The sequence below is a fragment of the Kitasatospora sp. NPDC086801 genome, from assembly GCF_044745805.1.
GTDB lineage: Bacteria > Actinomycetota > Actinomycetes > Streptomycetales > Streptomycetaceae > Kitasatospora.
In genome coordinates this window covers 118944-176614 of record NZ_JBIVAX010000008.1, presented here as the reverse complement: position 1 = coordinate 176614, position 57671 = coordinate 118944, and the positions used below count along the sequence as shown (strand labels likewise).

The following is a 57671-nucleotide window of genomic DNA, read 5'->3' as shown; positions in this document are numbered from 1 at the left end:
GGCCGTCCGGACCGGAGGGAGCTCCCGGGCCCGGTACGAAAACCGGACCGGGCGAGAACTCCCGCCCCCGGACGGCACCGTGGCGGGGAGCCTCTCCTCGGGGGTGAGAGGCGCCCCGCCACGGTGGTGGGTGGTGCGCGGTGGTGCGGATCGGCGAGCGGTGGTGCGGAGGGGGACGGCGACGCCGCACGCGGACGGCAGGTCGGCGGTTCAGTTCGGCAGGACGAGTCCGGACTCCCCGGCGATGCCCGGGCGGCCGGCGGGGGTGGCGCCGTTCTGTTGGAGCCGGTCGACCAGCAGGGCGGCCAGCGTGCCGAGTTCCTCCTCGGTGCGGGACTGCGCGGTGACGTCCATGCCGACGGTGAGGACGCCGTTGACCTGGCCGGTGCGAGCGACCCGCAGCGGGGTGCAGGTGAAGCTGAAGACCTGCCGGCCGCGCTGGGCGTCGGGGCGGCCCGACTGGATCCGGACGTCGTTGAGGACGGTGCTGCGCCCGGTGTGGTAGGCCTCCGCGACGGCCTGCTGGAGGCCGGCGGCGCCGAGCTGCGGGTAGGCCTGGCCGATCGCGCCGTACGCCACCGGGGCGCCGAAGGTGTCGGCGTGCTGGGCGTTGGCGTAGCGGATCTCCTGGCCGGGGCCGTCGGTCAGCATGATGGGGAACGGGGAGCCGTCGAAGGCGGCGAACATCTCCTGCTGCTGGGCGAGCAGGTTGTCGCGCAGCCGGATCTCGGAGAGCAGCGCCTCGGCGAGGTGCTGGATGTCGCGCAGCCGCTCGCGCCCCCACTGCCGGGGTTCCCGGTCGAGGACGCAGACGGTGCCGATGACGGTGTTGGTGTCGTCGACGAGCGGGGCGCCGAGGTAGGCGCGCACGCCCAGTTCGTCGACGACCGGGTTTCCGGAGAACCGGGGGTAGGCGAGGATGTCGTCGAGCGCGAGGGGGGATCGCTGGGCGACGACGTGCGGGCAGAAGCCGTGACTCAGCGGCATCTGACGGGTGGGAAGGTCGAAGGCGATGCCCCGATCGGCCCAGGAGGCGCCTTCGTCGGCCGCGATGTCGTTCGAGTTTGGCGGAATGTAGAGCCCCCGGAACATCTGGCGCTCGTCGTTGATGAAGTTGACCATCGCGATGGGGGCGCGGGTGATGCTGGCGGCCAGGTGGGCGAAGCGGTCGAAGGCCTCGTCCGCGGACGGTTCGTTGAGACCGAGGCTGCGCAGCCTGCGGGTCCGCTCGGACTCCCCGGCGGCACCCGGGAACTGGCCTTGAGTGCTCATCACATCAGTCATGGCGCACATGTAATCAGACATCCGGGCGGTTCGGTGCTCCCGGTCCGGTTCACCGCCCTTGCTGATGAACAGTCAAAGCCGCATGTGAGCGGCCGCTCAGCAGGTTGTCGCGGCGGACGGAGATCACTTCCCACTCGGAGCCGCAGCAAACGCCCCCGCGTAAGGACGGGCCGATTTTCGCCAATTCAAGATCGACTCTGGGTCAGCACAGGAGGCCCATATGACAATGAGCCCTGCCGAAGACACGGGCAGCATTCCCAACCCTGGGAAGGCGGCCCCGAGTTCCGCATGCACCGATTGCGACGGGGCAGTCGGCCGCCACCACCTCGAAACCCCCACTCACCCCGGGGAGCGGCCGGAGCGACTTCGACAGCACGGACGGAGGCACGGCACATCCACTGACACGAGAGGACCCCAGCATGGCGATGGACTACTTCACCGACGAGCGCCACGAGAGTCTCCGAGCGGAGGTCCGGGAGTTCGCGGAGAAGGAGGTACGCCCGCACGTGGCCCGAATGGAGGCCGAACGGACCGTCGAGTTCGAACTGTCGCGGGAGATCGCCCGGCGGGGCTGGATCGGGGTGACCATTCCGCGCGAATTCGGCGGACTGGGACTGGGGCACCTCGCCAAGACCATCATCGTGGAGGAACTCGCCCGGGTCAGCGGCGCCATGGGCGCGGTGGCGCAGGCCTCACAGCTCGGCGTCGCCAAGGTCATCCACTTCGGCTCGGACGTCCAACGACGCAAGTGGCTGCCGAGGTTCGCCTCCGGCGAGTCGCTGCCGACCATCGCCGTCACCGAGCCGGAGTGCGGCGGCCACGTGCTCGGCATGTCCGGCACCGCCCGCCGCGAGGGCGACCAGTACGTGCTCAACGGCCGCAAGTGGTTCGTCGGCAACTCCCACATCGGCGACGTGCACGGCGTGATCTTCCGCACCGGCGAGGGCAGCAGGGGCCTGTCCGCGTTCCTGGTCGAGAGTGAGCGACCCGGCTTCCGCGTCGGCGAACTCGGCTCGCAGAGCGGCCTGCACGGCTTCAGCTTCGGCGAGATCGTCTTCGAGGACTGCCGCATCCCCGTCGGCAACCGGCTCGGCCGGGAGGGCCAGGGCCTGGACGTCGCCTACTCCTCCTCCACCCTGTACGGCCGGCTCAACCTCGCCGCCGTCGCGCTCGGGATCCACACCGCGATCGTCGAGGACACCGTGCGCTTCGCCGAGGGGCGGGTGCTCTACGGCAAGCCGATCAACCAACTGCCCAACATCGCGCTGAAGCTGGGCGAGATGCAGTCCCGGCTGATGACGGCCAAACTGGCCGCCTACCACGCCTCGCACCTGCTCGACCACGGCAAGGCCTGCGACGCCGAGCTGATGAACGCCAAACTCATCAACACCGAGTACGCGCTGGACTCCGCGCGCAACGCCATGGAGATCCACGCCGCCCGGGGCCTTCAGGCCGAGTTCAGCATCGAGCGCTACCTGCGCGACGCCACCCACGTCTACCCGCCGGCCGGGACCTCGGACGTCCAGCGGCTGCGGCTCGGCCAGGTCGCCTCCGGCACCTACGGCAAGCAGTGGTCGGCGGAGCTGTCCGACCTGGCGAGCTGGGCGTGGACCGAACTGTCCGAGCGGGAGGCCGCGGTGGAGTTGCAGGCCGTCGGGGACGGACAGGTGGTGCCGATACCGCTGGCGGGCTGAGCCGGCAGGGCGAGCTGCGGCACAGCGGCGACTTGACCTGTTCCTGGCGATCCTCCGGGAGGCTCCCGGCCTCCCGGAGAGCCGTCCGCGCGCCGCTCCAGACCGACGTGAGCTGCGGTCTTCCACCGGTGGACGCCCCGTCCGGGAGTCTTCGCCATCACCACCACCCGTCCACACATCGTCAGTTGATGTTGCGATGAGGGCACCTGGGGCTGATAGCGTTCCTGCCGTCGGCGGCCGTGCTGCACCCCCGCCCGGACGATGACACCGCGTCACCCCGTCCGGCCACCCCGGCCGTGGCGCCCTGAAGCCCCGGCCGGACCGCGCACGGGCCGACCCGCCGTTCGGCCCAGCGACTCGGCCCTGCAACAAGGAATCAGATGCCAGGCATATCGGCCCACCGCACGGGCCACCGCGCCGGCCGGTCCGGCTCGCTCCGCAGGTCGCTCCTCGCCCTCGTCCTGGTCCCCAGCCTCGGCCTCGCGGCCGCCTGGGGCTACGCCGCCTACCTGCTGCGCGACACCGGACACCGCACCCCCCTGATCGCCGGTAGCGCCGTCGTCGCCCTGGTCCTGCTGGTCAGCCTGGTCCGCGGCATCCGGACCGCACGGGCCCTGTCCGCCCGCCTCGACGCACTGCGCACCGACACCCTCGCGCTCGCCCAGGACGAGATCCCCGAGGTCGTCGGACGGCTGCGCGCCGGGGAGCCGGTGCCCACACCGCCCACCTGGTCGCCGTCCCGCCGGGCCGGCGACGAGCTCCAGCAGACCTGCGACGGCCTCGCCGCCGTCCGCCAGGCCGCCGTCGCCGCCATCATCCACCAGGCCCAGGGCCGCGAGGGGACGAAGAAGGTCTTCCTCAACATCGCCCGCCGCACCCAGATCCTGATCCACCGACAGATCAGCATGCTCGACGCCCTGGAGCGCGAGCACGAGGAACCCGAGCTGCTGCGCGAACTGTTCGCGGTCGACCACCTCGCCACCCGGATGCGGCGCAACGCCGAGAACCTCGTCATCCTCGGCGGCGCCCTGCCCGCCCGCCGTTGGCGCAACGTCGTGCCCATGGTCAACGTGCTGCGCAGCGCCGTCTCCGAGACCGAGAACTACGCCCGCGTCGTCGTCCAGGGCGTGCCGCGCGCCGCGCTCAGCGGACAGGCCGTCGCCGACGTCATCCACCTGATCGCCGAACTCATCGAGAACGGCACCACCTTCTCCCCGCCGTACACCCAGGTGCAGATCTCCGCACAGGAAGTCCCCAAGGGCCTGGCGGTCGAGGTCGAGGACCGCGGCCTCGGCATGGGCGAGGAGGAGTACGAGCGGCTCAACGACTACCTGGCCAACCCGCCCGAACTGGACGTCTCCGCCCTCGGCGACGACCTGCGCCTCGGCCTGTTCGTCGTCGCGCGGCTGGCCGCCCGGCACGCCATCCAGGTCACCCTGCGCCCCTCACCCTACGGCGGCACCCGGGCCGTGGTGCTGGTGCCGTGCGTGCTGCTGGAGCAGGCCGAACAGACGGGCGCCGTGGCCGGGCTGCCGTCCGGCGCGCGGGTCACCCGGCCGCTGGCCCCCGAGGCGCTGCAGGCGGAGGGCGGTGACCCCGGCGACCTGGGCGGGGAACTGACCAGCGCGCTCGCCGGAGTGCTCGGCGGGCTGACCGGCGCCGGGCCGGGTGCGCCCGGCGGGGCCGGGGGGTCCGGGGCCGGTGGTGCCGCGGGTGGTGGTGCTGCGGGTGGTGGTGCCGCGGGTACGGGTGGTGCTCCTGGTGTGGCCGGTGGTCTGGCGGTGCCTGGGGTGCCCCCGGGGCCCGGTGCGGGCGACAGCGGTGTGATCATCGGCGAACTGCTCGCCCAGTACCCCCTGGACGGCGGCCCGGCCGAGCGCGCCGTCCCCGGACCGGTCAACGGCGGTCTGCCGGTCGGCGCCGAGATCCCCGGTCTGCCCGGTGCCGTGGTCGTCCCCCGGCCCGTCCTCCCGCGCCCGTACGAGGCCCCGTCCGACGTCCCGTCCGACGTCCCGACCGGTGAGCCGTCGGCCGACGGCCGTGCTGCGGACGCTCCGGCCGGGAACACCGCTGGGACCACGGCCGGGCTCACGGCCGGACCCCTCGACGGTGCCACCGCCGAGCCTGCCGCGCCCGCCCACGAACGCGACCGGGAGGAGCACGTGGAGCACGGCCCGGACGGCGAACTGCGTACCCCACCGGTCCTGCCGCGGCGGGTCCGCAACGCCAGCCTCGCCGAGCAGCTCCGCGAGGCCCACGCTCCCGACGCCATGCTGCCCCCCGTCGGCGGCTCCCCGGCCCAGGCCAGGCCCTGGCACGGAGCCGCCGGAGTCACCGGAGCCTCCGGAATCGCCTGGGCCGACGGGGCCGACGACCCGTCGCCACAGCGCTCCCGCGCCACCATGGCCGCCATCCAACGCGGCACCCGGACCGCCCGCGCGGCCGACCCCGACGCACCGGCCACCCCCACCGCCCCCCAGCGGCCCGCCGCGCCGCACGCCCCGGCCGCACCTTCCGCCGCCCAGGAAGCCTCCGCCGCTCAGGAAGCCAAGGAACAGCAGTGATGACGCAGCACACCGACACCCCGCGCGACCTCAACTGGCTGCTGGACCAGCTGGTGGCACGGGTACCCGAGACCCGGCACGCCATCGTCCTCTCCGAGGACGGCCTGCTGGTCGGCACGTCCCAGGGCCTCGACCGGGCCGACGCCGAACACCTCTCCGCCGTCGCCTCCGGCCTGCAGAGCCTCGCCCGCGGCGCCGGCCACCGCTTCAACGGCGGCCTGGTCCGGCAGACCGTGGTCGAGATGGACCAGTTGTTCCTGTTCGTCACCACCGCCGGGCAGGGCGCCCGGCTCGCCGTCCTCACCAGCGAGCAGGTGGACGCCGGGCTGATGGCCTACGAGATCAACATGCTGGTCAAGCAGGTCGGCCAGTACCTCACCGCGGCGCCGCGCAGCGACGCCGGCCAGGCCGGCGCGGGTGGCGGTGCGTGACCTCCGACGCCGGCGAGGCCTGGTTCTACGACAAGGACGCAGGCCATCTGGTCCGCCCCTACGCGATCACCAACGGGCGCACCGGCCCGGTCCGTGACGGGTTCGCGCTGATCACCCTCGTGGTCAGCGCCGACCCGCGCACCGACACCAGCCGGCTCACGCCCGAACCGGCCGCGATCCTCGACCTGTGCCGCGAACGCCCGCTGGCCGTGGCCGAGATCGCGGCCACCCTCGACCTGCCGGTCAGCGTCGTCAAGGTGTTGCTCGACGACCTCGCCGAGGCCCGGCTGATCCTCACCCGCGCCCCGGTCCAACTCGCCGAGGCGCCGGACATCTCGCTGATCCAGGCCGTGATCGAGGGCGTCCGCCGGCTCTGACCCGGCGGACCCGACCGCCCCGCACCTCTCAGTCCCACTCCAGGAGACCCGAATTGACGACCCAGAGCCTGGTGCCGGGCGCGGTCAAGATCCTCGTCGCCGGCGGCTTCGGCGTCGGCAAGACCACCATGGTCGGCTCGGTCAGCGAGATCGAACCGCTGCAGACCGAGGAGCGGATGACCCGCGCCAGCATCGGGGTCGACAGCCTCGACGGCGTCCAGGACAAGTCCACCACCACCGTGGCGATGGACTTCGGGCGGATCACCGTCCGCGAGGACCTGGTGCTCTACCTGTTCGGCACGCCCGGCCAGTTCCGGTTCTGGTTCATGTGGGACGACCTCGCGCTCGGCGCCCTCGGGGCGATCATCCTCGCCGACACCCGGCGGCTTGAATCCAGCTTCGCCGCCGTGGACTTCTTCGAGCAGCGCGGCATCCCGTTCGCGATCGGCGTCAACTGCTTCCACGGCCGCCGCGACGCCAGCCCCGAGGACGTCCGGCGCGCCCTCGACCTCGACCCCGAGGTCCCGATCGTGCTGTGCGACGTGCGGGAACGGGCGTCCAGCAAGGAGTTGCTGCTCGCCCTGCTCGACCAGGTGCACCGCAACGCCCTGTCCGCCGGGCGACGTTGAGAGACCGGTCGCGCGGCCGGGCGGCGGGGCAGCCGGGCGGGCTCACCGGGGGGCCGGTGCCGACGTTGAGTCGAGGGCCAGGCGAGGTCGAGGGTCAGGCGCCGGAGTTCAGGCGTTGGGGTTCAGGCGTTGGGGTTCAGGCGTTGGGGTTCAGGCGTTGGCCGGGGTGCGGCCGGTGAGCCCGGCCGGGTCGTCGAGTCCGGAGAGGGCGTGGACCAGTGGCGCCAGCTCCGGCACCTCGGCGGCCTGTGCCAGGGTCGCCTCCAGGGTGGCGTCGTGCACCGGGCGGGCGGCCGTCAGCAGGGTGCGGCCCTCCGGCGTCAGCTCGGTGTAGATCCCGCGCCGGTCGTCGGCGCAGAGGTAGCGGCTGAGCAGCCCGCGGTCCTCCAGCCGGGTCACCAGGCGGGTCGTCGCGCTGCTGCTCAGTGCCGCGGCGCGGGCCAGCTGCTGCATCCGCATGTGCCACCCGTCCTGCCTCGACAGGGCGTCCAGCACCGTGTACTCGACCACCGAGAGCCGGTGCTCCGCCTGCAGCGCCTTCTCCAGCGCCGCGTCGATCAGCCCGTGCAGCGCGGCGAGAGTCCGCCAGCCACGGGCCCGGACCTCGGCCGCGTCGTCGCGGATACCCATCGCTCGCCTTCCCTTCCATTTCCCTGCGCGTCTCGTTGCGCCTTCCTTAGGACAAGTATGCCAGCCGACGCGGATTAGCTGTCTATGCAAATACTTTTCCTCATACCTCCCCGGATGACTCCCCCGCCCAGGCGGCGGCACAGAGCGCGGTGGCCAGTTCCTCCGTGTAGCAGGCGGCCGCCAGCCAGGACCCGGCGAAGGCGTCGTGGTCGTCCGGGACGACCCGGCCGAACACGTCGCGGCGCCGGTCGGCCGCGGCGGCCCGCAGGACGTCCAGGAGCTCGGCGGCCGTCACCAGCCCGGCGGCGCGCAGCAGGCTCCCGTCGGCGGCCGCCGTGGCCGCGCTCGGGGACAGGGCGTGGCGCCCGGTGGTGACCGTCTGCTCGACCCGGCGGCCGAGCACGTGGACGGGTGGGCCGTACGGCACCTCGCCCGGGAGGCCTGGCGGGAGGCCGGCTGGGAGGCAGGACGGGGCATCGGTGGGGGCGGGGGCCTCGGGGTCGGCGGTGCGGACGTCGGCGGTGCGGACGTCGGCGGTCTGGAGGCGTTCGAGGCCGAGATTGACCCGTTCGGCCCGGTCTGCGGGGACGGCGAGCGTGGGGAGACCGGGAGTCTCGGGGGCCGCCGGGGGCTCCGGGGGCGTGCCGATCGCGAGCAGGCGAAGCTCCGGACGGTCCGAACGCTCCAGGCGGCCGATCACCCGCAGCCGCAGGCCGGGCACGGTGGCGAGCAGCGCGAGATTCGCCCGGAAAGCCAGCCCCGGGTGCTCGTGCCCCGCGCGCAGGCCGACCACCAGAGCGCCGTCGGCGCCACCGGCGCCACCCTCGCAGCGCGCCAGCAGCCGCGGCGCCCCGCCCGGGCCTGCCGGAGCCGGGCCCAGCAGGGTGACGTCCAGGAACAGCAGGTCGCTCCCGGCCGGGCGGCCCTCGTACGGCAGCGACTCCGCCGCGAGCGCCCGCGCCACCTGGGCGGCCGCCGGTTCGGCCCAGAGCCCGGCCGCCGGCTCAGCCGTCCACGCCGCGCCTGCCGCTCGGACCGCCCGGACGGAAGCACCCGCGCCCAGCCGTCCGGTGGCAGACCGGGTGGCGCCCTGGACGGCCAGCCCGGCGCGGCTGAACTCCCGGTGGCTGAGCGGAGCCTCGCCCAGCCGGACCGTCCGGTTGCCCGCCCCGACCGCCTGCGGGGCGGCGGCGGCCGCGTCACCGTGCGGCACCACCTCGGCCACCGTGCTGAGCCGACCCCCGGCGTCCACCGCCCAACTCACCACCCCCGCATGCGTGGCCGTCAGCACCGGCTCGGCGAACAGCCCGTACAGCCGCAACCCGCCCTCCTCGCCGTACGCCTGGCGGGCGGTGCCGCGCAGCTCGGCGCCCGGGCCGGAGCCGGTGCTCAGGGCGGTGGTGAGGTCCAGCAGCTCGCGCAGACCGGCCACCAGGTCCGCCAGCCGGTGGTCCGGCGCCCCGGACCGGGCCGCGCGCACCCGCGTCACCACGGCGACCGCCGCCGCGGCCGGGCGGTACAACCCCGCCAGCCGCGCCCGGTGGGCCGCCCGCAGCAGCTCGGCCTGCGCGACCGCCCCCGCCCCGCTCACCCCGGCCGCCAGGACGGCACACCCGGCCCGGTGGAGGTGGCGGGCCGCCGCCAGTTCGACCGGGGTGGTCCCGGCCTCGGGCTGCGGCCCCTGCGACTCCCCCGTGGCCCTTGGGGCCGCCCCGGTCGGTGCGGCCGGTTCGGTCGTCGTGGCCGGTTCGGTCTCCTCGGTCTCCTCGGTCAGCTCAGTCAGCTCGGCCAACGGGCAGAGCGTGACCGCAGCGGCCCGGTGCACGCAGGCCGGGGCCAGCAGGCAGCCGCAGCGGACGTCGGCCGCATCCGCGACCACCGCGCCCGGGGCGTGCAGCACGAGCGCCGTCTCCCCGTCCACCTCCACCCGCCACTCGTCACCGCAACGGGTCACCGGTCGCTCCACCAGCTTCGCCGCCGCGCCGTCCAGCCGCTTCTGCAACCGGGCACTCAACCCGGCCACCACCTCCGCGACCACCTCCGGCCGGACCGCCGGCCAGCCGCTCGTCCGCTCCGCCACGCTCATCGCACCTTCTCCCCCACCCAGCGGGCCAGTTCCAGCGGACTCAACGCCGCCACGGGCATGCCGGCCGCGACCAGTTGGCCCGCGACCGCCTTCGAATAGCGGGCCGTCCCCGTGTCGTCCAGCGCCGCGCAGCCGAGCAGCTGCACACCGGAATCCACCAGCGCCCGCGTCTGGGCCAGCAGCCCGCCCACCGGGCCGCCCTCCTCGAAATCACTGACCACCACGACCAGCGTCCGGGACGGCACCGTCACCAGCTTCCGCGCGTACCGCAGCCCGCTCGCGATGCTGGTGCCGCCACCGATCTGCACCTCCAGCAGCAGGCTCAGCGGATCCTCCACCCGCTCGGTCAGATCGACGATCTCGGTGGAGAACGCCACGAAGTGGGTGCTCAGCGAAGGCACCCCGGCCAGGATCGACGCCGTCAGCGCCGCCCAGACCGTCGACGCCTCCATCGACCCGGAGACGTCCACGACCAGCACCAGCCGCCAGTCGGCCGCCTGTCGGGCCCTGGTCCGGAACACCGGGCGCTCGGGCACGATGAGCGTGCCGCCGTCCGCCGACGGGCGGGCCGTGGCGAGATTGGCGCGGATCGTCCGGTCCAGGTCCAGCCCGCCGCCCGGCCGCCGCGTCGGGCGCGGCACGCTGATCCCGGTCAGCGCCGGACGCAGTCTGGTCGCCAACGCGCGCGTCAACTCGTCCACCAGACGCCGCACCAGCGGACGCAGCCGGGCCACCCTCGCCTCCGGCAGGCCGCCCGCATGCTCCAACACCGTGCGCAGCAAGTCGACCGACGGACGGACGGCACCCGGGTCGATCGCCTCCAGGACGTCCGCCCGGCCCTGCGCCACGGCTGCCGCCAGCACCTCCTCCCGGACGCCCGGCCCGAACAGCGCCGACAGTTCCTCGGCCCACTCCCGCACCCCCGGGAAGGGCGCCTCGCGGCCGCCCCGGCCGGACCGCCCGTCCAGCCCCGGGCCTGAGCCCTCGCCGCGCCCACCGCCGTACAACTCGTCCAGGGCGGTGGCGAGTCGGGCGCAGCGCCCGCTCAGTCCACCACTGCCGGGGCGGCCGAGCAGCAGCCGCCAGCGATCGGCCGGGGCGAGGGCGTGCCGAGTGGCGGCGGGTGGGGACGGGAGGGGCTCGGCCCGGCGCGGCGGCTCGGGGACCGGACCCTCCTCAGGCGCCGGCAGCAGGCCGCGCCGGGACAGCGCCGCACGGGCGGCCAGATCCGCACGGACCCAGCCGGCCACCACGGCCCGAGGGACCTCCTCGGGCAGGCCCGGGAGCCGGGTGCCCAGGCGTTCCTCGACCAGGACCAGCAACCGGTCCCGGGCGGCCGGGCTGAGCGTGTCGAAGCCCCCGCGCAATGCCGGCAACCGGTCCAGGAAAGCGGCGTCGGGCAACGAGGTGACCCGCTCCAACACGGGCTCCAACGCCTCCGGCGCGGTGGCGAACAGCCCCTCCGCCGCCGTCAGCAGGCCGACCAGCCCCCGCCCGAGCGCGTGCCGGGCCTCCGGACCGGTCGCCCCGTCCACCCACGAGGCCGCCCGCCCGCCCAGCACCTCCGCCCGTTCCCGCCCCAGCAGCACCCGCACCGCTCCGGCCGCACCTCGCACCAACGGACTCCCCCGGTCCGCGAGTTCGGCCAGCACGTGCCCCAGCCGCAACCCGCCGTCCGGATCCGCCCGCCGCGCCAACTCCATCAGCGCCCGGGCATCCGCCGGATCATCCGACCCGCCCAACCCCTCCAACTGCCGCACGGCCGCCACGGTCAACACCTCTCCCACCGCCCCCAACCGCCCCGGCACGCCATCCGAGGACCCGCCCACGCCCGACGCTGACGCCGGGGCGTCCGGCAACGTGGCGAGGTGGGGCTGCTCCTGCACGCTGGACCCGGCAGAACCACCGGGGGCGGCACCCGGGCCAAGCGGCGACACGGGGGTGCCGGGTGGGGGGTAGCCGGGGAAGTGGCCGGCGGTGAGGCGGTCGAGGAGGGCCAGGGCGTCGAGGAGTTCGGGGAGGGTGCCGGAGGACGGGAGGACGGTGGCGAGTTGGGTGAGGCGGGTGTCGGCGAGGGCCGGGAGACCGCAGGCGGCCGCGTCGGTGAGGCCTCGGAGGACCTCGCGGGCGGTGGGGCCGTCGGCCTGCTGTTCGCGGCGGAGCCGTTCGCGCAGGGTGCCTTCGGCGGCCTGGGCGGGGGTGACGCCCCGGGCGCCGGCGACGGTGAGCATGGCGGCGGTGGCCGGGGTCCAGTGGAGGCGCCAGCGGGTGCCGAGGGTTTCGGTGCCACCGGCGCCGGTGGTGGTGACGGGGTCGGCGTAGGGGACGCCGCAGGCGGTGAGGCGGTGGAGGAGGATCTCGCGGCGGCGGTCGAGGGGGGTGCGCAGCGGGTCGAGGCGGAGTTCGCGGGGGTCGGGGCCGGGGCCGGGGAGGCCGAGGTCGGCGAGGAGGGTTTCGACGGCGGGGGCGAGCCCGCTGCGCGGGGCGGCGGGGGTGGCGCGGCCGGTTCGGGTGCCGACCAGGACGCGTTCGAGGGCGCGGGCGACGGCCCGGCCGCGTCCGAGGGGTTCGCCCTGGGCCAGGACGGTCTGGACGGCTTCGACGAGTTCGCCGCGGCCGGGGGCGGCGTGGCCGCGCAGGCGGGCGAGGTCACCGGCGAGGCGGACGATCTCGCGGGCGTCGGCCGGGCCGGAGGGGTGGTCCTGGCTGCGCAGGGCTTCGCAGATCCGGACGGCGGTGGTGGTGAGTGCCCGGGCCAGGCCGTCGGGGTCGCCGTCGGCGTCGAGGACGGTGTGCTGCCACTCGGGGTCGCGGATGCCCGCCGGGTAGCCGGAGCGGGCGTCGAGCAGCGGGTAGGTGTAGGGGATCAGGGAGAGGGCGTGCCCGGGGTGGTCCGGGTGCGGCGGTTCCCCGGTGGCGGCGGGCCCGTCGAGCAGGGCGGGTGCGTGGAAGGCGCCGACGACGGCGGCGACCCGTCGCCCGCCGGCCGCCGCGGCCTGGATCCGGGCGCGCATCCAGGCTTCGCGCCGCAGGTCGTGCGGGTCGACGCCGGGGCCGGTCTCGGCGTCGCGGCGCAGCGCCCAGCCGACCAGCAGGGCGGCGCGCCGGACGGCGTCGGGGGTGGAGCCGGGGGCGGCGGTCTCGACGAGGCGGTCCCACAGGTCGTCGTCAAAGGCGCGCCCGGTGAGGCGGTGGCGCAGCGCGTCGGCCACGCCGGGGGTGCCGGCGGCGTCGGCGGCGGCGCTCCGCCGGTCCTCGTGGGGCGCGGTGCGGTGGGCGAGCGGGAGGTCGCAGGCGAGTGTCTCGACGCCGTTGCGCCGGGCCCAGCGCAGGGCGACCAGTTCCGGGGAGAAGTCGGCGAACGGGTAGAAGGCGAGCGGGCCGGGGCCGGAGTCGGCGGCGGGGCCGGGGCCCCGGTCGCCCGCGCGGCCGACCGGGGCGGCCGGGGCGGCCGGGGCAGCCGCGAGGGCGATGGGGGCCTGGGTGGCCTCGTCCGCCAGCCAGCCGAGCCAGGGCTGGAACTCGGCGGGGAGTTCGACCAGCACCACCTCGGGTTCGGCGGCGTCGAGCAGCGCGGGGAGGACCGCGCTGAGCGACGGCGCGTGGTGCCGCACGCCGATCAGGTAGGGCCCGGGCCGGTCGGCGCCGGAGGCGGCCAGCCGGTCGGCCGCGGCCTGGACGGCCGGGCGCGGGTCGTCCAGGCCGTCCGGGTGGTCGGGGCCGTTCAGGTGGTCGGGGCCGACCGGGGCGGGCGTCACCGTGCTGTTCATCGCCTCACGCCTCCAGGGCCGAGCGGAGGTCCCACAGGGTGCGCCAGGTGGCGGCGCCCTGTTCGGCGCGCCGGCGGACCGGGCCGTCCCAGTAGCCGAGCAGCCGGGCGGCGTCGGCCGGGTCGTCCTTGCGGACGACCCCGATGAGTTGGCCGGGGAGGCGGCCGAGCAGGTCGCCGCCGTCGGGCAGGTAGGCGGCGGTGACGCCGAGCGCGGTGGCGACCGAGACGGCTTCGGCGGTGCTCATCACGGTGGACGGGCGCTCGACGTCCCAGCCTTCGGTGGAGCGGCCGGTGCGCAGGTCGCGGAAGGCGGTGACGAGGGCCTCCAGGACGGCGTCGTCCACCGCGTAGGGGGCTCCGGCGCGGGCGACGGCGACGGTCGACTGGCTGCGGACGAGTTCGACCTCGGCGGCGAGGCTGGCGATCGGGCCGACCGTCTCGAAGTTGAACCGCCGCTTGAGCGCCGCGGACATCTCGCTGACGCCCTTGTCCCGCAGGTTGGCGGTGGCGATCAGGGTGAAGCCGGCGGCGGCGTGCAGCTGCCCGTCGGGGGTGCCGGCCAGCTCGGGGACGGCGACCCGCCGTTCGGAGAGCAGGGAGACCAGCGCGTCCTGCACCTCGGGCAGGCAGCGCGTCACCTCCTCGACGCGGGCCACCGAGCCGGTGGTCATCGCGGTGAGCACCGGGGAGGGCACCAGGGCGTCCCGGCTGGGCCCCTTGGCGAGCAGGAGGGCGTAGTTCCAGCCGTACTTGAGCTGGTCCTCGGTGGTGCCGGCGGTGCCCTGGACGGTCAGCGCGCTGGTGCCGCAGACGGCGGCGGCGAGCAGTTCGGAGAGCATGGACTTGGCGGTGCCGGGCTCGCCGACGAGCAGCAGTCCGCGCTCCCCGGCGAGGGTGACGACGCAGCGTTCGACGAGGGCGCGCTCGCCGACGAACTTCTGCTCGATGGCGAGGCCGCGGCGGCCGGCCTTGAGCTTCTCGCCGTCGCTGCCCATGACGAAGGTGACGACGGCGCGCGGGGTGAGCCGCCAGCCGGGCGGGCGCGGGCCGGTGTCGTACGCGGCCAGGAACTCCAGCTCGGCGGCGTGCTTCTCCTCGGGCGGGATGATCTGCCGGCTCGCGGGGGCGGTGTCAGCACTCGCCGGTGCGCTGTTCGCCGGTGTGCTGTTCGTCGGTGTGGCGCTCATCGGCGTGGTGCTCATCGGCGGGCCTTCCTGCGCTTGCTGGTCTGGAGCTCTTCGTAGCCGGGGGCGTCGCCGTCGAGGATCCGCTGCCAGGCCCGGGCGAACAGCTCCGGGACGGGCAGGTGGGGCAGCGAGGCGCGGTGGGTGGGCAGTTCGTAGAGGGCGGCCTTCCAGGTCTCGGCGGGCAGGGCGGGTGCCTTGGCCTCCTGCCAGCCGCCGGGCAGGAAGAGGGTGCGGCCGGCCCGGGCCCGCTTGGCCTCCAGCACCAGGTCGGTGGCGGCGAGTTCGGCGCGGGCGCGCTTGAGCCTGGCGGGCTTCCAGCCCGTCCAGCGGGCGACGTTGCGGTCGGTGGGGTCGGGCAGGGCCAGCAGTTGGAGGTAGAGCGCGGCGGCGTCCTCGCCGAGGCCGTGGGCCTGGGCCGCCTCGGTGACCAGGGCGGGGACGGTGAGCTGCGGGTGCTGTAGCCAGGCCTGGCCGTCGTCGGCCGCCGCGGCGTCCGTGAAGGCAGCGCCCGCGGCGGAGGTGGCCAGTCGCTCCACGTCCCCGCGCAGGACGGCCTCGACGGCGGGCCGCTCGGTGTCCAGCCAGTAGTTGTCGCCCAGCCCTCCGATCAGTTCGAGCACCGGGTCGTCGGGACCGGTGAGCCCGGCCGGGCGCAGCCAGATCCGCTCGTACTCACCGTGGTAGGGCGTCAGGATGAGGGCGGGGCCACAGTCGACCAGTCCGATCGGGTCGGTCCCGTCCGCGGCGGGCAGGCCGAAGTGGGTGCGCAGGACGGCCGACATCGAAGCGCCCTTGCTGGTGTGGACGAGGTGAAAGTCGAGCAGCAGGTCGGGGTCGGCGAGACGGCTGCGCAGCGCTGCGGCGGTGGTGGGCAGCAGCGGGCGCAACGGGCTGTCGGCGGGCAGGTGGTAGGCGAGCCAGCGCAGGGCGTCGACGGTGCGCCCGAGGTCGCCGGATTCGGGTGCGGCGCTCGGGTCCTCGGCCAGCAACTGGGGCGTGGCCCGGCCGTCGTCGCTGAGCCGGAAGGTGGTGGTGCCGGTCAGCCAGGGGGTCTGTACGGGGTTGAGCACCGCCTCGATGTGTTCGATCCGCGCGCCCTTGACGGTGGCCAGGGCGGCCTCGGGGAGGGTGACGAGCCGTCCGAAGTGCCGGATCCAGGCGGCGGCCCCGGCATCGAGGTCGGGGCCCTCGGTCCAGAGGGTCCTCGGGTCGGCGGGCAGCAGGGCGCCCCAGACGTCGGCGAGGGCGGCCCGGTCGCGGTCGCGCAGCCACTCCCGGGCGGCCTTGGCCTCGGTGGACTTGAGGCCGTACTCGGCGAGCCGGTCGGCGGGCAGGACGGCGCTGTGCCACTGGAAGAGCCCGGGCGGCGGGCTGAGCAGCAGGGCGGCACGGGCGGCGCCGATCCCGGTGAGTTCGCCGAAGGCGGCGGCGCGGGCGGGCTCCCCGGGAACGCCGCCGTGCAGCGCGGCCGCCTGCCGGAACTCGGCGGCCCAGGCGGCGCTGATCCGCTCCTCGGTGCCGCGCTCCTTGACGGTGGTGAAGTGGGCGACGGGGCCGAACGCGCCGCTCGGGTCGTGGTCGACGGCGTACCACTGCTCCGTGCCGTCGTGGTGCTGGCGGTGGCCGAGGATGACGACGGTGCGGTCGCCGTGGCGCAGCACCTGTCCCTCGCGGTTGACGGCGGGCCGGTGGCGGTCGGCGCGGGCGGCGAGCTCGACGGGTTCGCCGAGGACGATCTCGCGCAGGGTGGCGCCGCGGTCGGCGAGCACTCCCTCGGTCAGTTCGCCGAGGAGCAGCGCGAGGCTGGAGCGGTGGGCCGGTTCGGTGAGCGGGGCGGCCACGGCGTAGGCGAGGGTGTCGAGGCGGCCGAGCAGGTGGAGCCAGCCGTGGTGGGTGTCGCCGTACTGCAGGGTGACGGTGGCCGGGGTGCTCCAGCCGTCGCCGGTGGCGGCCGGCGGGGCGGCCAGGACGGCGGTGACGGTGCGCAGGTTGTTGAGCACCCGCCACCGGTCTCCGGCGCCCCAGCTGGGGCCGAAGCAGGCGACGTCGGGCAGGAGCGTGGTGACGGCTTCGCGCAGTTCGTGGTCGCGGCCGTGCTCGGGCCGGTACTCGGCGGCCTCGGCCTTGGTCGGCTTGTCGGCCTCCGGCTGCGGGAGGAACCGGGCGGTCCGGTCGAGCAGGTCGGCGGCGGTGCGGGCGAGCCCGGCGACCCCGGCGAGCAGCAGCGGGTGGCTGACGCCGGGCAGGATGGCGCCGACCGCCTGGACGGGCAGGGTGCGGCGGGCGCTGCCGGACTGGGCGAGCGGGCGCCGGACGCCCTGGACCGTGATCCAGCGCTGCTCCTCCTCGGGCACCGGCCGGCTGTCGGTCGGCCAGGCGGCGTCGATCAGGCGGGCGGCCTGCTCGGTGCCGACGGTGCGCAGGACGAGTGAGCCCGCCTCGTCGCGGGGCCGCAGGGCGTGCCAGTGGTCGAGCGGCGGGACGAACGCGGTGCCGGCGGCGGCGAGGTCACCCGGGCGGCAGGGGCGCAGGTCGGTGGTGCGGTCGGTGTCCGCGGCCAGGTCGGGCAGGGTGAGGGCGAGGCCGTCGCGCTGCGCCTCGGTGACGACCGGGCGGGCCTCGCCGGGGAGGGTGAGGCGGCCGACCGGGACGCTGTCGGGGTGGCGGTCGGTGATCGGCAGGACGATGGTGCGCCCGTCGGCGGTGCTGGTGGTGACGGCGCGTCCGGGGTCGACCCGGATCCAGCTGCCGAGCACGGTGCCGTCGGTGCCGAGCGGTGTCCGCTCCAGGCCGGGCTGGAGCGGCAGCAGTCGGGCGCGGCCGGGGGTGAGTCTTCCGGCGGCCGCGGTGGCGGCGATCACGGGCGGTTCGGCGGCGCGGCCGAGGGCGCCGGTGTGCGGGTCGAGTTCGCGCAGGACGGCGCCGTCCTGGCCGTAGCGCAGTGTCCAGTGGCCGGTGCCGTCGCCGAGGACGCGGTGTTCGCCGGGCATCCGGGTGTCGCCGGGGTGCAGCGGGCGTTCGCCGGTGGTGCGGCCGCCGCCGGGCAGCGGGAGGGAGGGGGCCTCTGGGGCCCGGTCGCCGTAGTGGTAGCCGGCGATGGTCTCGCCGCCGAGTTCGACGACCTCGCCGGGCCGGCTGGACCAGTAGGCGTGCTGCTTTCCGTCCTGGTACCAGGCGACGAGGAGTTCGCCGTCGACGAAGCGCAGCCGGGGCTGGTTCCAGCGCTCCTTCGCGGGGGGCAGGCGCAGGGTGTGCTCCAGCAGGACGCCCTGCGGGCCGACCACGACGGCCTGGTCGTGGCGGGCGAGGATCAGGTTCGGCCAGGCGTCCTCGACGATCAGGCCGGTGAGGCTCCCGCCACTGAGACCGGGGGCGTCGTACGGCTCGGAGTCGGGGCCGGTGAGGTCCAGGCCGGCAGGGTCCGGGCCGGTGGAGTCGGGGCCGGTGGAGTCCGCAGGGTCTGCGGGCTTGACGGGGTCGGCGAGCTTGGCCAGTGCCTGTTCCAGGGCGGGCCAGCCGAGTTCGTCGAGGATGCCGGCGCTGAGCGCCCCGGCCAGCAGGGCGGTGACGTCGAGGGCGGCGATCCGCTCGGCGGCGGCCGGGGCGACGGCCCGCACGGCGGTGCGGTACTGGCTCAGCGAGCGCGCCAGGTCGGCGGCGCCGGCCAGGCCGCGGGCGGCGGCCAGCTCGTCGGCCCGGAGTTCGGCCCACTCCTCGAACAGTCGGCGCAGCAGCGGCAGGGCGGGCACCTGCCGCTTGACGGCGGTCTCCCAGGCGGGCGGGGTCGCGGCACGCAGGGCGGGCCGGAAGCGCGGGTCGGCGGCGACGGCGGCGAGGCCGGTGCTGTCGGGGCCGCACTGGTCGACCCAGCCCTTGAGGTCGAACTGGAGGGTGGCCGACGGGTCGGCGACGGGCACGCCGTCGGCGAGCAGTCGGTCCAGCAGGTCGAGTTGGGTCTGGCTGTGGCAGACGCCGGTGTACAGGTCCACCGGGACGCCGTCGGCCCGCAGCCGCTCGGCCATCCGGCCTGCCAGGGCGACGGTGGCGGCGCAACTGGGCCGGGAGCTCCAGCCGCGCCCGAGGTGGTGGCACCAGCGCTGGAGCCACGCGGCAGCGGGCTCGGCGGTCTCGGCACCCTCGGTGCGCGGGCCGGTGAGCAGGTGCTCGGCCCCGGTCTCGGCGAGCAGACCGAGCCAGGCGGTGTCGTTCAGGACGGCGTCGGTGCCGGCCGGGTCGGGCATGAGCTCCAGCAGGCGGGCCCGGACCGCCGGGTCGCGCCGGCCGAGTTCGATCAGGGGGCCGTGCCAGGACTTCCAGAACGCCCCGGGCGCCCGGTTGACGCCCGGGGCGGCCAGCAGTTCGGCGAGCAGCGCCTGTTCGTGCTCGGCGCGGTCCAGCCCGGCGGCCTTGATCAGCGCGCGAGCGTCCTCGGCGACTCCGGCGTAGGGGGCCATGCCGGCGGCGGAGCGCTCCGTGCAGAGCTGGCGGAAGCGCTGCCAGGCGGCCAGCGGGTCGAGCCGCCCGGCGAGCTCCTTGACGTACTGGCGCAGGGACTTGACGGTGAGGGCGCCGGCCAGGGCGAACTCCAGGAAGACGGCGCGCAGCCGCTCCTCGTCGACCGTCAGGCGGTAGGTGCGCTCGGCCTCGCGGGCCTTTCCGAAGTAGCTGGCGGCGTAGGTCTGGTTGCCGTGGGCGAGGAAGATCCGGCCGACCTCCTCGCAGAAGGTGGGCAGGAAGTGCGGCACGGCGCGGCCGAGGCGGGCGGCGAGCGCCTCGAACCCGTCCTTGGCGGCGCCGGGCTTGGACCGGGCCTGGCGGGAGAGCCGTTCCATCTCCTTGACCAGGGCGAGCGCGTGGTGCCCGTTGGCCGGGTCGTGGACCAGCGCCCAGGCGGGGAAGCCGAGCGCCTCCTGGCGGACCTGGCCGACCTCGGCGGGCGCGCCGTCGGGGACCAGCCCGAGGAAGTCGACGGCGAGGTCCTCGGCCGGTCCGAGCGCGCCGGGGACCAGTCGGACGATCCGGCGCCCGTCGAGCGCGGGATGGGTGTAGGCGCGGGCGGTGAGCACGTCGGCGGCGCTGTCGGGGCGGCCGGCGCCGGGTAGGGCCCCGGGCGGGAGCACGGCCCCGGCGTCGAGCAGCCGCTCGTGCGGCCCGGTGTCCTGAGCGGCCGTCCGGTCGGTGTCCTGAACGGCCCTCTGGTCGAGTCCGGTGGCGGTCATGCGGCGTCCTCCCCTTCGATGGTGCGGCCTGCGTACAGTGCGGCGGCCATCCGCATGCCCTCGGACCAGGCGACCGGGCCGACCTCGGCGAGCGGCAGCGCCCGGCCGTCCGGGCCCGCCCAGCTGAGCGCGCCCGTCTCGCAGGCGTCGTACTCGTAGTAGTCGCCCACCCAGACCCGGGCCTCGACGGTGCGCCCCGCCTCCACCACGGGCTGGACGGCGGAGCCGCCGCGCACCCGGTGGCCGAGCCGGGCGCAGCGCCCGAGCAGTTCGCGCAGCTCCCGGTAGCGGCCGCCGGCGTAGGTGGTGACCTCGGTGCCGACCGGGGGCTCGTCCGGCCGGTGCCAGACCTCCCGGTAGAGCTGCGGCACGCGCTGGGACACGCCGAGTTCGACGGCGAACTCGCGCAGGTCGTCGAGGTCCGGAAGCAGCACGGGGTGCGGTATCAGGATCTCGCCGTCGGTGAGGCGGACGGTGTCGCCGTCCAGGTCCACCAGGCCGAGCCCGCGCTCGGCGTCCGCACCGCGCAGGAAGCCGGCGACGGCGCCGTCCGGACCGGTGACCACCAGGTCACGCAGGACGGCCTGCCAGGCCTCGTCCGCCCAGACCGCGGTCAGCACGGCGGCGGGCACCGGCAGCGAGCGCACCATCCACCGCTCGACGTCCTCCTGGCAGCGCCGCTCGTGCGCGGCCAGCCACTCGGTGAGCTGCCGGAGCTGGGTGACCACTGGATCGTCACCGAGCTTCGGCGGCAGGGACTTCAGCTCGCGGCCCGCCGCGTTGCGGCAGACCACCTTGCCCTCTCCGTCGAGCGCGACGCGGTACCCTCCCGCGCCTGTCTCCACCCATGCCACGAACGTCTCCTCCCACCTGCCGGTCAGCGATGCGAGGAACGTAGCGAGGCCCACTGACAAAGCGGCGGCCGGGGAGGCCGTTCCGCGGCCTCCGGGGCGCAAACCCGTCGAACGAGTGAACGGGGCCCGACGGCACGCCGCCTGCCCCGCCACCCGTCAACCGCCGACCGCCAACCACCGACCGCCTGCACGCCGTCAGCCCGCCGACGCCGCCCGGGGGACGATCACGGGCGCGCCGTCACCGGGGGCGGCGAGGACGTCGCTGTCGATGTCGTACAGCGCGCGCACGAGCGGTGCGTCGACCACCTCGCGGGGCGGGCCGCAGGCCACCACCGAGCCGTCGCGCAGGGCGACGACCAGGTCGGCGTAGCGGGCCGCCGCCGCGAGGTCGTGCAGCACCATGACGACGGTCCGCCCGTCGGCCGCGACCTCGCGGACCAGTTCCAGCACCTCGACGGCGTGCCCGAGGTCGAGCGCGCTGGTGGGTTCGTCGAGCAGCACGACGGGCGCGTCCTGGGCGAGCACCATGGCGAGCCAGCAGCGCTGCCGCTGGCCGCCGGAGAGGCGGTCCAGCCGGCGGTCGGCGAGTTCCTCGACGCCGGTGGCGCGCAGCGCCCGCGCGGTGAGCCGCTCGTCGTCGGCCGACCACTGACGGAAGAGCCCCTGGTGCGGGTGGCGGCCGTAGCGGACGAGTCCGGCGACGGTGACCGCCTCGGGGGCCTGCGGGCTCTGCGGGAGCAGCGCGACCCGGTGCGCGGCCTGGCGCGGCCGCAGCCGCCAGACGTCCTCGCCGCCGACCAGCACCCGCCCGCCGTCCGGCCGGTGCAGCCGGGCGACGGCCCGCAGCAGGGTGGACTTGCCGCAGCCGTTCGGGCCGACGACGGCCACCACCCGGCCGGCCGGGACGGTGAGGTCGACGCCGGCGAGCACCGGGCGGCCGGGGCCGTAGCCGGCGGTGAGGCCCTGGATCGTCAACTCCATCGCGGATTCCTTCGGTTGGAGGGGGCAGCGGGCCGGCCGGGCGAGGTGCCGGCCGGCCAGGCACGGGCGCGGACCGCCCCGGGCACGGGCCACAACGCGGGCACGGACCCGGACGGACAGGGGTACGGGCCCGGACGGACACGGGCACGGGCCACAACGCGGGCGCGGACCGGTCAGGAGGCGGCGAGCGCCTTGCCGATGTCGCCGATGACGACGTCGGCCGCGAGCGGGCCGCCGCGGGTGGACCAGACCGAACCGTCCACGGTGACGGCGTGGTTGTTCTTCACCGCGTTCAACTCCTGGTAGGCGGGCTTGGACTGGACGTCCTTGAGCGCGGTCTTGCCGTCGTCGGTGAGGGTGGACAGGAACAGCCAGTCGCCGTCGATCTCGGCGAGCTTCTCCAGGCTGAGCGCCGGGCTGTGCGCGTTGCCGTCCTTGTCCTGCGCGGCCGGGCGGGTGAGGCCCATGTCGAGGGCGACGCCGCTGGCGAACTGCTTCTTCTCCATCCAGCTCGGCCCGGTGGGGTTCCAGCGGACGATGGAGACGGCCGCGCCCTTGTTCTTGCCGAGGTCTCCGCCGGCCTTGGCGGCCTTGGCCTCGTAGTCGGTGATCACCTTGGCGGCCTGGTCGAGCTTGTTGACGGCGTTTCCGATGCCGCGGAAGGCGAGCTTCCAGTCGTCGGTGGGCGCCATGGTGACGAGGGTGGCGGGGGTGATCTCGCGCAGTTGCTTGAGCATCTGCTCGTCCTGCATGTCGCCGGCCAGGATGAGGTCGGGCTTGGCGGCGATCACCTTGTCCATCACGGGCTGCAGCAGGTTGCCGACCACCGGGACGCCCTGGACCTTGTCCTTGAGGTAGGCGGGCGGCTCGTTGAGCCCCTGGCCGTTGGTGATGCCGACCGGCTTGACGCCGAGGGCGAGCACCGCGTCGAGGTCCTCCTGGGTGAGGGTGACGATCCGCTGGGGCGCGGCGGGGATCTCGACGGCCTTGCCGGTGGCGTCCTTGACGGTGCGCTTGCCGCCGGCCGCGTCCGCCGCCGGGCTGCCGGCGGCCGCGGAGTTCCCCGTGGAGCCGGAGGAACCGGACGAGCCCGAGGAGGACCCGGACGAGCCGCACCCGGCGAGCAGGAGGGCGGCCGCCCCGGTGACGGCCAGCGCCCTGGCCGCGCGGCGGCGGACGGGGTGGAGCGGGCTCTGGGCGAACGGCATGGGTGCCTCCGGGCAGCGGTGGTACGAGAGTTGGGCGGCGTCCGGGCAGCTCGGCACGGTGGCGGTGCCCACAGGACGATGCGCCCATTAGGTTAGCCTTACCTTATGACATTGTCGCAAGTGGGCGCCCCCGGGACGTCCCGCACCGAGCCGGGCGCCCCGCCGCCCCCGCCGCCTCCGCGCGGGGACGGCCGCCGCGCCGCCTGGCCGATCGCCCTCGGCGCGGTCGCGGTCCTGCTCGCCCTCGCCGCACTCTCGCTGTCCGTCGGCGCCGGCGAGGTCGGCCCCGGGCGGGTGCTGGACTACCTGCTGAACCGCGACGGCGCCCGCGCGGACGGCCGGCTCGCCCTCGTCGTCGGCGACCTGCGCCTGCCCCGCACGGCCACCGCCCTGCTGGTCGGCGCCGCGCTCGGGGTCGCCGGGGCACAGTTGCAGTCCGTCACCCGCAACCCGCTCGCCGAGACCGGACTGCTCGGCGTCAACGCCGGCGCCTCGCTGGGGGTCGTGCTCGGCATCGCCGTCCTCGGCGTCCAGACCTCGTACGGGTACCTGGCCTTCGCCTTCGGCGGCGCGGTGCTCGCCAGCACCCTGGTGCTGCTCATCGCGGGCGCCCGGGGCGGGTCGCCGATGCGGCTGGTGCTCGGCGGCTCGGCGGTCGGCGCCACCTTCGGCGGGCTCACCGGCGTGCTGATCGTCAACTCGCCCGAGGCGTACGACCGGTACCGGGTGTGGGTGCTGGGCTCGCTGGCCGGGGTGGAGGGCTGGGCGACGCTGCGCCAGCTCGCCCCCGTGCTCGGCGCGGGCTTCCTGCTCGCCCTGCTCGCCACCCGGCCGCTCACCGCGCTCGCGCTCGGCGACGACCTCGCCCGCGGCCTCGGTCACCGGCCCGGCGCCACCCGGGCCGCGGTCGCCTTCGCGGTCACCCTGCTGACCGCCTCGGCCGTCGCGCTCGCCGGGCCGATCTCCTTCCTCGGTCTGCTCGCCGGGTTCCTGGCGCGGGCCGTCGCCGGCCCCCGGGTCGGACAACTCACCGTACTCGCCGGGCTGTTCGGCGCCGCCGTGCTGACCGGGGCCGATGTGCTGGCCCGGGTGGTGGCCCGCCCGTTCGAGGCGCCGGTGTCGGTGATCGTCTCCCTGGTCGGCGCCCCCGCGCTGATCGCGATCGTCCGCTCCCGCCGGACCGCCGCGCTCGGCATGGCCGACCCGGCCGAGCCCGCCCCCGGCCGGCGGTCCGAGCCGACGCGCCCTGAACCCGACCTGGTGCTGCGGCGCGGCGCGTGGTCGCTACTGCTCCCCCGGCGGGCGCTGCTCGCCTCGCTCGCCCTGGCCGCGGCCCTGCTCGCCGTCGTCGTCGTGTCCGCCCACGCCGGGCAGAGCGAACTCGGCCTCGGCCGCACCCTCCAGGCCGTGTTCGGCTACGGCGACCGGCTGGACGTGCTGCTGGTGCAGAAGTTCCGGCTCGGCCGGATCGTCGCCGGGCTGGCCGCCGGAGCCGCCCTCGGCCTGGCCGGCTGCCTCACCCAGACCCTCGCCCGCAACCGTCTCGCCACCCCCGAACTGCTCGGCGTCAACGACGGCGCCACCGCCGCCGTCCTGATCTCCGCCACCGCCTCCGGCACCTTCGGCGCCTGGTGGGCCGGCCCGCTCGGCGCGCTGGCCGCCGTCCTGGTCGTCACCCTGGTCTCCGGCGGACTCGGCGCACAGGGCTACCGGGTGCTGGTCGTCGGCCTCGCGATGTCCGCCCTCGCCTCGGCCGTCATCCAGGTCGCGCTCGCCCGGCGCTCGCTCAACTCGGCCGGCTCGCTGTACGTCTGGACCTCCGGCAGCCTCAACGGGCGGGACTACGCGATCGCCACCCCGGTCCTGATCGGGCTGGCCGTGCTCGTGCCGCTCGCACTGGCGGTGGCCCGGCGGCTGGCGGTGCTGCGCTTCGACGACAGCGTGGCCGCCTCGCTGGGCGTCGACCCCGGCCGGGTCCGGCTCGTCTGCCTGCTGCTGGCCGTCGCACTGGCCGGGCTGGCGGTCGGCGTGTGCGGCCCGGTCGGCTTCGTCGCGCTGGCCGCGCCCGTGATCGCCGGCCGCCTGGCCGGGCCGGCGCGCGTGCCGGTCCTCGGCTCCGCGCTCACCGGCGCCGTCCTCGTCGTGCTCGCCGACACCGTGGGGCGGGTGCTGATCGGCGGGGTGGAGATCCCGGTCGGCATCGTCACCACCGTCCTCGGCGGCCCCTTCCTGCTCTGGGTGCTGCTCGTCCGCAAGGGCACCCCCGCCTAACCTCCCCGAGGAGTCCCGCCGATGGAAACCCTTCCCCTGGTCGCGCCCGATCCGGCCGACCCCGCCTACCGCCTGGTCACCTTCGTGCACGAGGACGCGTCGTACGACGGCGTGCTCGCGCTCCTGCACACCGTCACCGACAAGGACCGGCACGCCGGCGACCTCGCCCCGCACCTGATGACCCGCCGCGACGACGGCCGCTGGTCGATCACCTACCGGCTGCGCGCCGACCACCGGGCGTCCTACCAGCTGTACCCGTTCCGGGGGGACGCCCCCGGCACCACCCGGGCGGACTGGCTGCGCGTCCTCGACCACGCCCGCCCCGACCCGTACGACACCGCCCCCCGGCTGCCCGCCCGGGACGGGCGCCACCCGTCGTCCGTACTCAGCCTGCCCGACGCCCCCACCCAGCCGTACGTCCGGCGGCGCGAGGGCGTGCCGCGCGGGCGGACGGTGACCCACGAGGTGGCGGGGCGGCGGGTGGACGTCCACCTCCCGGCCGGGGCAGGGACGTTCGCGGCGGACGGGCGGTTCGCCGGAGGCGGACGGTTCGCCGGAGACGGGCCGCTCGCCGTGGCCGTGCTGCTGGACGGGGAGATGTGGGGCGAGGTGCTGTCGGTCGGCGACACCCTCGACAACCTGGCGGCGGACGGCGCGATCCCGCCCACCGTCGCCCTGCTCGTCCACACCATGGGCCCCGGCCGCCCCGACGACCTCAGCTGCAACCCGGCCTTCGTCGACCTCCTCGCCGACCGCCTCCTCCCGTGGGCGGCAACGGAGTTCGGCACCACCACCGACCCGGCCGCCACCGTCATCGCCGGCCAGAGCGCAGGCGGCCTCACCGCCGCCTTCGCCGCGTTCCGGCGCCCCGACCGCTTCGGCAACGCGCTCTGCCAGTCCGGTTCCTTCTGGTGGCCGGACGAGACGGAGTTCGACGAGGGCAGCGAGTGGCTGACCCGCCAATTCGCCCGCGAGCAACGGCGGGAGGCCCGGTTCTACGTCGAGGTCGGCCTCCAGGAGTGGATGCTGCTCCCACAGAACCGCCACCTGAGCGACGTCCTCACCGCCCGCGGCTACGACCTCGCGTACCGCGAGTTCAACGGGGGCCACGACTACGCCTGTTGGCGCGGCGGACTGGCGGACGGGCTCGCGCACCTGCTCGGCGGGCGGGCCGACTGACCGGAGGTCACCGGCACGATCCACGGGACACGAACGATCTCCGACTCCCGATCCCCAATCGCCGGTCACCGGAGCCCGGAGCCGTGCCACAGCCGCTTCCCCGCGCCCTGACCGCCGGGCCAGCGGTGCGGGCTACGGCGTGTCGGCCGGACGGTCCTGCGGGTCCAGGCCGGTACGGGCGAGCCAGGCGCCGGGGGCGGCGAGTTCGCGGCGCACCGGCACGAGGGCGCGCTCCGCCCAGATGCGGTTCACGGCCGCCGGGCCGGCCGTGTCCGCGAGGTGCCGGACGAACGCCTCCGCCCGGTCGTGGTCGTCGAGTTCCGCGCGCACGCCCGGCAGGCGGGACAGCAGCCGGCCGGCCAGGCCCCTCCGGCGCTCCGCCGCCGCATCGGTGCCCAGCAGACGCCGGGTGGCCCACCGGGCGTGCCCCTCCCACAGCGCGCCGAGGACGGGATCGTCCTCCCGCACGCCGCCGGACACCCGGTGGACGAGCAGCGCCGCGACCGCGTCGGCGCCCGGGGTGGGGCCGCACGCGCGCAACTGGGCCTGGTGGGTGAGCAGGTGCGCCAGCACGACGCGCAGCGGCACGGCGGGCAGGTTCGCCGGGGCGAGCAGCGCCACGCAGCCGCCGTCGCCGTACTGGACCATCCGGGCCGACGGCACGCAGGACACCGTGCGGTTGGAGCCCGCGGACGCGCCCGCCCCACGGCGCAGCGCGGCGTCGGCCTGCTGGCGCCGGGCCGGATCGGCGACGGCCGCCAGGGCGTCGCCCTTGCGGACGGCCGCGCGGACGCGGCGCACGTAGGCCTCGTGCTGGAGCGCGAACTCGTCGGGGTTCAGCAGCCGCAGGTACACCTCGGGGCCGAGGTCGAGGCCGGTGGTCTCCTCGACGGGCCCGGCGAGCTCCCCGACCAGGGCCCGGGCCTCGTCCACCAGGGCGTCCCACCGTCCGCCCGCCAGCTGCTCCACGACGATCTCGATCATGAAGCGGAACTGTACGTCGCCGGGACGGACGGCGGCCAAGCCGTCCCGTCACCCGGGCGTGTTAGCGTCGCCGTGGCGGCGCGCCGGTGCCCGCCCCGGACGAGATGTGCGCCGTACCCGGCCCGCCAAGACGACGCACCGAGGGAGACGTCATGGCCGCCGGTGCCCCGCTCGCCCGTCCGCTCGACGTGCGGTGGATCCACGGGTCCCCGTCCGCGAAGCACAACACGGACCCGGACATCCAGGTCCACGCGTACGACGAGCACACCGTCATCCTGCGGCAGAACAAGGCGGTCAACTACGAGGCGCCGTTCCTGTTCCTGCTGTTCGGGGCCGAGCGGGCGGTCCTGATCGACACCGGGGCCACCGCCTCCGCCGCGTACTTCCCGCTGCGCACCGTGGTCGACGGGCTGATCGACCAGTGGCTCGCCCGGTACCCCCGCAACCCCCACAAGGCCCGCGACGGCTACGGACTGCTCGTCCTGCACACCCACCCGCACGGCGACCACGTCGCGGGCGACGCGCAGTTCGCCGACCGGCCCGACACGACACTGGTCGCCGCCGACCCGGCCACGGCCTGGCCGTACTTCGGCTTCGACCAGGACCCGGACGCCGTCGCGCGGGTGGACCTGGGCGGCGGCCGGGCCCTGGAATGCCTGGCCACCCCGGGCCACCACCCGGCGGCCGTCACCTACTACGACCCGTGGACCGGGCTCCTGCTCACCGGCGACACCGTCTACCCGGGCCGCCTCTACATCGACGACTGGCCGGCCTTCACCCGCACCATCGACCGGCTGATCGACTTCGCCGAACGCCGGCCCGTGACGCACCTGCTCGGCTGCCACATCGAGATGACCCGCACCCCCGGCGTCGACTACCCCATCCGCACGACCCACCAGCCCGACGAGCCTCCCCTGCAGCTGACCGTCGGACACCTCCGGGCCATCCGCACCGCACTCGCCGACCTCGGCGACCGACCGCGCCGGCACGCCCTGCCCGACCTGATCCTCTGGCCGAGCGCCTGAGCCCATCGGCCAGGCGCTCGGTGATCAGTCCTTGTACGGGACGAGCCGCGAGAGGTCCAGTTCGAAGCCGAACGGCTCGGGAACGCTGATCGTCTCGCCGAACTCCCGCTCGGTCCTCGTGTGGTACCGGTCGTGGTTCGGCTCGGAGAACAGCGTGGCCGTCTGCTGCCGCGGGTCCACGATCAGGTAGAGCGGGAAGCCCATGCGCGGGTAGTCGCGGACCTTCCCCGTCCAGTCGTTCTCGGGACTGGACGGGGAGACGATCTCGACCGCGATCAGGGCCAACTCGGCGGGGATGTCGTGGCCGGCCAGGTCGATGACGTCCTCGGGCAGGTACGTGAGGTCGGGATTGCGCACGGAGCCGACCTCGGGTGAGGAGAGGTCGCTGTTCCCGGTGGGGAAGTAGCCGGGAGGGCAGTGCGCCTCGAACTGGCGTTGGACCAGCGCGAGGTTCAGCTGGTGGACCGACGACGGCGACGCCTGCATGACGATGATGTCGCCGGACAACTCCACCTTGTAGCCGTCCGGGAGACTGCGCCGGGCCTCTTCGAGAAGACGGTAGCGCTCAGGGTTCATGAGCTCTCCTCCAGTGCTCCGGCCACCGTACGGCAGCCGGAGCGGTTCAGGGCGCCGCGACCTCCCGGGGGAGGCGGGTGGTGAGGAGGGTGCCGGCGGCGACCAGGACGGCGGTGAGCAGGAGGGCGAGACGGTAGGGGCCGGGTGAGCCGCCGTCGGCGTTCAGGGCGCCGATGAGGGCGGCGGTGGCGGCGATGCCGAGGGCACCGCCGAGGGTGCGGACGATGGTGAACAGGCCCATGGCGCGGCCCATCGCGGGCCCGGGGACGTCAGCGAAGCCGGCGATCTGGACGGTGAGCACGGCGGTGCCCAGGACGAGCCCGACCGCGAACATCAACGCCCGTACGGCCCACGGGTTCTCGGCGAAGCCGAGGGCGGCCAGGACGAGTGCGGCGAGCAGCAGCGCGGGCAGGGCGAGGCGGCGGGGGCCGAGCCGGGGCAGCAGGCGGTCGACCACCTGGGAGGCGGCCATCAGACCGATCGCCTCGGGGAAGACGCTCAACCCGGCGTCGAGGGCCGAGGCCCCGAGGGCGGCCTGGTAGAGCAGCGGGAGGACGAACAGGGCGCCCATCAGGCCGGCCGAGGTGAGCAGGGCCAGCCAGGCGGCGGTGCCGAAGGTGCGGTCGGCGAGCTGCCGCAGGTCCACCAGTGGTTCGGCGGCCCGGAGTTGGTGGCGTACGGCGAGGCCGAGCAGGAGGAGCCCGGCCGCGCCGCTGAGCGCCACTCCGGGCGAGGACCAGCCGTGCGCCGGGCCGAAGCCGAGCGCGTAGGTGAGCAGCCCGAGGCCGGGGGTGGCGAGCAGGAAGCCGGGGGTGTCGAAGCGGCCCGCCGGCGGCTCCGGTTCGGCGCGCAGCCCGATCAGCCCGGTCACCACGGCCGCGACCCCGATCGGCACGTTGACCAGGAACAGCCAGTGCCAGGAGAGGTGTTCGGTGAGGAGGCCGCCGAGCGGCGGGCCGAGGGCGGGCATCAGGGCGGTCGGGACGATCAGGATCCGGCCCAGGCCGGCCCGCTCGTGCGGGGCGAAGGCCCGGAACAGCAGGGTCATCCCGACCGGGGTGAGCAGCCCGCCGGCCACGCCCTGGACGGCCCGCGCGGCGGCGAGCGAGCCGAGGCCGGGGGCGGCGGCGCACAGGGCGGAGGCGAGGGTGAACGCGGCCAGGGAGCCGAGGAAGACCCGTTTCACGCCGAACCGGTCGCCGAGCCAGCCCGCCACCGGCAGGCCGACGGCGAGGCCGACCAGGAAGGCCGTCTCGACGGCGTTGGCGGCCGAGACGGGCCGCCCGAAGTCCTCGGCGATGGTGAACAGCGCGGGGTTGACGATGGTCGAGTCCAGGCCGTTCATGCACATCGCGGCGGTGTAGACCACGACCACCGCGGCGCGCCCCGCGAGCAGGGGGCGCGCCGGGGCGGCCTCGACGGCCGGAGGGGTCACAGGTCGGTCCAGTGGGCGGTGATCCACTGCACGGCGTCGGCGCGCTCGCACGGGCCGTGGGAGACGTTCCAGCCGGCCGGGACGGCGGCGAAGGCCGGCCAGAGCGAGTGCTGGCCCTGGTCGTTGACGAGGGCGAGGAACTCGCCGTCGCCGTCGAAGGGGGTGGCGGGGGCGTCACTCATCGGAGGACTTCTCCAAGTGGTCGGTGATCACGCGGGCGATGTGCGCGATCGGGGCGGGCAGGGTCATGTCCTTGTGCGAGCAGGCGACGTCGGTGTTGTCGATGCGGCCGGACACGTACGGGGTCCAGAGTTCGGGCACCAGGGTCTCGTCGATGGTGTCGACGGTGGCGCGGAAGAACAGCACGTCGCCGTCGAAGGGGCGGTGGTCGTGGCCCCGGACGAGGTGGTTGGTGTTGAGGTAGATCCGGTTGAGGGCGGCGACGGTGGCGTCGTCGAGTCCGGCGAGCGGGCTGCCCTCGCGGCGCAGCAGTTCGGTGACGGCGGCGAGTTCGAGCGGCCGCCCGGCGAGGTCCTCGGGGCCGTAGCCGCCCATGGTGAGCAGCGCCTCCAGCGCCTCGGCCTGGTCGGGGACGGGCAGGTCGCGGAAGCCCTCGGCGGGGTAGGCGTCCAGGATCGCGAGCAACTCGACGGCGTGGCCCAGGTCCTGGAGCCGGACGGCGACGGCGTGCGCGATGATCCCGCCGGTGGACCAGCCGAGCAGCCGGTACGGGCCCTCGGGCTGGACCTCGCGCAGCCGGTCGACGTAGTGCGCGGCCAGTTCCTCCAGGGTCTCCGGCAGGGGCCGGGCCGCCGTGGCGGCGCCGACGCCCTGGGCCTGGAGGCCGTAGATCGGCAGGTCGGCGGGCAGGTGGCGGATCAGGCCGGTGTAGCACCAGCTGAGGCCGCCGGCGGGGTGGACGGCGAACAGCGGGGCGCGGCGTCCGGGCGCGGCGGGCCGCAGCGGGAGGAGGACGTCCAGCGCGTCGGCGCTCTGCGAGCCGGCCGCCAGGGCCGTGTCGAGGGCGGCGACGGTGGGCGACTGGAACAGGGTGCCGATGCCGACGTCCAGGCCGAGCAGTTCGCGGATCCGGCCGGCGAGGCGGACGACCAGCAGCGAGTGGCCGCCGAGGGCGAAGAAGTCGTCGTCGACGCCGACCGCCGCGACGCCCAGCACCTCGGCGAAGAGTTCGCACAGCTGCTGTTCGCGCGGGGTGCGCGGCGGCCGTCCGGCGCCGGTGGCGGGCGCCTCGGGGGCGGGCAGGGCGCGGCGGTCGAGCTTGCCGTTGGCGGTGAGGGGAAGCCGGTCGAGCAGGACGACGGCGGAGGGCACCATGTGGGCGGGCAGTTCGGCGGCGGCGTGGGCGCGCAGGTCCTCGGGGGTGACGGCGGCGTGGGCGCGCAGGTCCTCGGGGGTGACGGCGGCGAGGGCCCGCGGCTCCTCAGGGGTGACGGCGGCGAGGGCACCCGGCTCCTCAGGGGTCGCCGTGGCGACCGCGTAGCCGACCAGGCGCTTGTCCCCCGGGGCGTCCTCTCGGACGACCACGGCGGCGTCGGCGACGCCCGGGTGGGCGGCCAACACGGCCTCGATCTCGCCGAGTTCGATCCGGAAGCCGCGCAGCTTCACCTGCTGGTCGGCGCGGCCGAAGTACTCCAGGACGCCGTCGGCACGGCGGCGGGCGAGGTCACCGGAGCGGTACATCCGGGTGCCGCGTTCGCCGAACAGGTCGGCGTACGGGTCGGCGACGAAGCGTCCGGCGGTGAGGTCGGGGCGGCCGAGGTAGCCGCGGGCCAGGCCGGCCCCGGCGACGTACATCTCGCCGGTGACGCCGGGCGGGACGGGCTGGAGGTGCTGGTCGAGGACGTAGACCCGCAGGTCGGGGATGTTGACGCCGATGGTGCTGCCGCTTCCGGCGGCGGCGGTGGCCCGGTCGAGGGCGAGGTGGGAGACGTGCACGGTGGTCTCGGTGATGCCGTACATGTTGACCAGGGTGGGCGCGTCCTCCGGGTGGCGGTCGTACCAGTCGTCGAGCCGGGCCAGTTCGAGCGCCTCGCCGCCGAACACCACGTAGCGCAGGGCGAGTTCGGCGCCGGGGCGGTCCCGGTCGGCGGCGCTGAGCTGGTAGAAGGCGGACGGGGTCTGGTTGAGCACGGTGACGCGTTCGCGGGCGAGCAGGTCGAGGAAGGCCGCCGGGTCGCGGCTGACCAGGTGCGGGACGACGACCAGGCGGCCGCCGTGCAGCAGGGCGCCCCACAGCTCCCAGACGGAGAAGTCGAAGGCGTAGGAGTGGAAGAGGGTCCAGACGTCGTCGGCGCCGAAGCCGAACCAGTGGTCGGTGGACCGGAACAGCCGGACCACGTTGTGGTGGGTGACGGGCACGCCCTTGGGCCGGCCGGTGGAGCCGGAGGTGTAGATGACGTAGGCGGTGTCCTCGGCGCGCAGCGGGCGGGTGCGCTCGTGCTGGGCCAGCGGGGTGGCCGGGTGGGCGGCCGACTCCGGTCCGTCGACCAGCAGTCGGGGCACCTGGTGGGCGGGCAGCCGGGGTGCGGTGGCGCGGTCGGTGAGCAGTGCGGCGGGGGCGGCGTCGGCCAGCATGTAGGCGAGGCGGTCGGCCGGGTAGTCGGGGTCGAGCGGCAGGTAGGCGGCGCCGGACTTGGCCACCGCCAGCAGGGCGACGACGAGTTCGAGCGAGCGCGGCAGGGCGAGGGCGACGATGGTGCCGGGGCCGATGCCGTTGGCGGCCAGCAGCCGGGCCAAGCGGTCGGCGCGGGCGGCGAGTTCGGTGTAGTCGAGCCGCTCGTCTCCGCAACTGACCGCGACGGCCTTCGGGTTGGCTGCGGCCGCAACCTCGAACAGCTCGGACAGGGTGGCACCCGGGGCCGAGGTGTGCGGGGTGCCGTTCCACTCGACGAGGGCGCGGAGCCGCTCCTCCTCGCCGATCAGCGGGAGCCGGCCGATCGTGGTGTCGGGGGCGGTGGCGGCGGCGGTGAGCAGCCGGGCGAGGCGGGTGGCGAGCGCTTCGACGGTGGCGGCGTCGAAGAGGTCGGTGCGGTACTCCAGGAAGCCCCCGATGCCGCCGCCGGGGAGTTCGCCCGCATTGAGGGTGAGGTCGAACTTGGCGGTGCCGCTGGGGACGGCGGCGATCCGGGCGGTGAGGCCGCCGCCCAGCGGGTGGGTCTCGTCGGGGCGGCTCTGCCAGGCGAGCATCACCTGGAACAGCGGGTGGCGGGCGAGGGAGCGCGGCGGATTGAGCTCCTCGACCAGGCGGTCGAAGGGCAGGTCGGCGTGTTCGTGGGCGGCGAGGACGGTACGGCGGACCCGCCCGAGCAGTTCGCGGAAGGTCGGGTCGCCCGAGGTGTCGGTGCGCAGGACCACGGAGTTGACGAAGTAGCCGACCAGGTCGGCGGTTTCTGGGTCATCGCGACCGGCTACCGGGGTGCCGACGGGGATGTCGGTGCCGCCGCCGTGCCGGGCGAGCAGGGCGGCGAGACCGGCCTGGACCGCCATGAAGACGGTGCCGCCGGCGGCCCGGGCGAGCACGGCGAGGGCGGCGTGCGCCTCGGCGTCGAGGGTGAAGGGCACGGTGGCGCCGTGGTGGCCGGCGACGGCGGGGCGCGGGCGGTCGGTGGGCAGTTCCAGTTGGTCGGGCAGGCCGGCCAGGGCGGAGCGCCAGTACTCCGACTGCCGCGCGGCGAGCGGGCTGGGCGCCTCGGCGGTGCCGAGCAGCCGCCGCTGCCAGGCCGCGTGGTCGGCGAACTGCACGTCGGGAGCGGGGAGTTCAAGAGCGCGACCGGCCAGTCGGGCGGTGTAGGCGGCGGACAGGTCACGGACCAACGGGGTGGTGGAGGCGCCGTCGCTCGCGATGTGGTGGAGCAGCAGGAGCAGGGTGTGTTCGGCCGGGCCGTACGTGAACAGGGTGGCGCGCAGCGGTGGTTGACCGGTGAGGTCGAAGGCGTGGCGGACGGCTTCGGTGAGCTCGGTGCCGTCGTGCAGTTCGACGGGTGCGACCGGCAGCACCCGCTGGTACGGCGTGCCGTCCGGTTCCTCGCCGTAGACCGTGCGCAGCACCTCGTGCCGGGCGGCGAGGTCGCCGAGGGCGAGGGTGAGGGCGGTCCGGTCGAGCGGGCCGGTGAGGGTGAGTGCGAGCGGGATGTTGTAGGTGGGGCTGGGGCCCTGGAGCCGGTGCAGGAACCACAGGCCGCGCTGGGCGGGTGACAGCGGAATCCGGTCGGCGCGCGGCACGGGAACCAGCGCGGGCCGGGCCTCGGGCTCGCCGCCCGGGTGCGCGTCGAGCAGGGCGACGAGCGCGGCCGGGGTCGGGTGGCGGAAGACGTCGGCGAACCCGACGGAGGCGGCGAAGGTCTCGCGCAGCCGGGCGGCGAGGCGGCCGGCCAGCAGCGAGTGACCGCCGAGGTCGAAGAAGGAGGCGTCCCGCCCGGGCGCCTGCGGCAGGTCGAGGACGTCGGCGAACAGCCCGCAGACCAGTTCCTCCTGCGGCGTGGCCGGGGCCGTGCCGGGCTCGGCGGCGGCGGGCTCGGGCAGGGCGCGGTGGTCGAGCTTGTCGTGGGCGGTGCGCGGCAGTTCGTCGAGGACCAGGACGGCGGCCGGGACCATGTGCCCGGGCAGCCGGGCGGCGAGCGCGGCCCGCAGCGCGGCCGGGTCGAGGGCGGCGCGGGGAGCGGGGGCGGGTTCGGCTACGGGCCCGGCGGCGGGTTCGGGGGCAGGTTCGGCGACGGGCTCTGGGACGGGCTCTGGGACGGGCTCGGCGACGGTCTCGGGGACGACGTAGCCGAGCAGTCGCTTGCCCTGCGGACCGGGGCGGGCGATCACCACGGCCTGGGCCACGCCCGGCAGTTCGGCGAGGACGGCGGCGATCTCGCCGGGCTCGACCCGGAAGCCGCGGATCTTCACCTGGTCGTCGGCGCGGCCGAGGAATTCCAGGGTGCCGTCCGGTCGGCGGCGGGCGAGGTCGCCGGTGCGGTACATCCGGTCGCCGGGCGGGCCGAAGGGGTCGGCGAGGAAGCGTTCGGCGGTGAGGTCGGGGCGGCCGAGGTAGCCGCGGGCCAGGCAGGCGCCGGCGACGTACAGTTCGCCGGCGACGCCGTCGGGCGCGGGGCGCAGCGAGCCGTCGAGGACGTAGGCGCGGGAGCCGCGCACCACCCGGCCGACCGGGGCGCCGCCCGGTCCGGGCGTCCAGGCGTAGGCGTCGACGGTGGTCTCGGTCGGGCCGTAGAGGTCGATCGGGTGCAGGCCGGGGACGGCGGTGAGGCGCTGCCAGAGGGCGGGCGGGGTGGCCTCGCCGCCGACCGCGATGACCGCCGGGCGGTGCCACTCCTCCTCCAGGATGCCTTCGGAGAGCAGGACTTCGAGGTAGGAGGGGGTGACGTCGAGGTAGTCGACGCGTTCCCGGTGCAGGTGGCCGGCCAGGGCGGCCGGGTCGCGGTAGGTGGCGTCGTCGAGCAGGTGCAGCTCGTGGCCGTGGACCATCCACAGCACCGGGTCCCAGGAGGCGTCGAAGGCGAACGAGGCGCTGTGGGCGACGCGCAGGCGTTCGCGGCCGGTGCGGCGCACCGCCGGGGCGATGTGGTCCTCGCCGTGGCCCGCGTACAGGTTGGCCAGCGAGGCGTGGGTGACGACGACGCCCTTGGGGCGGCCGGTGGAGCCGGAGGTGTGCAGCACGTAGGCGGCGTGGTGGGGCCGGGGGGCCGGGGGCGCGGTGGCGGGCTCGCCGTCCGCGTCCCCGGGCAACACGGTGGGCAGCACGGTGGGCAGGCCGGCCGGCAGGTCCAGTTCGGCGAGGGCGTCGGCGGTGCCGACCACGCAGACCGGGCGGGCGTCGTCCAGGACGGCGGCCAGGCGCTGCCGGGGGTGGGCGAGGTCGAGGGAGACGCAGGCGCCGCCGGCCTTGAGCACGCCGAGCATCGCGACCAGGGTGTCCACGCCGCGCGGCAGGGCGAGCGCGACCGGCGCACCGCCGCGCACGCCGAAGGCGTTCAGGCGGTGGCCGAGGCGGTTGGCGGCGGCGTCCAACTCGGCGAAGGTGAGGGCGACTTCGCCGCTGCGGACGGCGACTGCCACCGGGGTGCGGGCGGCCTGCGCGGCGAACAGCTCGGGCAGCGTCCGGTCCAGCGGCGGCTCCGTGCGGCCGGCGGTGGCGCGGCGCAGGTCGTCCGGGCCGAGCAGGTCGATCCGGGCGATCGGCGTCTGCGGGGCGGTGAGCAACAGGTCGGTGAGGGCGTCGAGGTAGCGCAGCAGTCCGTCGCGGTGGGCGGCGAGCGAGGCGGCGTCGTGGCGGGCGGGGTCGGCGTCCAGGACGAGGCGCAGCGCTCCGCCGGGGGCGGGCGAGACGCCGACGGCGAGGTCGTCGACGGGCCCGGCGGCGAGGTTGCGGACGACGCCGGGCAGGCCGGCCAGGTCGAGATCGCTCTCGAAGGCCTTGATGTTGACCATCGGGCCGAACAGGGCGCGCCGCTCGCCGGTGAGCCCGAGGTCGCGGCGCAGGTCCTCCAGCGGGTAGCGCTGGTGGCGGCGGACGGCGCGCAGTTCGCGGACCACCCGGCGCAGCAGCGCCTCGGCGCTGTCCGCGGGGCGGACGGCCAGGCGCAGCGGGAGGACGTTGGCGGCGGCGACGGGGGTGCGCAGGGCGGCCGGGCCGCGGCGGTTGGCGAGCGGCAGACCGAGCACGACGTCCTCGGTGCCGGCCAGGCGGTGCAGGTAGCCGGCGGTGGCGGCGAGGAGCAGTTCGGCCCAGGTGGCGCGGACGGTGGTGGCGGCGCGCTCCAGGCGGTCTCTGGTGCCGGCGGGCAACTCGGCGGCGAGGCGCAGCGGGGCCAGGGCCGGGGTCGGGGTCGGGGTCGGGGTCGGGGTCGGGGTCGGGGTCGGGGTCGGGGTCGGGGTCGGGGCTCCGGGTGCGGTGGCGCCCGGGGCTCCCGCCGGGGTGCCCGGCAGGGTCGCCGGGGTGTCGGCGCCGGCCAGGCGGTCGGCCCAGTAGGCGCGGTCGGCCGGGTACTCCTCGCCGTTCCGGTAGGCGGCCTCCTCGGCGGCGGCCTCGGCGAGGGTGGCGAACGGGCGCGCGGCGGGTTCGGTGTTGGCGGCGTGCGCGGTGTACAGCTCGGCGACGCGCCCGCCGAGGAGGTTCAACGCGTAGGCGTCGACGGCGAGATGGTGGATCCGCCGGTACCACTGGTACCGGTCGTCGGCGAGACGGATCAGCGCGTGGGTGAACAGCGGGCCCTCGGCGAGGTCGGCCGGGCGGGCGAGGTCGGCGCGCATCCAGGCCTCGGCCTCGGCGGCCGGGTCGTGCGCGGCGCGCAGGTCGAGGTGGTGCAGCGGCCAGCGGCGGCCGGGGCGCGGCCGCTGGCGGGGCGTGCCGTCCGGGCCGGTGACGACGACGGCGCTCAGCGCCTCGGCCTCGTCGACCGCCTGCCGCAGCGCGTCCTCGAACAGGCCCTCGTCGAGCGGGCCGGTGATCTCGACGGCGTCGCCGGTGTTGTAGACCGGGCTGTCGGGGTCGAGTGACTGCGCGTACCAGATGGCGGCCTGGGCGGCGAGCAGCGGGACATCGACGGCCTGGGTTTCGACGGCAGGCATGGTTCGGAGTGCTCCTCGGGGTCCGGCGAACGAAACGCCTAGTTAGGTTAGCCTAATCTAACTTCATCCGATCTGGTCAACGGTCCCCCAGCACGGGGGCCCTGACATCCCGGAGGCGCCGTCCATGCCCCTGACCGCGACCAAACAGGCCGTCCACGAACGCGTCCACGCACACCGCGCGGAGCTGCTCGCGCTCAGCCACCGCATCCACGCCCACCCCGAGACCGCGTTCGAGGAGCACCGCGCGGCCGCCTGGTGCGCCGAACTCCTGCGCGCCCACGGCTACATCGTCACCGTGCCCGCGCACGGACTGGACACCGCGTTCACCGCGAGCCTCGGCAGCGGACCGGTCACCGTCGCACTCGTCTGCGAGTACGACGCGCTGCCCGAACTCGGGCACGCCTGCGGACACAACCTGATCGCCGCCGCCGGCCTCGGCGCGGCGCTCGGCCTCGCCCCGTACGCCGACCAACTCGGGCTCACCGTACGGGTGATCGGCGCGCCGGCCGAAGAGCGCGGAGCCGGAAAGGCACTGCTGCTGGAGGCGGGCGCCTTCGACGGCGTGGACGCGGCGATGATGGTGCACCCCTGCCCGGTCGAAGTCGCCGACTTCCGCTCCTTCGCGCTCGGCACCCTCTCCGTCCGCTACACCGGCCGCGCCGCCCACCCGAGCCTCAACCCGCACGAGGGCCGCAACGCCGCCGACGCGCTCACCGTCGCCCAGGTCGCCCTCGGGCTGCTGCGCCAGCACCTCCCGCCGCAGTGGCGGGTGCACGGCATCACCACGGCCGCCGGCACCGCGCCCAACCTGATCCCCGACAGCGCGAGCGCGGAGTACGAGATCCGCGCCTCGGCGGCCGAGGACCTCGCGCAGTTGCGCGCCCGGGTCGAGGACTGCTTCCGGGCCGGGGCGCTCGCCACCGGCTGCGAGGTGACGCTCGACCGGCCCGAACCGGACTACCTGGACATGCGCTCCGACCCCGCCCTGCTCGCCCTCTGGCGGGCCAACGCGGCGGCGCTCGGCCGACCGGAGCCGGTCGAGAGCGGGCCGTTCGCCTGCACCGACATGGGCAACGTCTCCCACGCCGTGCCCGCCATCCACCCGGTACTGGACATCACCGGCGGCGCCTGCGCCCCGCACGAGGCCGCGTTCGCCGAGGCCGCAGTGGGAGCGGAGGCCGACCAGGCGGTGCTGGACGGCGCGGTCGCCATGGCGTGGACGGCGGCGGACCTGGCGGCGGGGCGGGCGAGGGGGCGGGCGACGAACACCTGACGCCCGACCCCTGACACCTGACGGCTGACAGATGACAACTTTCAGATAACAGATTTCAACATCTGTTATCTGAAAGTTGTTCGCTGAAAGTTGTCATCTGTTCGCCCTCGCCCTCGCCCCCCTCGCCCCCCGCCCCCTGCCCCCACCCCCGTCAGCCGCCCAGCAGCGCCGCCGACGTCGCCCGCACCGCCGTGACGCCCAGTTCCCTCACCAGCCCCCCGACCTCCCCCGGCCGCTGCGGGTCGGCCAGCACCACGGCGGCGCCGGTCCGCAGCGGCCAGAGGAACTCCCAGAGCGGCAGGCCCAGTTGCAACACCCGGTCACCCGGGCCGAGCGGGTGGGCCGCCTGTAGCTCACGCACCCGGCGGTCGGCCTCGGCATGGGTGAGCCGGACGGCAGCCGGGCGCCCGCCCGGGCCGTACCCGACGCAGAGCAGGTGCTGCGGCGTGAGCGCCCGGGGCGGGTCGGTGGCCAGCTCGCCGTCCACGTCCAGCCCGGCCACTGCCTCCGGCACCCCCTCCCCCAGCACGCAGACCGGCGCTGCCTCCGCGAGCATCCGCTCCCGGCGTCCGGGCGCGTCCGCCGGGTCCAGCGGCAGGTACGCCGCGCCGGACTTGGCGACCGCCAGCAGCGCGGTCAGCAACTCCGCCGGGCGGCGGGCCGGCGCGAGGCCGACCACCGCCCCGGGCCGGGCGCCGCGCGCGGCCAGGGCGCGGGCCAGCCGGTTGGCCGCGGCGTTCAGGTCCCGGTACGTGACGACCTGGCCGCCCGCGAGCAGCAGCGCGGGCGCGTCCGGCGTCCGGGCCGCCTGCGCCTCGACCGGCCCCACGACGGTGGTCGGCGGGTACTTCGCCGCCCGGCCCGTACGCGGGGGTGCCTGCGGCCCGGCGGCCCCCAGCGCCGCGGCCTCCAGCAGCACGGCCTCCATCAGGCCACACCGAGCAGTGCGGCCCAGGCCTCGACGGCCGGGCGCTCGGCCAGTTGCACGAACGCGACCTCGACGCCCTCGGCCCGCCAGCGTTCGGCGAGCGCCATCAGCCGGACCGAGTCCAGGCCCCAGTCGGCCAGGTTCTCGTCCAGCGGGATGTCCGCCGGGTCCTCGCCGAGCAGGTCGGCGACCTCGGCCCGGATCCGCTCCACGGTGAAGGCCATGCCCGTCACTTCCCTTCCAGCATCGCGAGCACGGCGTCGGTGGTGGTGACCTGCCCGCAGCGGCCGGCCACCCAGGAGAGCGCCGCGCGGTGCTCTTCCGGGCCGAAGTCGGCGACCGCGTCGGCCACCACGAAGGCCGGCAGGTCGCGCATCCAGGCGTCGCAGGCGGTGGCCTGCACCCCGATGTGCGCGTACACGCCGGTGATCACCAGCTGGTCCCGGCCCTGCTCGCGCAGCAGCCGGTCCAGGTCGGTGCGCACGAAGGCGCTGTACTTCCACTTGGTGAGCAGCGTGTCGCCCGGCGCGGGGGCGACGGCGTCGGCGATCGCCGTCGCGCGCGGGTCGTCCGGGATGCCCGGGCCCCAGAATTCCTGCTGGAGGCCGCGTTCGGCCGGGCTCTGCCCGCCGGGCTGGGCCGAGTAGAGCACCGGTATGCCGTGGGCGCGGGCCGCCGCGGCCAACCGGCCGACGTTCCCGAGGAGTTCGGGCACCGGCGCGGCGGCGGCGTCGAAGGCGTCCAGGAAGTGGTTCTGCAGGTCGTGCACCAGCAGCACGGCGCGGGCCGGATCGACCGTCCACTCGACCCGGTTGGCGGGCAGTTCGGTGGCGGCGGGCAGAGGATAGGAGGGAATGCGGGGCAGGCCCACGGTGGTCTTTCCTTCAGTGAGTAGGGAGTGCGGCCGCGATGGCGGCGCGCAGGTCCTTCTTGCTGACCTTGCCGATGCCGGTGGCGGGGAAGGCGTCGACGAACTCGACCCGGTCCGGCACCTTGTACTCGGCCAGTCCACGCTGCCGCACGAAGCGCTTCAACTCGATGCTCTTCGGCGGCTGTTCGCGGTGGTCGGTGCGCAGGACGACGTAGGCGCAGGTGCGTTCGCCGAGGTAGGGGTCGGGCATCGACACCACCGCCGCGTCGTGCACGGCGGGGTGGGCGAGCAGGTGGTTCTCGATCTCCTCGGCGGCGACCTTCTCGCCACCCCGGTTGATCTGGTCCTTGGCCCGGCCCTCGACCACCAGGTGGCCGGTCGGGGTGCGGCGGACGAGGTCGCCGGTGCGGTAGAAGCCGTCAGCTGTGAAGGAGTTGGCGTTGTGCCCGGGCGCGTTCCAGTAGCCGCGGATGGTGTACGGGCCGCGGGTGAGCAGGTGCCCGGTGGCGCCGTCGGGCAGGTCCCGGTCCTGGTCGTCGACCACCCGGACCTCGTCGTCCGGGGAGATCGGCCGGCCCTGGGTGGTGGTGATCAGCTCCTCCGGGTCGTCCAGGCGGGTGTAGTTGACCAGCCCCTCGGCCATCCCGAACACCTGCTGGAGCGTGCAGCCGAGCACCGGGCGCACCCTCCGGGCGGCCTCGGCGCTGAACTTGGCGCCGCCGACCAGCAGCACCTCCAGGCTGTCCAGGTCACCCGCACCGGGGCTGCCCGCGTCGCGTTCGGCGGCGTCCAGCCAGAGCAGGGCCAGCGGCGGCACCAGCCCGGTGATGGTCACGCCCTCGCGCTCGATCAGCGGGAAGGCCGTCTCCGGGTTGGGCCGCGGGCACAGCACCACTCGGCCGCCCGCGTACAGCGTGCCGAGCGAACCGGGTGAGCTGAGCGGGAAGTTGTGGGCGGCGGGCAGCGCGCACAGGTAGACGCTGTCCTCGTCGAGCGCGCACAGGTCGACCGAGCCGCGCAGCGAGTAGATGTAGTCGTCGTGGGTGCGCGGGATCAGCTTGGGCACACCCGTGCTGCCGCCGGAGAGCTGGAGGAAGGCGACGCTCCCGGGCTCCGGCTCCTCGGCCGGACCGGGCCCGTCGCAGGGCACGTCGGACAGCCGCAGGTGCTCGCCCGGATCGTCCCCGGCCACCAGGACCAGCCGCAGAGCCGGGCTCTCCGCCTGGACGCGGGAGGCGAGTTCGCGGTAGTCGAAGCCGTTGTCGACGGCCGCGACGACGTATCCTGCCGCCCCGGTGAAGGAGCAGAAGTGGCCGATCTCGGTGGCGCGGTGGGCGGGCAGTGCGAAGACCGGCAGCGCGCCGATCCGGAACAGCGCGAAGACCACCTCGAAGAACTCGGCCACGTTGGGCAGTTGGACCACCACGCGGTCGCCGCGCCCGATTCCCCGGGCGAGCAGCCCGGCGGCCATCCGGTCGGCGCGGCGGTCGAGTTCGGCGTACGTCCAGCGCCGCCCCTCCCCCGCCGGGTCGACGATCGCGACCCGCTCGCCGTGCGCGGCGGCGCGCTCGCGCAGCATCCGCCCGAAGGTCTCGCCGCGCCAGTACCCGGCGGCCCGGTAGCGCGCGGCGAACTCGGTGGGGTACGGGGTGAAGGCCGGCTCCTGAAGGGAGGTTCGTTCCTGGGTGGAGGCCCGCTCCCGGCTAGAGACCTGCTCCCGGGTCGGGGCCTGCTCCGGCGCCGTCACCGCGACACCCCCGCCGCGTCCAGGAAGGTGCGGAACTTGGCACTGGTCTCGGCGAGTTCGTCCTCCGGCCGGGAACGGTCGACGACGCCCGCACCCGCGTACACCCGCAGGGTCCGCTCGTCCGCCTCCGCGCAGCGGATGGTGACCACCCACTCGCCGTCGCCGTCCGCGTCGCCCCAGCCGACCATGCCGGTGTACAGGCCGCGGTCGAAGGGCTCGACCTCGCCGATCACCCGCCGGGCGACGGCCGTCGGCGTGCCGCAGACCGCCGGGGTCGGGTGCAGGGCGGTGGCCAACTCCAGGGCGGAGACCGCCGGATCGGCCAGTTCGCCGGTGATGGAGGTGGCCAGGTGCCACATCGCGGCGGTGCGAACCACGGTCGGCCGCGCCGGCACGTCCAGGGTGCGGCAGTACGGCGCCAGCGCGGCGCGGATCGCGTCCACCACGACGGCGTGCTCGTGTAGGTCCTTGGGCGATTCCAGCAGCGCGGCGGCGCGCCGGACGTCCTCCCCGAGGTCGGCACTGCGCGGCACCGAGCCGGCCAGCGGGTTGGCCAGGACGGCCGTTCCGCGCCGGGAGAGCAGGAGTTCGGGGCTGGCGCCGATCAGCGTCCGCCCGCCGCCGGCCGGGACGGCGAAGGTGTAGCCGCCCGGATCGCGGCGGCCCAGCCGCTGGAGGATCGCGGGCAGGTCCAGCGGGCGGTCGGCGCTCAGCTCCAGCGTGCGGGCCAGCACGACCTTGCTCAACTCGCCACCGCGCAGCCGCTCGACGACCGCCGCGACGCCCGTGCCGTACGCGGCCGGCTCGGGGATCGGACGCACCTGCCAGTCGATCAGCTCGGCCGGCGGCGCGGGCAGCGCGATCAGCGGGTCGTCGCGCAGCGCCCCGGCTCTACGGACTCTCTCGGGGACGGCGAGTTCGACCCGGCTGTCGTGGTCGAACGCCACCGCGCCGACCACCAGCGGCCGTTCGACCCCGGCGCGGCGGGCTTCGGCCAGCGTCGCGGCGACCCGGACGGGCAGCGGGCGCCCGTCCTGCGGGACCCGGGCATGCACCCCGGCGGTGAGCAGGGTGCGGGTCGGCGAGGCGAAGAACGCCTCGTCGGCCGCGGCCCGGTACTGGCCGAGCAGGCCGCTGGCCGCGCCGATGGCGGCGTGGTCGGGTCCTGGGGTGGAAGCGTCGGCGGGCCCGGCGGGGGCCGGGGCGGCGGGGGCGGGAGCGGCGTGCTCGGCGACACCCCCGGCGGGGGCGTGGTGCACCGTGGTCACCGTGAAGTCTCCAGTCTGGGACGGTCTGGACGATCTGGGCGTCGGGGAGGGGCGTCGGGGAGGGAGGTCAGGGCATGGCGAGCACCGGGGGTTGCCCGGGAGCGCGGAGGGAGGCGGCAAGAGGAGCGGGGGGACGACGACAGCGGGGACAGCGCAAGCGGTCAGGCGCGCAGGGTGGCGCCACCGTCGACGTAGAGGTCGTGCATGGTGATGTGCCGGGCCCGGTCGGAGGCCAGGAAGACCACCGCATCGGCGATGTCGGCGGGCGCGGCGATCCGCCCGATCGGGATGCCGACCCGCCAGGCGCCCAAGTCGCCGTCGATGACCCGCCGTTCGGCGGCCTCGGCATCCTCGCCCCAGAGCGCGCGCTGCATCTCGGTGTCGGTCGAGCCGGGCGAGACGATGTTGCACCGCACGCCGGAGCGGGCGAGTTCCAGCCCGAGGCAGCGGGTGAACATGGTGGCCGCCGCCTTGGACGCCGCGTACGCGGCCATCCCGGCGCGCGGCACCCCGGCGGCGTTGGAGCCGACGGTGACCACGGCGCCGCGGCCGCGGTCAGCCATCCGGCGGCCGACCGCGCGGCCGGTGTGGAAGACGCCGGTGGTGTTGACCGCGAAGGTCTCCGCCCAGTCCTGGTCGGTGAGTTCGACGACGGGTGCGGTGCGCAGGATCCCGGCGACGTTCACCAACGTTCCGATCGGCCCGAGTTGGCGCTCGATCAGCTCGACCGTGTCGTCCACCGCCCGGCCGTCGGCGACGTCCAGGACGTACGGGTGCACGGCCGGCGACTCCCCCGCGAGGGCCGCGAGCGGGCCGGGGTTGCGGTCCACCGCCGCGACGACGGCCCCCTCGGCGACCAGCGCCCGGGCCACGGCCGCACCGATGCCCTGCCCGGCCCCGGTGACCACCGCGACGGCACCGGCGAATTCGGACTGTTGCACGGACATCCCCTCCGACCAGCAGTATTAGGTAAGCCTAACCTAACACATATGTTCGCTTACGCCGATGCCCTGTGCCGCCGTCAACTCACCGCCGGCCCCGCCGACTCCGGCCCGATCGTCGCCGCTTCCGCGACTCATCGAGGCGAGACGAGACGTTCCGTCTCGCCGCTCCGGACCGAACCGCCCGCGGCCACGGTCGCGGTGCTGCGACGGTCGGAGGGGCGGCGAACTGCCGGATGGCAGCCGGGAGCTGCGGACGGCTCCCGGTCGCTCACGAGAGGACCACGGGCCCCCGGAGGCGACTCAGCCCGTCGCGCCCGTCGCGCCCGCCGCCGGAGCCGCCGTGCCTGCCGGAGCCACCGCGCCCGCCGGGGCCGGGGTGAGACCGGTGCAGCCCCGGAGGGCGTCGCGGCGCTTGCGGGCCGCTTCGGCGGTGGCGCCGGAGGCCGGGACGGGGACGCCCTTGTCGTCGATGGTGGCCGGGGCGAAGGCCTCGCCGGTGACCTTGCCGTCGCTGGTGAGGGTGAGGGTGGTGACGCCGGTCTCGTTGGAGAAGGCGTAGTTGGAGGTGCCGTACCAGAGGAAGTTGCCGAAGCCGTAGCCGATGTAGGTGTTGCCGAGCATGCCCGAGCCGACCATGGTGTGCGCGTGGGTGCCGACCACGGCGGTGGCGCCGGCGGTGGCGAGCTTCTTGGCGATGGCGGTCTGCGGGCCGGTGGGGCAGGCCTTCCCCTCGTCGCCCCAGTGCAGGTAGACGAGGACGACGGACGCCTGCTGCTTGGCCGCCTCGACCGCCTTGACCAGCGCGGGGACGTCCAGCGCGGAGGCGATGCCCGGCTTGTTGGCGCCGGCCCGCCACTTCTGGTTGGTGAGGTCCTCGACCTGGCTGGCGGCGACGACGGCGACCTTCACACCGCGCACGGTGGTGACGTACGGCGCGTACGCCTCCTTCGCGTTGCGGCCGACGCCGACGACCGGGATCGGCGAGGAGTCCTTGGCGGCGAGGGTGTCGGTGAGGCCGTCGGCGCCGAAGTCGACGGCGTGGTTGTTGGCCATGGAGACGACGTCGACGCCGGAGTCCTTGAGCGCCGAGAGCGCCTTGGGCGAGGTACGGAAGGTGTAGGTCTTCGGCTCGGGGGCGCCGCGCCCGGTGATCGCCGTCTCCAGGTTGAGGACGGACAGGTCGGCGTCGGCGAGCGTCCGGGAAAGCGGGCCGAGGGCCTGCTCGGGTGGCTGGACGGCGAGCCGGGCCTCGGTGCGGCCCTCGAAGTGGACGTCTCCGGCGAACGCGACGGTGATGCTGCCGTCGGGGCGGGGTGCGGCGTTCTTCCCGGCGGCGGTTCCGGAGGGCACCGCGCCCGGGGCGGTGGGCGTGCCCACCGCCCCACCGGAGGAGGCCGTCGAGCCCGACGCGGCGGCCGGCGCCGGGGCTGGGTCATCGGGCCCGCAGGCGGCGACGGCCGTCAGGCCGACGAACAACGCGACGGCGGCCGCGGCACGGCGCATGAGTGGTCCCCCCGGGGTCGATCCAGAAGCGGTCAGCCTACGGCACGGCTTTCGCACCCATCCGGCTCGGATCCGCAACATTTCGAGCACAGGACGGCACGGCGGCGCACCCGCCCCCACCAAGGACTGGAGGACCGAACATCGAGGACTGAGCGCCGCCCCGGCGCGGTAGGGGATCGCGGTAGGGATCGCGGTAGGAGGTAGGAGGTAGGAGATCGCGGTAGGAGATGCTGAACCACCCGCGTCCGCCAGAGCCTGGAGCCGCACCCACCCATGGACGACACCGAGACCACCGCCTCCGTCGGCCCCACCCCCGCCGGCCGCCCACCCGCCGACTTCACCCCCGCCGAGCGCGCCCGCGGCCGCGCGCTGCGCCGCGCCCAGCTGCCCTGGGCGCTGGGCGGGCGGCTGGCGGGCCTGGCGCTCACCCTGCTGCTCGGCCTGACCCAGGCCGGCGCCGGCCTGGTCTCGACCGTCGGCGGCTGGTCCGGCGGCTCCCGGACTGCCGGGGTGCTGGCGGGCGCGGCGGCCCTGGTGGTGCTCGGACAGGCGTTGCAGCTGCCGTTCGGCGCCCGGTTGCGGGCGGTCCGGTCCCGGTACGGGCTGGTGACGCAGGGCTGGGCCGGCTGGGCTATGGACGCGCTGCGCGGCCTGGGGCTGGCCCTGGTGCTGGTCCTTCCGCTCGCGCTCGGACTGTTCGCGCTGACCGCCTGGTCGCCGCGGCACTGGTGGCTGCCGGCGGCGGGCGCGGCGGTGGTGCTGACGGCGGCGCTGTCCTTCCTGCACCCGCTGCTGATCGAGCCGGTGTTCAACCGCTTCACTCCGATGCCGCCGGGCCCGCTGCGCAGTGCCCTGCTGGCGCTGGCCGAGCGGGACGGCGTACGGGTGCGGGACGTCCTGGTGGCGGACGCCTCGCGGCGGACCACCGCGCTCAACGCGTACGTCTCGGGGCTGGGCGCGACCCGCCGGATCGTCGCGTACGACACGCTGCTGTCGACGGCCACGCCGCGCGAGGTGGAACTGGTGGTGGCGCACGAGCTGGGCCACGTGAAGCACCGGGACGTACCGTTCGGCACCTTGCTGGGCGCGGTGGGCGCGGCCGCGGCGGTGGCCCTGCTGGGGGTGCTGAGCACCTGGCGGCCGCTGTTGTCGGCGGCGGGCGCGGCCGATGCGGCCGATCCGCGGGCGCTGCCGCTGCTGGCGGCGTGCGCGGCGCTGCTGGGGGCGTTGTCGGGGCCGGCGCAGTGCGCGGTGAGCCGCCGGATCGAGGCCAGGGCGGACCGGCACGCACTCGAACTGACTGCGGACGCCGAGCAGTTCGTCGCGATGCAACGCAGACTGGCCTTGGCGAACGTCTCCGATGTCGACCCGCCGAGGGCGCTTGAGCTACTGTTCGCCACTCACCCGAGTGCGACCCGCCGGATTGCCGCCGCCCGCGCCTGGCAGGCCACTCAGGGACAGGCGGCCCCGGAGCGGCGCGCGGACCCGGGGGAATCCGTTGTATAGTGCAACAAATATCGAGGAGGTAGGAACGCCCGTGCCCGGCCGCCAGTCGTCCATCGACGCCATCCAGCGCGAGCTGACCGCCTTCGCCCGGCGCGCCCGGCACAAGGCCTCCCAGCTGCACCCCGACCTCTCCCTGGTCACCTACAGCATCCTCGACCTGATCACCGAGCGCGGCGGCTGCCGGGCCGCCGACGTGGCCGCCCACTTCATGCTCGACAAGTCCACCGTCAGCCGCCAGGTCACCGCCCTGGAGAAGCTCGGACTGCTGCGGCGCGAGGCCGACCCGGACGACCAGCGCGGCCAGATCCTGCGCGCCACCGAGGCCGGGCTCACCCTGCTGCAGGACGCCAACGAGCAGCGCCGGCTGGCCTTCACCGCCCGCTTCACCGACTGGTCCGACGAGGACGTCGCCCGCTTCGCCGACTACCTGGCCCGCTACGGCGAAGAGGGCTGAGCCCCCCGCCGCGCACCGCCCCGACCCGGGTCGGCACACCGTCCCGACCGGCTCCGAGTGCCGCCCGGGGTGCGCCCCACCGCCCCGACGGTGTACAGAGGAAAGGTGCCCCTACGGCAGCGTCCCCGTGACCTGCGTCCCCGCTACCGCCCGCGCGACCGCCGCCGCTTCTGGCGGACCGACCGTCGCGCGCTGACGGCGCTGTCGCTCGCGCTGATCGTCGTGATCACCGTCGTCGACATCGCCTCCCCCGCGCAGATCCACCTCGGCCCGCTGCTGATCGTCGCCCCCGCCCTGACCGCCTCCTTCGCCGGCGCCCGGGCCACCGCCGGGGTCGCCCTGCTGGCCCTCGCCGCGCTCACCGTCATCGGCATCACCCGGGACGGCCTCACCAGCGCCAACATCGAGACCCAGCTGGGCGCACAGCTCGTCGTCTCCGCCCTGATCGTCGGACTGCGGACGCTGCGCGAACGGTACGAGCGCGAGCTGGCCCAGGTCCGCTCGGTGTCCGAGGCCGCCCAGCGGGTGCTGCTGCGCCCGCTGCCGGACCGGATCGGGCCGCTGCACCTGGCCGCCGTCTACCTGGCCGCCGAGGCCGAGGCGCAGGTCGGCGGCGACCTGTACGCGGCCGCCCGCACCACCACCGGCACCCGGCTGCTGGTCGGCGATGTCCGCGGCAAGGGCCTGTCCTCGCTCGGCGACGCGGCCCTGCTGCTCGGCGCCTTCCGCGCCGCCGCCCACCTGCACGCCGACCTGCCCGGGCTCGCCGCCTACCTGGACGGCAGCGTCTGCTGGGACCTCGCCCAGCTCGGCGAACAGGCCCGCCGGCGCCGGCTGGGCGGCGAGGACCCGGACGAGGCGGCCCCGCCGGAGGACGGCGGCGAGTCCTTCATCACCGCCGTCCTGCTCGACATCCCCGACGACGGCACGGCGGTCCGGCTGATCGACTGCGGCCACCCGCCCCCGCTGCTGCTGCGCCCCGGTGGCATCACCACGATCTCCGCCCGCCACCCGGCGCCGCCGCTGGGCCTGGGCGAGCTCGCCCCGGTCCGGTACGAGGTGGAGACCTTTCCGTTCCACCCCGGCGACCGGCTGCTGATCTACACCGACGGCGTGATCGAGGCCCGCGACGCCGACCGGCGCTTCTACCCGCTCACCGACCGCGTCACCGCCTGGCAGGACGAACGCCCGACCGCCCTGCTCCAGCACCTGCGCCGCGACCTGCTCGCCCACGTCGGCGGCCGGCTGGACGACGACGCGGCGATGGTCGTCGTCGAGCGGCTCCCCCGGCTCCCCTAGCTCCCCCGGCTCCCCCGGCTCCCTCCCCTGGCTCCCCTGTCGCGAACACCGGGGGCTGACGGCTACTGCGCGAGGTAGCCGCCGTCGACGGGCAGCACCGCGCCGGTGATGAAGGAGGCGTCGTCGGAGGCGAGGAACAGGACGGCGGCCGCGACCTCCGCCGGGGCCCCGAGGCGGCCCATCGGGTGGCGCTTCTCGATCGCCGCGAGGTATTCGGTCCCGCCGGGTTCGTCGTACAGGCGGGCGACGCGGTCGGTGGCGATGGTGCCGGGGGCGACGGCGTTGATCCGGATGCCGCGGTCGGCCCATTCGACGGCGAGGTGCCTGGTGAGGCCGGAGGCGACGAACTTTGCGGGCCCGTACACCGCCTGGCCGCGCTGGCCGGCCTCGCCGGAGATGGAGGAGACGCAGACGATCGCCCCGCCGGGCCGGTCCTGGGCGGCCATCGCCTGGATGCCGTACTTGCAGGTGAGGAACATGCCGCGGCCGTCGACGGCCATGACCTCGTCCCAGTCCTCGGCGGTGGCCTCGGTGACCTCCATGAGCGGAATCACCCCGGCGTTGGCCACCAGGACGTCGAGGCGGCCGTACCGTTCGACGGCGGCCTCGACCATCCGGCGGGCGTCCTCGTCGCGGGCCACGTCGCCGACCACCGTGCTGACGGCCCGCGGGAACCGGTCGGCCAGTCGGCGCAGGCCCTCGACGTCGATGTCCGCGCCGACCACCGACGCGCCCTCGCGCACGAAGCGTTCGGCGACGGCCCGGCCGATGCCGTTGGCCGCGCCCGTCACCACGCAGGACCGCCCGGCCAGGCGGCCCGCCGACACCCCTGATTCGCTCTCAGTCACCATGCCACCGGACTCTACCGATTCCGCGTCAGGAAGCCCGGTGCATCGACCAGTTGACCAGTGCACCGGGCCGGCTGCCGGGGTCGTCGAGGACCCCGGCAGCCGTGGCTCAGACCGTGAGCACGATCTTGCCGCGCAGGTGCCCGTGCTCGCTGATCCGGTGCGCCTCGGCCGCCTCCGCCAACGGCAGCACCTGGTGCAGCGGCAGCCGCAGGGTGCCCGCCCCGTGCAGCGCCAGCACGGCGGCGTAGGCGCGCTGGTGGTAGGGCTCGACGCCCTCCGCCCCGCCGCTGAAGCGGACGCCGTACTCGGCGGAGCCCGCGAAGTCGACGATCGTCACCACCCGGTCCGCGGAGCCGGTCAGCTCGATGGAGAGCGGCAGCACCCCGCCCTTGCCCGCCGCGTCCAGCGCCCGGTCCACCCCGCCCGGGGCGGCGGCCCGCACCCGGTCCGCCAGGCCGTCGCCGTAGGCCACCGGGATCGCGCCCAGCTCGCGCAGGTAGGCGTGGTTGGCCTCGCCGGCGGTGCCGACCACGGTGATCCCGCGCGCCCGGGCCAGTTGCAGCAGCAGGGTGCCGACCCCGCCGGCCGCGCCGTGCACCAGCAGCGTCTCGCCGGCCCGCACGCCCAGGACGCCGAGCACCCGCTCGGCGGTCTCGGCCGCCACCGGGATCGCCGCGGCCTCCTCCCAGCTCAGCGAGGCGGGCTTGCGGGCCAGCAGGTCGGCGTCGACGAGCGCCTGCTCGGCGTACGCGCCGCCCATGACGGCGCCGAACACCTCGTCGCCGGGCGCCCAGGCGGTCACGTCCGCGCCGACGGCCTCCACCACGCCGGCCAGCTCGTAGCCGCCGACGTGCGGGAAGGAGATCGGGAAGGCCTCCACCATCGAGCCGCTGCGCACCTTGTGGTCCAGCGGGTTGACGCCCACCGTGCGGACCGCGACCCGCACCTGGCCGGGGCCCGGGGCGGGCAGCTCGACGTCGGTCGGGCGCAGCACGTCCACGCCGCCGTACTCGGAGAAGGCGATTGCCTTGGTCATGGAATGTCCTTGCTGGTTCGGTGAGTTGTTTCTTCCGACGGCTCCATCCTGAATCGTCGGGAGTGGCCGGCAGGCCCGCCTTTCGGACGGTTCGACCTGTCCGAACGGCCAGGCCGCCGCCCCGGCCCCCGGGCTAGGCTGGCCGGCATGGGCGACGGCGTCGGGGCGGGCAAGGGCGTGGGCGGCGAGACGGGCGAGGGCGGCGTGACGGGTAGCGCGGACGAGCGGTGGCGGCAGCACTGGGGCCGCCCCGAGGAGGCGCTGGCACGGGCCGTCGAGGTGTTGCGCACGCCCCGGCCGCACCTGATGGACCGGCTCTCCGAGGTGGTCGCCACCCTCGTCCCGCACATGGCGATCGCCCAGCTCAGCGGCATCTGCACCTACTCCCCCACGCTCGCCTACGGCCCGCCCGAGCTGACCGGGGCCGTCAGCGGCCTGGAGCTCGCCAGGCTGTCCGAGGTGACCACCTCCGCGACGGCCGACGGTCGGGCCTGGCAGGGCGAGGCGCAGCTCGCCGGGCGGGCGCGGTCCGTCGTGGTGGTCACCGCGTCGGCGTCGGACGCCACCACCGCGGTGCTGGTGCTGGTCCGGGACGGCGGAGCCGACCCGGTGGCGGCCGGGGCGCTCGCCGTCCTCCAGCAGCTGTGGGACCTGGTCACCACCCACTCGCACCACCGCGCCACCGACGCCGGCCCCACCCACGCAGTGGCCTCCCGCGCCTCCGCCAACGCCCGGGCCCGGGCGATCGCCGAGTTCACCGGCGTCCACGGCGCGGCGCTCACCGCGGTCCTCGCGCCGCTGCGCTCCGCCGCACTGGACGACGCCACCGCGCGCCGCGCCGCCACCGAGCTGGCGGTGACGGCCCTGCTCGACCTGCGCCGGGGCGCCGACCTGGACCGGGCGCTCAGCGAGGAGCCCGCCGACGCCGCGTTCGCCCGGCTCGACCAGCAGCTGCGCCCGCTGCTGCGGCACACCCGGGTGCGGCTGGACGTGGCGCCGCCGGCGGAGGCCGCCCGGTCCGTACCGGCGGACACCGCGCACGCCGTCCGGGACGCCGTCCGGGCGGCCGTCCTCGTGATGCTGGAGCAGGACGCCCTGACCCGGCTGCACGTGAGCTGGCGGTTCACCGGTGACACGCTGCGGGCGGTGGTGCGGGACGACGGCCCCGGCCTGCTGGCCGCCGACGCGCTGGCCGTCCACCGCACCGCCGACCGGATCGCCGCCCTCGGCGGGCGCTGCGCCATCGAGGCCGTCCCCGGCTGGGGCACCACGGTGAGCGTCGACCTGCCGCTCGGCCTGCCCGAACCGCCGCGCGCCACCGACCCGTTGGACGGCCTCCAGCCGCGCGAGCTGGAGGTGCTCGACCAGCTGGCCCAGGGCCGGCGCAACCGGGACATCGCCGCGGCGCTGCACATCAGCGAGTCGACGGTGAAGTTCCACGTCGCCAACATCCTGGCCAAGCTCGGCGTCTCCTCGCGCGGCGAGGCGGCGGCCCTGGCCCACCGGGCGGGGCTGCCGAGCACCCCGGCCCTGCACGTGGCGTCCTGAGAAGATCACGAGATGACCGAGATGACCGAGATGACCGAGACGGCCGAACCGACGACCCCCTGGGACCCGACCGCCCCCGGTGTGCTGCGCCTGCCCTCCGGCCGCCTGCTGCGCGGGCGCGGCCTCAGCCGCCCGCTGCCGCCCGGCCCGCACCCCGCCTTCGGGCTCTACCTGCTGGGCCGCCCGCCGAAACCGCTCCCGTGGGAGGCCCGTTGGGTGCGCTGGCCCGACTTCCGGCTCCCCGCCGACCGGGCGGACGCGACCGACGCCTTCCGCGAGGCCTGGCGGCGGTCGGCGACCGAACGCGTCGAACTCGCCTGCGCCGGCGGCCACGGCCGCACCGGCACCGCCCTCGCCCGCCTCGCGATCCTGGACGGCGTCCCGGCCGCCGAGGCCGTCGCGTACGTCCGGGAGCACTACGACCGGCACGCGGTGGAGACGCCCTGGCAGCGCCGCTTCGTGGAGCGGTCCGCCTGAACGGCCGACCCGGCGGCCACGAGCGGGGATCCCGGCCCGGTGACCCGACTGCACCACGTGCGACGGTCACCCGGCCGTACCCGCGTGCGGCGGTCACCCGGCCGCACCTGCGCGCGACGGTTCGAACTGGCGTGTCCGGCGCACGGGGGGTGGCCGCGCCACGGCAGTGACCCGTTCGGGCTCCGCGCGCCCTACCGGGGGTCACGAGCCGCAGGAATGATGAGCGGACCGCACGTGATCCAGACGACTCCGCACCCCTGCCCCGGCAGGCGGACCTGCGGTGGAAGGAGCCCACGTTGTTGCTGCTCATCTCCCCGGACGGCGTCGAGGAGGCCCTCGACTGCGCGAAGGCGGCGGAGCACCTCGACATCGTCGACGTCAAGAAGCCGGACGAGGGCTCGCTCGGTGCGAACTTCCCGTGGGTCATCAGGGAGATCCGTGACGCCGTCCCGGCGGACAAGCCGTTGTCCGCCACCGTGGGGGACGTCCCGTACAAGCCCGGCACGGTGGCCCAGGCGGCGCTCGGTGCGGCCGTCTCCGGCGCCACGTACATCAAGGTCGGCCTCTACGGGTGCACGACGCCCGAACAGGCCGTCGACGTCATGCGAGGGGTCGTCCGGGCCGTGAAGGACTACCGGCCGGACGCGTTCGTCGTCGCCTCGGGCTACGCCGACGCCCACCGGATCGGCTGCGTCAACCCGCTCGCGCTGCCCGACATCGCCCGTCGCTCCGGCTCCGACGCGGCCATGCTCGACACCGCGATCAAGGACGGGACCCGGCTGTTCGACCACGTTCCGCCCGAGGTCTGCGCGGAGTTCGTCCGGCTGGCCCACGAAGCCGATCTGCTCGCCGCCCTCGCGGGCAGCGTCAAGGCGGCGGACCTCGGCACGCTGACCCGCATCGGCACGGACATCGTGGGGGTGCGCGGGACCGTCTGCGAGGGCGGCGACCGCACCACCGGACGGATCCGGCCGCAGCTGGTGGCCGCCTTCCGGGCGGAGATGGACCGGCACGCCCGCGAACACACGACCGTCGTCCCCGCCGCGAGGTGACCGCCGGCCTGCCGGCGAGCCGGCCCCGCCGCCCGCCCGCGGCCGACGGCGAGCGCTTCGCCGTCGTCGACCCGGCGACGGGCGAGGCCTTCGACGAGGCCCCCGACCAGCGGCCGGACGCGTTGGACGCCGTCGTCGGCCGGGCCCACGAGGCCTGGCACAGCTGGCGGGCCGCCCCCGCCGCCCGCGCCGCCGCGTTGCGCGCGGCAGCCGACGCCGTGGAGGCGGCCGGGGCCGACCTCGCCCCGCTGCTCACCCGGGAACAGGGCAAACCCCTGGCCGAGTCGGCCGCGGAGGTCGCCCGGACGGCGGCCCGCCTGCGCTACTTCGCCGACCTGGCGCCCGGGCCCCAGCCGATCACGGACGGCCGGCCGGTACGCAGCGAGATCCGCTGGCGCCCGCTGGGGCCCGTCGCCGCGATCGTCCCGTGGAACTTCCCCCTCCAGCTCGCGGCGGCGAAGTTCGCGCCCGCCCTCGCCGCCGGCAACACGGTGGTGCTCAAGCCCTCCCCCTTCACCCCCCTCGCCACCCGGCTGCTGGGGTCCGTCCTCGCCACCGCCCTCCCCGAGGGCGTCCTGACGATCGTCACCGGCCGCGAACCCCTCGGCGCCCGACTCGCCTCCCACCCGGGGATCCGCCACGTGACCTTCACCGGCTCGGTTCCCACCGGACGGGCCGTCGCGGCGGGCGCGGCCGCCTCGCTCGCCCGGGTCACCCTGGAACTGGGCGGCAACGACGCCGCCATCCTGCTGGACGACGCGGACGTGGAACGGATCGCGGACCGGCTGTTCTGGGCGGCGTTCCGCAACTGCGGGCAGGTCTGCATGGCGGTCAAGCGCGTCTACGCCCCGGCCCGGCTCTACCCCCACGTGGTCGAGGCGCTCGCGCAACGGGCGAAGAGCACCGTCGTCGGCGCCGGACTCGACCCGGGCACCCAGCTGGGGCCCGTCAACAACGCCCCCCAACTGGCCAGGGTCGAGCACTACACGGCCCGGGCCCTGGCGGACGGCGCCCGAGCCGTGGCCGGTGGCCACCGACTGGACCGGCCGGGCCACTTCTTCGCCCCGACGATCCTGGCCGACGTCCCCTGCGACAGTCCGGTGGTGACGGAGGAGCAGTTCGGCCCGGTCCTGCCGGTGCTGCCGTACCGGAGCGTCGACGAGGCCGTCGAGGCGGCCAACGCCACCGGATTCGGGCTGGGCGGCTCGGTGTGGGGGACGGACCTCGACCGGGCCGAGGCGGTGGCGGACCGGCTGGAGTGCGGGACGGCGTGGATCAACCACCACGCCGAACTGTCCCTCGCCCAGCCCTTCGCGGGCGTCAAGGACAGCGGTGTCGGCGTCGCGGGCGGGCCGTGGGGGCTCTACGGGAACCTCAGGCCGTTCGTCGTGCACCGGCCGGAGGAGGTGTGACGATGAGATTCGGCGCGGCGGTGCTGCGCTCGTACGAGAGCAGGTTCGCCGTCGAGCAGGTGGTCCTGAACGGGGGGCCGGCCGACGGCGAGGTCCTGGTGAGGATCGCGGGCTGCGGGATGTGCCGGACCGATCTCGCGGTCCGGCGTTCGGCGGGCCGCTCACCCCTGCCGGCGGTGCTCGGGCACGAGGGGGCCGGGGTCGTGGTGGAGACGGGCGGTCCGGACACCGGCCTGAGCGTCGGCGACCACGTCGTGCTGAGCTTCGACTCGTGCGGACACTGCCGGAACTGCCTGGGAGCGGCCCCCGCCTACTGCGACTCCTTCGCCCCGCTCAACCTCTTCGGCGGGCGCGAGGAGAACGCCGCGCGGTTCACCGACGCGGCCGGGGGCGAACTGGCCCCCCGGTGGTTCGGCCAGTCCTCGTTCGCCGAGTACGCGATGGTTCCGGCGCGCAACGCCGTCCGGGTCGACCGATCACTGCCCGTCGAACTGCTCGGACCGCTCGGCTGCGGCTTCCTGACCGGTGCCGGAGCGGTCTTCAACTCCTTCGGCGCCGGCCCCGGCGACACCGTCGTGGTCCTCGGCGCGGGAGCGGTGGGCCTGGCCGCGGTGATGGCGGCCACGGCCGCCGGGGCGGTGACCGTGGCCGTCGACCGGTACCCCGAACGGCTGGACCTCGCCGAGCGGTTCGGCGCGATCCCGCTGCGCGCCGGACCGGCCGACCTGGCCGAGCGGATCCGGCGGCTGACCGACGGCGGCGCGCAGTACGCCCTGGACACCACGGCCTCCGCCCGGCTGATCAACGACGCGCTCCGGGCCCTGCGCCCGACCGGCCACCTCGGGCTGGTGGCCCGGCTCCACACCGCACTGCCGCTCGATCCGGGGACCTTGGACCGGGGCCGGAGGATCTCCCACATCTGCGAGGGGGACGCGGTACCGGGGCTGCTGATCCCCCGGCTGACCCGGCTGTGGCAGGCCGGGAGGTTCCCGTTCGACCAACTGATCCGCACCTACCCGCTCGCCGACATCAACGAGGCCGAACGCGACTGCGACACGGGCCGGGTGGTCAAACCCGTCCTGGTGCCGTAGGGGAGCGCCCGCCGAGCGCGGCGTTCCCCTCCGCCCGGCGGCGCTCTCAACCTGGTGGCCCGCTACGTCCGCGGCTTGTGCGCGAACACCCACCGGTTGCCCTCCAGCGCGTCGTTCGGCTCGGGCAGTGGGCCGCGTCCGTGCTGGTGGGTGAAGTCGAACGGGGTGTGGACCGACGTGGTCCAGCCCTTGCCCGCCAGGTCGCCCGCGGAGTCGGGCCGCGGCTCTCCGTCGAACAGATCGAGCAGATCAATGCCGATCTGGTGTTTCGTCGAGGTGTAGATCGGGCTCTCGCGGTACTCCAACAGGCTCTTCTCCAGCTTGACCTCGTACGCCAGGGCGCTGCCGCCCGCGCTCAACCGGTCCACCGTGTCGATGAGTTGCGTCTCGACACCGTTGGGCAGGTAGAAGAGCAGCCCCTCCGCCAGCCAGACG

General features: G+C 75.4%; 41 protein-coding genes and 1 riboswitch (1 of these 42 only partly in view). Of the genes, 17 read left to right on the top strand and 24 right to left on the bottom strand.

Annotation, left to right across the window (positions count from 1 at the left end; translation table 11 throughout):
- Positions 1 to 210: 210 nt before the first annotated feature.
- On the bottom strand, positions 211 to 1284 hold the full coding sequence (locus ACIPLC_RS12860; protein ID WP_400472991.1) for a GAF domain-containing protein: 1074 nt from the start codon (positions 1282 to 1284) through the stop codon (positions 211 to 213).
- 425 nt (positions 1285 to 1709) lie between these two features.
- Here ACIPLC_RS12860 and ACIPLC_RS12855 point away from each other — a divergent pair, with 425 nt between their 5' ends.
- The 5 genes from ACIPLC_RS12855 to ACIPLC_RS12835 all read left to right on the top strand — a co-directional run bounded on the left by ACIPLC_RS12855 (position 1710) and on the right by ACIPLC_RS12835 (position 6979).
- On the top strand, positions 1710 to 2978 hold the full coding sequence (locus ACIPLC_RS12855) for an acyl-CoA dehydrogenase family protein (RefSeq protein ID WP_400473036.1): 1269 nt from the start codon (positions 1710 to 1712) through the stop codon (positions 2976 to 2978).
- Positions 2979 to 3358: 380 nt separating this feature from the next.
- On the top strand, positions 3359 to 5542 hold the full coding sequence (locus ACIPLC_RS12850) for an ATP-binding protein (protein WP_400472990.1): 2184 nt from the start codon (positions 3359 to 3361) through the stop codon (positions 5540 to 5542).
- Positions 5542 to 5973 (top strand): roadblock/LC7 domain-containing protein, encoded by a 432-nt coding sequence (locus ACIPLC_RS12845; protein ID WP_400472989.1) that lies wholly within the window; start codon positions 5542 to 5544, stop codon positions 5971 to 5973. The genes ACIPLC_RS12850 and ACIPLC_RS12845 overlap by 1 nt, the downstream gene beginning before the upstream one ends.
- A complete protein-coding gene (locus tag ACIPLC_RS12840; protein ID WP_400472988.1) occupies positions 5970 to 6350 on the top strand; it encodes a DUF742 domain-containing protein in 381 nt (126 codons plus the stop codon). The genes ACIPLC_RS12845 and ACIPLC_RS12840 overlap by 4 nt, the downstream gene beginning before the upstream one ends.
- A gap of 53 nt (positions 6351 to 6403) precedes the next feature.
- Positions 6404 to 6979, top strand: a complete 576-nt coding sequence (locus ACIPLC_RS12835) for a GTP-binding protein (protein ID WP_400472987.1) — start codon at positions 6404 to 6406, stop codon at positions 6977 to 6979.
- A 150-nt stretch (positions 6980 to 7129) separates the two neighbouring features.
- Here the strand turns inward: ACIPLC_RS12835 and ACIPLC_RS12830 are convergent, their stop codons facing one another.
- From ACIPLC_RS12830 to ACIPLC_RS12795, 8 genes are all read right to left on the bottom strand, one after another.
- Complete coding sequence (locus ACIPLC_RS12830; RefSeq protein WP_400472986.1) at positions 7130 to 7609, bottom strand: MarR family winged helix-turn-helix transcriptional regulator; 480 nt, start codon at positions 7607 to 7609, stop codon at positions 7130 to 7132.
- A gap of 100 nt (positions 7610 to 7709) precedes the next feature.
- Complete coding sequence (locus ACIPLC_RS12825; RefSeq protein WP_400472985.1) at positions 7710 to 9695, bottom strand: hypothetical protein; 1986 nt, start codon at positions 9693 to 9695, stop codon at positions 7710 to 7712.
- Positions 9692 to 13465 (bottom strand): DUF5682 family protein, encoded by a 3774-nt coding sequence (locus ACIPLC_RS12820; RefSeq protein WP_400472984.1) that lies wholly within the window; start codon positions 13463 to 13465, stop codon positions 9692 to 9694. The genes ACIPLC_RS12825 and ACIPLC_RS12820 overlap by 4 nt, the downstream gene beginning before the upstream one ends.
- A 4-nt stretch (positions 13466 to 13469) precedes the next feature.
- Positions 13470 to 14654 (bottom strand): AAA family ATPase, encoded by a 1185-nt coding sequence (locus ACIPLC_RS12815; RefSeq protein ID WP_400473035.1) that lies wholly within the window; start codon positions 14652 to 14654, stop codon positions 13470 to 13472.
- 11 nt (positions 14655 to 14665) lie between these two features.
- A complete protein-coding gene (locus ACIPLC_RS12810; protein WP_400472983.1) occupies positions 14666 to 19873 on the bottom strand; it encodes a hypothetical protein in 5208 nt (1735 codons plus the stop codon).
- On the bottom strand, positions 19870 to 20727 hold the full coding sequence (locus ACIPLC_RS12805; RefSeq protein WP_400472982.1) for a DUF4132 domain-containing protein: 858 nt from the start codon (positions 20725 to 20727) through the stop codon (positions 19870 to 19872). Before ACIPLC_RS12805 ends, ACIPLC_RS12810 begins: the two co-directional genes overlap by 4 nt.
- A 195-nt stretch (positions 20728 to 20922) precedes the next feature.
- Positions 20923 to 21708, bottom strand: coding sequence for an ABC transporter ATP-binding protein (locus tag ACIPLC_RS12800; protein ID WP_400472981.1), 786 nt, complete (start codon positions 21706 to 21708; stop codon positions 20923 to 20925).
- 173 nt (positions 21709 to 21881) lie between these two features.
- Complete coding sequence (locus tag ACIPLC_RS12795) at positions 21882 to 22916, bottom strand: ABC transporter substrate-binding protein (RefSeq protein WP_400473034.1); 1035 nt, start codon at positions 22914 to 22916, stop codon at positions 21882 to 21884.
- Between the two features lie 105 nt (positions 22917 to 23021).
- Between ACIPLC_RS12795 and fhuB the strand changes: the two genes are divergently transcribed.
- Both fhuB and ACIPLC_RS12785 read left to right on the top strand, forming a co-directional pair.
- Entirely contained in the window at positions 23022 to 25187 is a 2166-nt protein-coding gene (gene fhuB, locus ACIPLC_RS12790; protein ID WP_400472980.1) for a Fe(3+)-hydroxamate ABC transporter permease FhuB, read from the top strand.
- Between the two features lie 21 nt (positions 25188 to 25208).
- Positions 25209 to 26366, top strand: coding sequence for an alpha/beta hydrolase-fold protein (locus tag ACIPLC_RS12785; protein WP_400472979.1), 1158 nt, complete (start codon positions 25209 to 25211; stop codon positions 26364 to 26366).
- Between the two features lie 132 nt (positions 26367 to 26498).
- Here ACIPLC_RS12785 and ACIPLC_RS12780 read toward each other — a convergent pair whose 3' ends face one another.
- Complete coding sequence (locus ACIPLC_RS12780) at positions 26499 to 27350, bottom strand: zinc-dependent metalloprotease (protein WP_400472978.1); 852 nt, start codon at positions 27348 to 27350, stop codon at positions 26499 to 26501.
- A gap of 72 nt (positions 27351 to 27422) precedes the next feature.
- A riboswitch (guanidine-III (ykkC-III) riboswitch) is annotated at positions 27423 to 27490 on the top strand.
- 12 nt (positions 27491 to 27502) lie between these two features.
- Here ACIPLC_RS12780 and ACIPLC_RS12775 point away from each other — a divergent pair.
- Positions 27503 to 28375 carry an MBL fold metallo-hydrolase gene (locus ACIPLC_RS12775; RefSeq protein WP_400472977.1) on the top strand — a complete coding sequence of 291 codons (873 nt, stop codon included), beginning with the start codon at positions 27503 to 27505 and terminating at the stop codon, positions 28373 to 28375.
- A 24-nt stretch (positions 28376 to 28399) separates the two neighbouring features.
- On the opposite strand, the gene ACIPLC_RS12770 is transcribed toward ACIPLC_RS12775, so the two are convergent.
- The 4 genes from ACIPLC_RS12770 to ACIPLC_RS12755 are packed head-to-tail and all read right to left on the bottom strand — an operon-like array spanning position 28400 to position 37976.
- Positions 28400 to 28951, bottom strand: a complete 552-nt coding sequence (locus ACIPLC_RS12770) for a Uma2 family endonuclease (protein WP_400472976.1) — start codon at positions 28949 to 28951, stop codon at positions 28400 to 28402.
- Positions 28952 to 28997: 46 nt separating this feature from the next.
- Positions 28998 to 30386 carry a DHA2 family efflux MFS transporter permease subunit gene (locus ACIPLC_RS12765; protein WP_400472975.1) on the bottom strand — a complete coding sequence of 463 codons (1389 nt, stop codon included), beginning with the start codon at positions 30384 to 30386 and terminating at the stop codon, positions 28998 to 29000.
- Positions 30383 to 30568, bottom strand: a complete 186-nt coding sequence (locus tag ACIPLC_RS12760) for an MbtH family protein (RefSeq protein ID WP_400472974.1) — start codon at positions 30566 to 30568, stop codon at positions 30383 to 30385. The genes ACIPLC_RS12765 and ACIPLC_RS12760 overlap by 4 nt, the downstream gene beginning before the upstream one ends.
- Positions 30561 to 37976, bottom strand: a complete 7416-nt coding sequence (locus ACIPLC_RS12755) for an amino acid adenylation domain-containing protein (protein WP_400472973.1) — start codon at positions 37974 to 37976, stop codon at positions 30561 to 30563. Before ACIPLC_RS12755 ends, ACIPLC_RS12760 begins: the two co-directional genes overlap by 8 nt.
- A 124-nt stretch (positions 37977 to 38100) precedes the next feature.
- On the opposite strand from ACIPLC_RS12755, the gene ACIPLC_RS12750 reads away from it, so the two are divergent.
- Positions 38101 to 39249, top strand: a complete 1149-nt coding sequence (locus tag ACIPLC_RS12750; RefSeq protein WP_400472972.1) for an amidohydrolase — start codon at positions 38101 to 38103, stop codon at positions 39247 to 39249.
- Positions 39250 to 39400: 151 nt separating this feature from the next.
- Here ACIPLC_RS12750 and ACIPLC_RS12745 read toward each other — a convergent pair whose 3' ends face one another.
- From ACIPLC_RS12745 to ACIPLC_RS12715, 7 genes are all read right to left on the bottom strand, one after another.
- Complete coding sequence (locus tag ACIPLC_RS12745; protein ID WP_400472971.1) at positions 39401 to 40177, bottom strand: AMP-binding protein; 777 nt, start codon at positions 40175 to 40177, stop codon at positions 39401 to 39403.
- A complete protein-coding gene (locus ACIPLC_RS12740) occupies positions 40177 to 40401 on the bottom strand; it encodes a phosphopantetheine-binding protein (protein WP_400472970.1) in 225 nt (74 codons plus the stop codon). Before ACIPLC_RS12740 ends, ACIPLC_RS12745 begins: the two co-directional genes overlap by 1 nt.
- Positions 40402 to 40406: 5 nt before the next feature.
- Positions 40407 to 41048, bottom strand: coding sequence for an isochorismatase family protein (locus tag ACIPLC_RS12735; RefSeq protein WP_400472969.1), 642 nt, complete (start codon positions 41046 to 41048; stop codon positions 40407 to 40409).
- Between the two features lie 13 nt (positions 41049 to 41061).
- Positions 41062 to 42795, bottom strand: a complete 1734-nt coding sequence (locus ACIPLC_RS12730; RefSeq protein ID WP_400472968.1) for a (2,3-dihydroxybenzoyl)adenylate synthase — start codon at positions 42793 to 42795, stop codon at positions 41062 to 41064.
- Entirely contained in the window at positions 42792 to 44063 is a 1272-nt protein-coding gene (dhbC, locus tag ACIPLC_RS12725) for an isochorismate synthase DhbC (protein WP_400472967.1), read from the bottom strand. The genes ACIPLC_RS12730 and dhbC overlap by 4 nt, the downstream gene beginning before the upstream one ends.
- 161 nt (positions 44064 to 44224) lie before the next feature.
- Positions 44225 to 45010 (bottom strand): 2,3-dihydro-2,3-dihydroxybenzoate dehydrogenase, encoded by a 786-nt coding sequence (locus ACIPLC_RS12720; protein WP_400472966.1) that lies wholly within the window; start codon positions 45008 to 45010, stop codon positions 44225 to 44227.
- A 297-nt stretch (positions 45011 to 45307) separates the two neighbouring features.
- Entirely contained in the window at positions 45308 to 46510 is a 1203-nt protein-coding gene (locus ACIPLC_RS12715) for a CapA family protein (RefSeq protein ID WP_400472965.1), read from the bottom strand.
- 273 nt (positions 46511 to 46783) lie between these two features.
- Between ACIPLC_RS12715 and ACIPLC_RS12710 the strand changes: the two genes are divergently transcribed.
- The 3 genes from ACIPLC_RS12710 (at position 46784) to ACIPLC_RS12700 (ending at position 49769) form a co-directional block, all read left to right on the top strand.
- Positions 46784 to 48016, top strand: a complete 1233-nt coding sequence (locus tag ACIPLC_RS12710) for a M48 family metalloprotease (protein ID WP_400472964.1) — start codon at positions 46784 to 46786, stop codon at positions 48014 to 48016.
- A gap of 31 nt (positions 48017 to 48047) precedes the next feature.
- A complete protein-coding gene (locus ACIPLC_RS12705; RefSeq protein WP_400472963.1) occupies positions 48048 to 48470 on the top strand; it encodes a MarR family winged helix-turn-helix transcriptional regulator in 423 nt (140 codons plus the stop codon).
- 105 nt (positions 48471 to 48575) lie between these two features.
- Positions 48576 to 49769 (top strand): PP2C family protein-serine/threonine phosphatase, encoded by a 1194-nt coding sequence (locus tag ACIPLC_RS12700; protein ID WP_400472962.1) that lies wholly within the window; start codon positions 48576 to 48578, stop codon positions 49767 to 49769.
- A 62-nt stretch (positions 49770 to 49831) separates the two neighbouring features.
- Here the strand turns inward: ACIPLC_RS12700 and ACIPLC_RS12695 are convergent, their stop codons facing one another.
- Both ACIPLC_RS12695 and ACIPLC_RS12690 read right to left on the bottom strand, forming a co-directional pair.
- A complete protein-coding gene (locus tag ACIPLC_RS12695; RefSeq protein ID WP_400472961.1) occupies positions 49832 to 50620 on the bottom strand; it encodes an SDR family NAD(P)-dependent oxidoreductase in 789 nt (262 codons plus the stop codon).
- 106 nt (positions 50621 to 50726) lie between these two features.
- Positions 50727 to 51656 carry an NADP-dependent oxidoreductase gene (locus tag ACIPLC_RS12690; protein WP_400472960.1) on the bottom strand — a complete coding sequence of 310 codons (930 nt, stop codon included), beginning with the start codon at positions 51654 to 51656 and terminating at the stop codon, positions 50727 to 50729.
- A 147-nt stretch (positions 51657 to 51803) separates the two neighbouring features.
- Here ACIPLC_RS12690 and ACIPLC_RS12685 point away from each other — a divergent pair, with 147 nt between their 5' ends.
- From ACIPLC_RS12685 to ACIPLC_RS12665, 5 genes are all read left to right on the top strand, one after another.
- Positions 51804 to 53204 (top strand): LuxR C-terminal-related transcriptional regulator, encoded by a 1401-nt coding sequence (locus ACIPLC_RS12685; protein ID WP_400472959.1) that lies wholly within the window; start codon positions 51804 to 51806, stop codon positions 53202 to 53204.
- 12 nt (positions 53205 to 53216) lie between these two features.
- The gene (locus tag ACIPLC_RS12680) at positions 53217 to 53681 is read left to right on the top strand and encodes a protein phosphatase (protein ID WP_400472958.1); all 465 of its coding nucleotides are present in this window, start codon (positions 53217 to 53219) and stop codon (positions 53679 to 53681) included.
- Between the two features lie 296 nt (positions 53682 to 53977).
- On the top strand, positions 53978 to 54733 hold the full coding sequence (locus ACIPLC_RS12675; protein WP_400472957.1) for a (5-formylfuran-3-yl)methyl phosphate synthase: 756 nt from the start codon (positions 53978 to 53980) through the stop codon (positions 54731 to 54733).
- 8 nt (positions 54734 to 54741) lie between these two features.
- A complete protein-coding gene (locus tag ACIPLC_RS12670) occupies positions 54742 to 56145 on the top strand; it encodes an aldehyde dehydrogenase family protein (protein WP_400473033.1) in 1404 nt (467 codons plus the stop codon).
- A 2-nt stretch (positions 56146 to 56147) separates the two neighbouring features.
- Positions 56148 to 57236 carry an NAD(P)-dependent alcohol dehydrogenase gene (locus ACIPLC_RS12665; protein ID WP_400472956.1) on the top strand — a complete coding sequence of 363 codons (1089 nt, stop codon included), beginning with the start codon at positions 56148 to 56150 and terminating at the stop codon, positions 57234 to 57236.
- A 62-nt stretch (positions 57237 to 57298) separates the two neighbouring features.
- On the opposite strand, the gene ACIPLC_RS12660 is transcribed toward ACIPLC_RS12665, so the two are convergent.
- Positions 57299 to 57671 carry the 3' end of a class I SAM-dependent methyltransferase gene (locus ACIPLC_RS12660; RefSeq protein WP_400472955.1) on the bottom strand. 533 nt of this gene lie beyond the right edge of the window, so only the last 373 of its 906 coding nucleotides appear in the window; its start codon lies off the right edge, out of view; its stop codon occupies positions 57299 to 57301.

What these genes read in the sequence shown, in the direction of transcription:
- ACIPLC_RS12860 (WP_400472991.1), bottom strand. Translation starts at nt 1,284, where the DNA reads ATGACTGATGTGATGAGCACTCAAGGCCAGTTCCCGGGTGCCGCCGGG.
- ACIPLC_RS12855 (WP_400473036.1), top strand. Translation starts at nt 1,710, where the DNA reads ATGGACTACTTCACCGACGAGCGCCACGAGAGTCTCCGAGCGGAGGTC.
- ACIPLC_RS12850 (WP_400472990.1), top strand. Translation starts at nt 3,359, where the DNA reads ATGCCAGGCATATCGGCCCACCGCACGGGCCACCGCGCCGGCCGGTCC.
- ACIPLC_RS12845 (WP_400472989.1), top strand. Translation starts at nt 5,542, where the DNA reads ATGACGCAGCACACCGACACCCCGCGCGACCTCAACTGGCTGCTGGAC.
- ACIPLC_RS12830 (WP_400472986.1), bottom strand. Translation starts at nt 7,609, where the DNA reads ATGGGTATCCGCGACGACGCGGCCGAGGTCCGGGCCCGTGGCTGGCGG.
- ACIPLC_RS12825 (WP_400472985.1), bottom strand. Translation starts at nt 9,695, where the DNA reads ATGAGCGTGGCGGAGCGGACGAGCGGCTGGCCGGCGGTCCGGCCGGAG.
- ACIPLC_RS12820 (WP_400472984.1), bottom strand. Translation starts at nt 13,465, where the DNA reads ATGAACAGCACGGTGACGCCCGCCCCGGTCGGCCCCGACCACCTGAAC.
- ACIPLC_RS12815 (WP_400473035.1), bottom strand. Translation starts at nt 14,654, where the DNA reads ATGAGCGCCACACCGACGAACAGCACACCGGCGAACAGCGCACCGGCG.
- ACIPLC_RS12810 (WP_400472983.1), bottom strand. Translation starts at nt 19,873, where the DNA reads ATGACCGCCACCGGACTCGACCAGAGGGCCGTTCAGGACACCGACCGG.
- ACIPLC_RS12800 (WP_400472981.1), bottom strand. Translation starts at nt 21,708, where the DNA reads ATGGAGTTGACGATCCAGGGCCTCACCGCCGGCTACGGCCCCGGCCGC.
- ACIPLC_RS12795 (WP_400473034.1), bottom strand. Translation starts at nt 22,916, where the DNA reads ATGCCGTTCGCCCAGAGCCCGCTCCACCCCGTCCGCCGCCGCGCGGCC.
- fhuB (WP_400472980.1), top strand. Translation starts at nt 23,022, where the DNA reads ATGACATTGTCGCAAGTGGGCGCCCCCGGGACGTCCCGCACCGAGCCG.
- ACIPLC_RS12785 (WP_400472979.1), top strand. Translation starts at nt 25,209, where the DNA reads ATGGAAACCCTTCCCCTGGTCGCGCCCGATCCGGCCGACCCCGCCTAC.
- ACIPLC_RS12780 (WP_400472978.1), bottom strand. Translation starts at nt 27,350, where the DNA reads ATGATCGAGATCGTCGTGGAGCAGCTGGCGGGCGGACGGTGGGACGCC.
- ACIPLC_RS12775 (WP_400472977.1), top strand. Translation starts at nt 27,503, where the DNA reads ATGGCCGCCGGTGCCCCGCTCGCCCGTCCGCTCGACGTGCGGTGGATC.
- ACIPLC_RS12770 (WP_400472976.1), bottom strand. Translation starts at nt 28,951, where the DNA reads ATGAACCCTGAGCGCTACCGTCTTCTCGAAGAGGCCCGGCGCAGTCTC.
- ACIPLC_RS12760 (WP_400472974.1), bottom strand. Translation starts at nt 30,568, where the DNA reads ATGAGTGACGCCCCCGCCACCCCCTTCGACGGCGACGGCGAGTTCCTC.
- ACIPLC_RS12755 (WP_400472973.1), bottom strand. Translation starts at nt 37,976, where the DNA reads ATGCCTGCCGTCGAAACCCAGGCCGTCGATGTCCCGCTGCTCGCCGCC.
- ACIPLC_RS12750 (WP_400472972.1), top strand. Translation starts at nt 38,101, where the DNA reads ATGCCCCTGACCGCGACCAAACAGGCCGTCCACGAACGCGTCCACGCA.
- ACIPLC_RS12745 (WP_400472971.1), bottom strand. Translation starts at nt 40,177, where the DNA reads ATGGAGGCCGTGCTGCTGGAGGCCGCGGCGCTGGGGGCCGCCGGGCCG.
- ACIPLC_RS12740 (WP_400472970.1), bottom strand. Translation starts at nt 40,401, where the DNA reads ATGGCCTTCACCGTGGAGCGGATCCGGGCCGAGGTCGCCGACCTGCTC.
- ACIPLC_RS12720 (WP_400472966.1), bottom strand. Translation starts at nt 45,010, where the DNA reads ATGTCCGTGCAACAGTCCGAATTCGCCGGTGCCGTCGCGGTGGTCACC.
- ACIPLC_RS12715 (WP_400472965.1), bottom strand. Translation starts at nt 46,510, where the DNA reads ATGCGCCGTGCCGCGGCCGCCGTCGCGTTGTTCGTCGGCCTGACGGCC.
- ACIPLC_RS12710 (WP_400472964.1), top strand. Translation starts at nt 46,784, where the DNA reads ATGGACGACACCGAGACCACCGCCTCCGTCGGCCCCACCCCCGCCGGC.
- ACIPLC_RS12695 (WP_400472961.1), bottom strand. Translation starts at nt 50,620, where the DNA reads ATGGTGACTGAGAGCGAATCAGGGGTGTCGGCGGGCCGCCTGGCCGGG.
- ACIPLC_RS12690 (WP_400472960.1), bottom strand. Translation starts at nt 51,656, where the DNA reads ATGACCAAGGCAATCGCCTTCTCCGAGTACGGCGGCGTGGACGTGCTG.
- ACIPLC_RS12685 (WP_400472959.1), top strand. Translation starts at nt 51,804, where the DNA reads ATGGGCGACGGCGTCGGGGCGGGCAAGGGCGTGGGCGGCGAGACGGGC.
- ACIPLC_RS12680 (WP_400472958.1), top strand. Translation starts at nt 53,217, where the DNA reads ATGACCGAGATGACCGAGATGACCGAGACGGCCGAACCGACGACCCCC.
- ACIPLC_RS12665 (WP_400472956.1), top strand. Translation starts at nt 56,148, where the DNA reads ATGAGATTCGGCGCGGCGGTGCTGCGCTCGTACGAGAGCAGGTTCGCC.